This is a genomic window from Kitasatospora sp. NPDC089913, from assembly GCF_044748625.1.
Lineage (GTDB): Bacteria > Actinomycetota > Actinomycetes > Streptomycetales > Streptomycetaceae > Kitasatospora.
The window spans coordinates 57,152-113,171 of sequence record NZ_JBIVGI010000021.1 but is presented as its reverse complement, the minus strand read 5'-3'; the positions used below and the strand labels follow the sequence as shown (position 1 = coordinate 113,171).

51 protein-coding genes and 1 pseudogene (2 of these 52 cut by a window edge) are annotated in these 56,020 nt (G+C 72.9%); 37 read left to right on the top strand and 15 right to left on the bottom strand.

The window, feature by feature from the left end; genetic code table 11:
• Positions 1-246 carry the 3' portion of a hypothetical protein gene (locus ACIPYS_RS27830; protein ID WP_400750950.1) on the top strand. The gene continues 231 nt to the left of window position 1, outside the view, so only the last 246 of its 477 coding nucleotides appear in the window; its start codon lies beyond the left edge, outside the window; its stop codon occupies positions 244-246.
• Positions 247-379: 133 nt separating this feature from the next.
• On the opposite strand, the gene ACIPYS_RS27825 is transcribed toward ACIPYS_RS27830, so the two are convergent.
• Positions 380-1,120, bottom strand: a complete 741-nt coding sequence (locus ACIPYS_RS27825; protein ID WP_400750947.1) for an SDR family oxidoreductase — start codon at positions 1,118-1,120, stop codon at positions 380-382.
• A 71-nt stretch (positions 1,121-1,191) separates the two neighbouring features.
• Between ACIPYS_RS27825 and ACIPYS_RS27820 the strand changes: the two genes are divergently transcribed.
• Together ACIPYS_RS27820 and ACIPYS_RS27815 are read left to right on the top strand one after the other, a co-directional pair.
• Positions 1,192-2,211: a LysR substrate-binding domain-containing protein gene (locus ACIPYS_RS27820; protein WP_400750944.1), complete on the top strand. Its 1,020-nt coding sequence runs from the start codon at positions 1,192-1,194 to the stop codon at positions 2,209-2,211.
• Positions 2,212-2,265: 54 nt separating this feature from the next.
• Positions 2,266-2,841: a TerD family protein gene (locus tag ACIPYS_RS27815; RefSeq protein WP_093859828.1), complete on the top strand. Its 576-nt coding sequence runs from the start codon at positions 2,266-2,268 to the stop codon at positions 2,839-2,841.
• Between the two features lie 205 nt (positions 2,842-3,046).
• On the opposite strand, the gene ACIPYS_RS27810 is transcribed toward ACIPYS_RS27815, so the two are convergent.
• Positions 3,047-4,312 carry an FAD-dependent monooxygenase gene (locus tag ACIPYS_RS27810; protein ID WP_400750940.1) on the bottom strand — a complete coding sequence of 422 codons (1,266 nt, stop codon included), beginning with the start codon at positions 4,310-4,312 and terminating at the stop codon, positions 3,047-3,049.
• A gap of 262 nt (positions 4,313-4,574) precedes the next feature.
• Between ACIPYS_RS27810 and ACIPYS_RS27805 the strand changes: the two genes are divergently transcribed.
• The 3 genes and pseudogenes from ACIPYS_RS27805 to ACIPYS_RS27795 all read left to right on the top strand — a co-directional run bounded on the left by ACIPYS_RS27805 (position 4,575) and on the right by ACIPYS_RS27795 (position 8,261).
• A complete protein-coding gene (locus ACIPYS_RS27805; protein ID WP_093859826.1) occupies positions 4,575-6,629 on the top strand; it encodes an NADPH-dependent 2,4-dienoyl-CoA reductase in 2,055 nt (684 codons plus the stop codon).
• A 136-nt stretch (positions 6,630-6,765) separates the two neighbouring features.
• Positions 6,766-7,314 (top strand): annotated as a pseudogene (locus ACIPYS_RS27800) (PadR family transcriptional regulator); the annotation flags it as partial.
• Between the two features lie 182 nt (positions 7,315-7,496).
• Positions 7,497-8,261 (top strand): hypothetical protein, encoded by a 765-nt coding sequence (locus ACIPYS_RS27795; protein ID WP_093859824.1) that lies wholly within the window; start codon positions 7,497-7,499, stop codon positions 8,259-8,261.
• Positions 8,262-8,333: 72 nt separating this feature from the next.
• On the opposite strand, the gene ACIPYS_RS27790 is transcribed toward ACIPYS_RS27795, so the two are convergent.
• The gene (locus ACIPYS_RS27790) at positions 8,334-8,855 is read right to left on the bottom strand and encodes an RICIN domain-containing protein (RefSeq protein WP_400750935.1); all 522 of its coding nucleotides are present in this window, start codon (positions 8,853-8,855) and stop codon (positions 8,334-8,336) included.
• Between the two features lie 295 nt (positions 8,856-9,150).
• Here ACIPYS_RS27790 and ACIPYS_RS27785 point away from each other — a divergent pair, with 295 nt between their 5' ends.
• Positions 9,151-10,179 (top strand): ArsR/SmtB family transcription factor, encoded by a 1,029-nt coding sequence (locus tag ACIPYS_RS27785; RefSeq protein WP_400750932.1) that lies wholly within the window; start codon positions 9,151-9,153, stop codon positions 10,177-10,179.
• A gap of 220 nt (positions 10,180-10,399) precedes the next feature.
• Positions 10,400-10,855 carry a hypothetical protein gene (locus ACIPYS_RS27780; protein ID WP_400750929.1) on the top strand — a complete coding sequence of 152 codons (456 nt, stop codon included), beginning with the start codon at positions 10,400-10,402 and terminating at the stop codon, positions 10,853-10,855.
• Between the two features lie 95 nt (positions 10,856-10,950).
• Here ACIPYS_RS27780 and ACIPYS_RS27775 read toward each other — a convergent pair whose 3' ends face one another.
• On the bottom strand, positions 10,951-11,739 hold the full coding sequence (locus ACIPYS_RS27775) for an NAD(P)H-dependent oxidoreductase (protein WP_093859820.1): 789 nt from the start codon (positions 11,737-11,739) through the stop codon (positions 10,951-10,953).
• A gap of 97 nt (positions 11,740-11,836) precedes the next feature.
• Here ACIPYS_RS27775 and ACIPYS_RS27770 point away from each other — a divergent pair, with 97 nt between their 5' ends.
• Both ACIPYS_RS27770 and ACIPYS_RS27765 read left to right on the top strand, forming a co-directional pair.
• Entirely contained in the window at positions 11,837-12,703 is an 867-nt protein-coding gene (locus ACIPYS_RS27770) for a helix-turn-helix transcriptional regulator (RefSeq protein WP_093859819.1), read from the top strand.
• A 931-nt stretch (positions 12,704-13,634) separates the two neighbouring features.
• On the top strand, positions 13,635-14,324 hold the full coding sequence (locus ACIPYS_RS27765) for a hypothetical protein (RefSeq protein WP_400750925.1): 690 nt from the start codon (positions 13,635-13,637) through the stop codon (positions 14,322-14,324).
• On the opposite strand, the gene ACIPYS_RS27760 is transcribed toward ACIPYS_RS27765, so the two are convergent.
• Entirely contained in the window at positions 14,269-15,300 is a 1,032-nt protein-coding gene (locus ACIPYS_RS27760) for a helix-turn-helix domain-containing protein (protein WP_400750922.1), read from the bottom strand. The genes ACIPYS_RS27765 and ACIPYS_RS27760 overlap by 56 nt on opposite strands.
• Before the next feature lie 431 nt (positions 15,301-15,731).
• Between ACIPYS_RS27760 and ACIPYS_RS27755 the strand changes: the two genes are divergently transcribed.
• The 8 genes from ACIPYS_RS27755 (at position 15,732) to ACIPYS_RS27720 (ending at position 25,906) form a co-directional block, all read left to right on the top strand.
• A complete protein-coding gene (locus ACIPYS_RS27755) occupies positions 15,732-16,511 on the top strand; it encodes an alpha/beta fold hydrolase (RefSeq protein WP_159424848.1) in 780 nt (259 codons plus the stop codon).
• 119 nt (positions 16,512-16,630) lie between these two features.
• Entirely contained in the window at positions 16,631-17,323 is a 693-nt protein-coding gene (locus ACIPYS_RS27750) for a type 1 glutamine amidotransferase domain-containing protein (RefSeq protein ID WP_093859815.1), read from the top strand.
• Between the two features lie 222 nt (positions 17,324-17,545).
• Positions 17,546-18,247: a phosphoribosylanthranilate isomerase gene (locus tag ACIPYS_RS27745; protein WP_093859814.1), complete on the top strand. Its 702-nt coding sequence runs from the start codon at positions 17,546-17,548 to the stop codon at positions 18,245-18,247.
• A complete protein-coding gene (gene upp, locus ACIPYS_RS27740) occupies positions 18,247-18,927 on the top strand; it encodes a uracil phosphoribosyltransferase (RefSeq protein WP_400750917.1) in 681 nt (226 codons plus the stop codon). The genes ACIPYS_RS27745 and upp overlap by 1 nt, the downstream gene beginning before the upstream one ends.
• 165 nt (positions 18,928-19,092) lie before the next feature.
• Entirely contained in the window at positions 19,093-19,773 is a 681-nt protein-coding gene (locus tag ACIPYS_RS27735) for an NAD(P)H-dependent oxidoreductase (RefSeq protein ID WP_093859812.1), read from the top strand.
• 105 nt (positions 19,774-19,878) lie between these two features.
• Positions 19,879-24,096 (top strand): amino acid adenylation domain-containing protein, encoded by a 4,218-nt coding sequence (locus ACIPYS_RS27730; RefSeq protein WP_400750912.1) that lies wholly within the window; start codon positions 19,879-19,881, stop codon positions 24,094-24,096.
• A gap of 86 nt (positions 24,097-24,182) precedes the next feature.
• Positions 24,183-25,133, top strand: a complete 951-nt coding sequence (locus ACIPYS_RS27725) for a pseudouridine-5'-phosphate glycosidase (RefSeq protein WP_400750910.1) — start codon at positions 24,183-24,185, stop codon at positions 25,131-25,133.
• 56 nt (positions 25,134-25,189) lie between these two features.
• On the top strand, positions 25,190-25,906 hold the full coding sequence (locus tag ACIPYS_RS27720; protein WP_093859809.1) for a methyltransferase: 717 nt from the start codon (positions 25,190-25,192) through the stop codon (positions 25,904-25,906).
• Between the two features lie 129 nt (positions 25,907-26,035).
• On the opposite strand, the gene ACIPYS_RS27715 is transcribed toward ACIPYS_RS27720, so the two are convergent.
• Positions 26,036-26,911 carry a LysR family transcriptional regulator gene (locus ACIPYS_RS27715; protein WP_093859807.1) on the bottom strand — a complete coding sequence of 292 codons (876 nt, stop codon included), beginning with the start codon at positions 26,909-26,911 and terminating at the stop codon, positions 26,036-26,038.
• Between the two features lie 274 nt (positions 26,912-27,185).
• Between ACIPYS_RS27715 and ACIPYS_RS27710 the strand changes: the two genes are divergently transcribed.
• The 5 genes from ACIPYS_RS27710 to ACIPYS_RS27690 all read left to right on the top strand — a co-directional run bounded on the left by ACIPYS_RS27710 (position 27,186) and on the right by ACIPYS_RS27690 (position 31,538).
• Complete coding sequence (locus tag ACIPYS_RS27710) at positions 27,186-27,827, top strand: disulfide bond formation protein DsbA (RefSeq protein WP_093859806.1); 642 nt, start codon at positions 27,186-27,188, stop codon at positions 27,825-27,827.
• A 54-nt stretch (positions 27,828-27,881) separates the two neighbouring features.
• Positions 27,882-28,823, top strand: coding sequence for an EamA family transporter (locus ACIPYS_RS27705; RefSeq protein WP_093859805.1), 942 nt, complete (start codon positions 27,882-27,884; stop codon positions 28,821-28,823).
• A 91-nt stretch (positions 28,824-28,914) separates the two neighbouring features.
• A complete protein-coding gene (locus ACIPYS_RS27700) occupies positions 28,915-30,132 on the top strand; it encodes an MFS transporter (RefSeq protein WP_093859804.1) in 1,218 nt (405 codons plus the stop codon).
• Positions 30,133-30,531: 399 nt separating this feature from the next.
• Positions 30,532-30,987: a RidA family protein gene (locus ACIPYS_RS27695; RefSeq protein ID WP_400750904.1), complete on the top strand. Its 456-nt coding sequence runs from the start codon at positions 30,532-30,534 to the stop codon at positions 30,985-30,987.
• A gap of 50 nt (positions 30,988-31,037) precedes the next feature.
• Entirely contained in the window at positions 31,038-31,538 is a 501-nt protein-coding gene (locus tag ACIPYS_RS27690) for a hypothetical protein (RefSeq protein WP_400750901.1), read from the top strand.
• 7 nt (positions 31,539-31,545) lie between these two features.
• Here ACIPYS_RS27690 and ACIPYS_RS27685 read toward each other — a convergent pair whose 3' ends face one another.
• A complete protein-coding gene (locus ACIPYS_RS27685) occupies positions 31,546-32,196 on the bottom strand; it encodes a hypothetical protein (RefSeq protein WP_400750898.1) in 651 nt (216 codons plus the stop codon).
• Between the two features lie 113 nt (positions 32,197-32,309).
• Positions 32,310-33,059: a GNAT family N-acetyltransferase gene (locus ACIPYS_RS27680; RefSeq protein WP_400750895.1), complete on the bottom strand. Its 750-nt coding sequence runs from the start codon at positions 33,057-33,059 to the stop codon at positions 32,310-32,312.
• Between the two features lie 112 nt (positions 33,060-33,171).
• Between ACIPYS_RS27680 and ACIPYS_RS27675 the strand changes: the two genes are divergently transcribed.
• Positions 33,172-34,080: a LysR family transcriptional regulator gene (locus ACIPYS_RS27675; RefSeq protein ID WP_400750892.1), complete on the top strand. Its 909-nt coding sequence runs from the start codon at positions 33,172-33,174 to the stop codon at positions 34,078-34,080.
• 79 nt (positions 34,081-34,159) lie between these two features.
• Here the strand turns inward: ACIPYS_RS27675 and ACIPYS_RS27670 are convergent, their stop codons facing one another.
• Together ACIPYS_RS27670 and ACIPYS_RS27665 are read right to left on the bottom strand one after the other, a co-directional pair.
• Entirely contained in the window at positions 34,160-34,570 is a 411-nt protein-coding gene (locus tag ACIPYS_RS27670) for a hypothetical protein (RefSeq protein ID WP_400750889.1), read from the bottom strand.
• Positions 34,567-41,079: a putative adhesin gene (locus ACIPYS_RS27665; protein WP_400750886.1), complete on the bottom strand. Its 6,513-nt coding sequence runs from the start codon at positions 41,077-41,079 to the stop codon at positions 34,567-34,569. The genes ACIPYS_RS27670 and ACIPYS_RS27665 overlap by 4 nt, the downstream gene beginning before the upstream one ends.
• Positions 41,080-41,615: 536 nt before the next feature.
• Here ACIPYS_RS27665 and ACIPYS_RS27660 point away from each other — a divergent pair.
• Together ACIPYS_RS27660 and ACIPYS_RS27655 are read left to right on the top strand one after the other, a co-directional pair.
• Positions 41,616-45,704 (top strand): RICIN domain-containing protein, encoded by a 4,089-nt coding sequence (locus ACIPYS_RS27660; RefSeq protein WP_400750883.1) that lies wholly within the window; start codon positions 41,616-41,618, stop codon positions 45,702-45,704.
• 215 nt (positions 45,705-45,919) lie between these two features.
• The gene (locus ACIPYS_RS27655) at positions 45,920-46,780 is read left to right on the top strand and encodes a S1 family peptidase (RefSeq protein ID WP_400750880.1); all 861 of its coding nucleotides are present in this window, start codon (positions 45,920-45,922) and stop codon (positions 46,778-46,780) included.
• 77 nt (positions 46,781-46,857) lie between these two features.
• On the opposite strand, the gene ACIPYS_RS27650 is transcribed toward ACIPYS_RS27655, so the two are convergent.
• Complete coding sequence (locus tag ACIPYS_RS27650) at positions 46,858-47,772, bottom strand: LysR family transcriptional regulator (protein ID WP_400750877.1); 915 nt, start codon at positions 47,770-47,772, stop codon at positions 46,858-46,860.
• A 72-nt stretch (positions 47,773-47,844) separates the two neighbouring features.
• On the opposite strand from ACIPYS_RS27650, the gene ACIPYS_RS27645 reads away from it, so the two are divergent.
• Both ACIPYS_RS27645 and ACIPYS_RS27640 read left to right on the top strand, forming a co-directional pair.
• Complete coding sequence (locus tag ACIPYS_RS27645) at positions 47,845-48,243, top strand: RidA family protein (RefSeq protein WP_400750874.1); 399 nt, start codon at positions 47,845-47,847, stop codon at positions 48,241-48,243.
• 98 nt (positions 48,244-48,341) lie between these two features.
• Positions 48,342-48,740 (top strand): hypothetical protein, encoded by a 399-nt coding sequence (locus ACIPYS_RS27640; RefSeq protein WP_159424845.1) that lies wholly within the window; start codon positions 48,342-48,344, stop codon positions 48,738-48,740.
• A gap of 87 nt (positions 48,741-48,827) precedes the next feature.
• Here the strand turns inward: ACIPYS_RS27640 and ACIPYS_RS27635 are convergent, their stop codons facing one another.
• Positions 48,828-49,631: a class I SAM-dependent methyltransferase gene (locus ACIPYS_RS27635; protein WP_400750870.1), complete on the bottom strand. Its 804-nt coding sequence runs from the start codon at positions 49,629-49,631 to the stop codon at positions 48,828-48,830.
• A 776-nt stretch (positions 49,632-50,407) separates the two neighbouring features.
• On the opposite strand from ACIPYS_RS27635, the gene ACIPYS_RS27630 reads away from it, so the two are divergent.
• On the top strand, positions 50,408-50,830 hold the full coding sequence (locus tag ACIPYS_RS27630) for a hypothetical protein (RefSeq protein WP_400750867.1): 423 nt from the start codon (positions 50,408-50,410) through the stop codon (positions 50,828-50,830).
• 70 nt (positions 50,831-50,900) lie between these two features.
• On the opposite strand, the gene ACIPYS_RS27625 is transcribed toward ACIPYS_RS27630, so the two are convergent.
• Together ACIPYS_RS27625 and ACIPYS_RS27620 are read right to left on the bottom strand one after the other, a co-directional pair.
• Positions 50,901-51,077, bottom strand: a complete 177-nt coding sequence (locus ACIPYS_RS27625) for a hypothetical protein (protein ID WP_400750864.1) — start codon at positions 51,075-51,077, stop codon at positions 50,901-50,903.
• On the bottom strand, positions 51,064-51,540 hold the full coding sequence (locus ACIPYS_RS27620; RefSeq protein ID WP_400751056.1) for an ATP-binding protein: 477 nt from the start codon (positions 51,538-51,540) through the stop codon (positions 51,064-51,066). The genes ACIPYS_RS27625 and ACIPYS_RS27620 overlap by 14 nt, the downstream gene beginning before the upstream one ends.
• 131 nt (positions 51,541-51,671) lie before the next feature.
• Between ACIPYS_RS27620 and ACIPYS_RS27615 the strand changes: the two genes are divergently transcribed.
• From ACIPYS_RS27615 to ACIPYS_RS27605, 3 genes are all read left to right on the top strand, one after another.
• Positions 51,672-52,553, top strand: a complete 882-nt coding sequence (locus ACIPYS_RS27615) for a Scr1 family TA system antitoxin-like transcriptional regulator (protein ID WP_400750861.1) — start codon at positions 51,672-51,674, stop codon at positions 52,551-52,553.
• Positions 52,550-52,732: a DUF397 domain-containing protein gene (locus ACIPYS_RS27610; RefSeq protein ID WP_400750858.1), complete on the top strand. Its 183-nt coding sequence runs from the start codon at positions 52,550-52,552 to the stop codon at positions 52,730-52,732. The genes ACIPYS_RS27615 and ACIPYS_RS27610 overlap by 4 nt, the downstream gene beginning before the upstream one ends.
• Before the next feature lie 168 nt (positions 52,733-52,900).
• On the top strand, positions 52,901-53,137 hold the full coding sequence (locus ACIPYS_RS27605) for a DUF397 domain-containing protein (RefSeq protein WP_400750856.1): 237 nt from the start codon (positions 52,901-52,903) through the stop codon (positions 53,135-53,137).
• On the opposite strand, the gene ACIPYS_RS27600 is transcribed toward ACIPYS_RS27605, so the two are convergent.
• Positions 53,121-53,516, bottom strand: coding sequence for a hypothetical protein (locus ACIPYS_RS27600; protein ID WP_400750853.1), 396 nt, complete (start codon positions 53,514-53,516; stop codon positions 53,121-53,123). The two genes, ACIPYS_RS27605 and ACIPYS_RS27600, sit on opposite strands and share 17 nt — an antisense overlap.
• A gap of 60 nt (positions 53,517-53,576) precedes the next feature.
• On the opposite strand from ACIPYS_RS27600, the gene ACIPYS_RS27595 reads away from it, so the two are divergent.
• From ACIPYS_RS27595 to ACIPYS_RS27575, 5 genes are all read left to right on the top strand, one after another.
• Positions 53,577-53,948: a hypothetical protein gene (locus ACIPYS_RS27595; protein ID WP_093859786.1), complete on the top strand. Its 372-nt coding sequence runs from the start codon at positions 53,577-53,579 to the stop codon at positions 53,946-53,948.
• Positions 53,949-54,214: 266 nt separating this feature from the next.
• Positions 54,215-54,649 carry an NUDIX domain-containing protein gene (locus tag ACIPYS_RS27590; protein ID WP_400750850.1) on the top strand — a complete coding sequence of 145 codons (435 nt, stop codon included), beginning with the start codon at positions 54,215-54,217 and terminating at the stop codon, positions 54,647-54,649.
• A 187-nt stretch (positions 54,650-54,836) separates the two neighbouring features.
• Positions 54,837-55,226 (top strand): hypothetical protein, encoded by a 390-nt coding sequence (locus ACIPYS_RS27585; protein WP_400750847.1) that lies wholly within the window; start codon positions 54,837-54,839, stop codon positions 55,224-55,226.
• 206 nt (positions 55,227-55,432) lie between these two features.
• Entirely contained in the window at positions 55,433-55,756 is a 324-nt protein-coding gene (locus ACIPYS_RS27580; protein ID WP_093859784.1) for a putative quinol monooxygenase, read from the top strand.
• A 194-nt stretch (positions 55,757-55,950) separates the two neighbouring features.
• Positions 55,951-56,020, top strand: partial view of a hypothetical protein gene (locus ACIPYS_RS27575; RefSeq protein WP_093859783.1) — the 5' portion only. 626 nt of this gene lie beyond the right edge of the window; the window shows 70 of its 696 coding nt (coding positions 1-70); it begins with the start codon at positions 55,951-55,953; its stop codon lies off the right edge, out of view.

Genomic DNA, 56,020 nt, shown 5'->3' with positions numbered 1-56,020 from the left:
TGGCAGCGCGTCGCCGAGGGCGACCGCCTGCCGCTGGACGAGGCGCTCGAACTGGTGCGGTCCGTCCTCCGGGAGGACTTCGTGTGGTGCCGTTTCTCCGGCGACGAGGGCTTCTTCGTGCACCTCGGTTACGACTACTACCTGTACATCGGTCTCACCCGCGCGCCGGAGCCGGCCGTGGCGGAGACCCGGCGGTCCGGCCTGCACGTCGACCTGTTCGAGTCGCCGTACCTGGACCTGGACTGAGTCGCCGTACCTCGGCCTCGACCTGTGCCGAGTCGCCGTACCTCGGCCTCGACCTGTGCCGAGCCGCCGTACCTCGGCCTCGACCTGTGCCGAGCCGCCGGATCCTCGGCCCCGGCGGCTCGGCGGCCGGGACTCAGGCCAGCCGGCCGCCGCCGTCCACGTGCAGGACGGTGCCGGTGACGAAGGGGCTGGTCATGGCGAACCGGACGGCGCGGACGAGGTCCTCGACGGTGCCGGTGCGGCGGGCCGGGTTGCGCTCGGCGACGGAGCGCAGGAAGGCGGCCTTGTCGGGCCCCAGGCCGTCCCAGGCGCCGGTGTCGACGATGCCGGGGGAGACGGCGTTGACCCGGACCGGGGCGATCTCGACCGCGAGGGCCTGGACGAGGAAGGCGAGCGCGCCGTTGGTGGTCGCCATCACGGTGCGGGCGGGGGCCGGGCGCCAGGCGGCGACCCCGGAGAAGAAGGTGAAGGAGGCGCCGTCGGGGGTGTCCGTGGCGGCCTGCGGCGCGAGGTGCTTGGCGAGCAGCAGCGGTCCGTAGACCTTGGCGGCGAAAGCCCGGTGGATGTCGGTGAGTTCGAGTTCGGCGAGCGGGCCGTTGGCGGGCATGGCGGCGGTGGAGACCAGGTGGTCGAAGCGGCCGGTGGCGGCCGCGAGGGCGGCGACGGACGCCTCGTCGGCGAGGTCGACGTGCACGGTCCGTGCGGGGCCGGGCAGTTCGCCGGCCGTCCACTCCAGCTTGCGCGGGTCGGGGCCGGCGAGGACGAGTTCGGCGCCGGCGGCGGAGGCGGCATGGGCGAGGGCGCGGCCGGTGCGGGAGCCCGCGCCGATCACGACGACGCGGCGGGAAGCGAGCGGAAGAGTGCTGTCGGTCATGGGGCAAGCCTGTTCCGAGCAGGGGTGATGTGTCCAAGGCTTGTTTTCGAAGAAATCCATAAACTGGCTGCATGACCACGCTCCGACAGTTCGAGTACCTGGTGACCGTCGTCGACACCGGCTCCTTCACCCGTGCCGCCGAGCTGCTGCACGTCACCCAGCCGGCGCTCTCGCACCAGGTGCGGGCACTGGAGAAGGCCGTCGGCGGTCCGCTGCTGGAGCGGCTGCCGCGGGCGGTGCGGCCCACACCGATGGGGCGCGCGGTGCTGCCGCACGCGCGGGCGGCGCTGGCCGACGCCGAGCGGTTGCGGGCAGCCGCCCTGAGCGCGGCCGGACTGGCGGGCGGGGAGCTGGAGTTGGCGACGGTGTACTCGGTGAGCCTGGGCCTGCTGCCGCCGGTGCTGCGGGCCTGGCGGGCGGCGCACCCGGAGGTGCGGATCCGGCTGCGGGAGTTCGCGCACACCGAGGACCTCCGGGCGGCGATGGCGGCGGGGCAGGCGGACGTGGCGGTGGGGCCGTTGCCGACGGGCTGGGAGGGGCCGATCCGGGAGCTGGGGACGGAGGAGTTCGTCCTGGTGCTCCCGGCCGACGGGCCGACCGGGCCGGAGGAGCCGGGCGGGGCAGCCGGTCCGGCCGGGACGACGGGGCCGGACGGCGCCCCGGTGCCGCTGGCGGCCCTGGCCGGGCGCGACTGGGTGCACTACGCGCCCGGCAACGGCCTGGCGGACGTGGTGGACGCGGCCTGCGCCGAGGCCGGGTTCCGCCCGGGGGTGGCGGTGCGCACCGAGCAGACGGCGGCGGCGCCGCTGCTCGCGGCGGCCGGGCTGGGCCCGGCGCTGGTGCCCGCGAACATCGTGCCGCCCGGTTTCGACGGGCTGGTGCGCCGGCCCGAACCGCCGGTGCGGCGGCCGCTGGTGGCCTACACCAGGACCAGGCCGGACGCGCTGACGACGGCGTTCGTCGAACTGCTGGCCCGGCGGGTCCGGCTGCTGCCCGACGGGGCGAGCGGTGGGGCCGGCGGCGGGGCGGTCGGTGGGGCTGGCGGCGGGGTGGTCGGATCGGCGGATGTCTCGGCCGACGGATTCTCGTGATCTCTACAGTGCTGTAGATTCGTTTGGCAGGGAGAGCAACCGAGGAGGGCAATCGTGGGAGTTTCGCTGGCCAAGGGCGGCAACGTCTCGCTGACCAAGGAGGCGCCGGGCCTGACGGCCGTCATCGTCGGACTCGGCTGGGACGTCCGTACCACCACCGGCGCCGACTACGACCTGGACGCGAGCGCGCTGCTCTGCAACGCGCACGGCAAGGTGGTCTCGGACCAGCACTTCGTCTTCTTCAACAACCTGCGCAGCCCGGACGGTTCGGTCGAGCACAGCGGCGACAACCTGACCGGTGGCGGCGACGGCGACGACGAGCAGATCAAGGTCGACCTGGCCGGCGTCCCGGCCGACGTGGCCAAGGTGGTCTTCCCGGTGTCGATCTACGACGCCGACGCCCGGTTCCAGAGCTTCGGCCAGGTGCGCAACGCCTTCATCCGGATCGTCAACCAGGCCAACGGCCAGGAGCTGGCCCGGTACGACCTCACCGAGGACGCCTCCACCGAGACGGCGATGGTCTTCGGCGAGCTGTACCGCAACGGTGCCGAGTGGAAGTTCCGCGCGATCGGCCAGGGCTACGCCTCCGGCCTGCGCGGCATCGCGACGGACTACGGCGTCAACGTCTGACGGCGTGCGCCCGGGATGCCGCCGCGCACCCGAACGGGCCACGTGACCAGGCTTTCTCAACGGGCCACGTGAACGGGCCACGTGAACGGGCTCTCTCAACGGGCCATTTGAACGGGCCGTTTGAACGGACCGTTTGAACGGGCCACTCGAACGGGCCACCGGGCGGTCGACTGAGCGGGTCGCCGCCCGGTGGCCGACTGCCCGGTCAGCGCCCCTCCGCCCCCGGCGGATTCGGCTTCCGCTCCAGCGCCAGCCCGCCGAAGCCGCCCGAGGCGCCCAGCTGGTCGCGCCACCACGCGGCCATCGCCGGCCCGTCCACGGCCGACCAGTCCGGCGCCCCGGTGACCTGCGCCCGCCCGAGTCGGCGGCTGAGCTCCACCAGCGCCCGCCCCGCCGCGCCGCGCTCGCGGTCGTAGCCGGGCAGCAGGTCGGCCCAGTCCTCCGCCGCCCGCCAGGCGTCCTCGAAGGCACAGGCGTCCTGCAGCGCCTTCGCCGCACCGCTGGTCGTGTGCGGGCGGACGAGGGTCGCGGCGTCCCCGGCGAGCAGCAGGCGGCCGGCGGTGCGGCGCGGGGTCTCCAGGTCGTGGATCGGCTGGAGCAGGATCCGCTCGACGGGCGTCAGGTCGACCACCCCGGCCCAGTACGGCGGCAGGACGCGCTCCGCGAGCGCGGACAGTTCGCCGCGGCGGGCGGCGTCCAGCGAGCCGACCGCGAAGCCGAGCGGGTCGGTGCCGCCGGCGGTCCGCAGCCAGTCGGGTGCGGGGGCGTAGAAGACCCAGTTCACCAGGGTGGTGCCGGGGGTCAGGCCCGGGATCCGGTAGAGCACGACCTGTCCGCCGGGGTAGCAGGCGGTGATCACCTCCGCCTCGGGCCAGTGGGCCGCGCCGCCCGGGAGCCGGTCGAGCAACCGGGCGTCGAAGCTGCCGCGCCAGGCGACGTACCCGGCGTACTCGGCCCGGGCCTCCGGGCAGACGGCGGCGCGCACCACCGACCGGTGGCCGTCGGCGCCCACCACCAGGTCGAAGGGCTCGCGCCCGCCAGCCGCCGTCTCCACCCAGGCCGGCCCGGCGAGGTCGGTGCCGCCGACCGCCGTGACGGCCGTCCCGGGGCGGAACTCCACCCGGTCGGGGGTGCGTTCGCGCAGCCCCTGCCACAGCACGCCCCAGTGGAACGAGTGCATGGCCATCGGCTGCACCCACAGCACCCGCCCGCGCGGAGGGCCCGCCGGGTCCTTGGCCACCCAGTGCCGGGTGGTGAGCGGATGGTGGCGGATGCCGTCGTCCAGGTGGCCGGCCAGGACCAGTTCGTCGTAGCGGTCCAGCAGGACGCACAGGCCCACCCCGCGGTCCTCCAGATGTCCCGGGCTGCGCTCCAGCACGGTGACCCGCTCGGCCCCGCCCCGGGCCGCCGCCCGTGCGAACGCACTGCCCGCGATGCTGCCGCCGACCACGGCGACCGATCCACCCCGCACGACCCCTCCCCCTCCTCGCCGGGGCGCCCGCCGCCCCGTCCGTCGTCCCGTCGACCATACGCCGTGGACTGACGGTCCGTCAGCGGAGTGTCCGAGGTGTTCCCTGGATCACCTATGCAACTGGTTGCATAGCCGGCTCGGGCTCGCCTACCGTGTGGTGGCCGACCACGCCCGCAGCCCCGGACCTCCGCGCTCGGACCTCCGCCCCCGGACGGCCGTCCCCGGACCACCGCCCCGCCCGCCCCCGCCAGGAGAAGCCGCGATGACGACGACCGCCAGCACCCCGCCGCCGCCCTACCCGCACCTGCTGCGCCCGCTCGACCTCGGTTTCACCACCCTCCCCAACCGCGTGATCATGGGCTCCATGCACGTCGGCCTGGAGGAGGCCGAGAACGGCTTCGAGCGGATGGCCGCCTTCTACGCCGAACGCGCCCGCGGCGGTGTCGGCCTCATCGTCACCGGCGGCATCGCCCCCAACGAGGCCGGGCGCCCCTGGGACGGCGGCGCCAAGCTCACCACCGAGGAGGAGGCGGACCGGCACCGCGTCGTCACCGACGCCGTGCACGCCGCCGGCGGCCGGATCGCCCTCCAGATCCTGCACTTCGGCCGCTACGCCTACCACCCCGCCCTGGTCGCCCCCAGTGCCGTGCAGGCCCCGATCAGCCCGTTCCCGCCCCGCGCCCTCACCGCCGACGAGGTCGAGGCCACCGTCGACGACTTCGCCCGCTGCGCCGAACTCGCCCGCCGGGCGGGCTACGACGGCGTCGAGATCATGGGTTCCGAGGGCTACCTGATCAACGAGTTCGTCGCCGCCGCCACCAACCACCGCGAGGACGAGTGGGGCGGCACCTACGAGAACCGGATGCGCTTCCCGGTCGAGATCGTCCGCCGGGTCCGGGAACGGGTCGGACCGGACTTCATCCTGATCTACCGGCTCTCCATGCTCGACCTCGTCCCCGGCGGCTCCACCCTGGACGAGGTGGTCACGCTCGCCAAGGCGGTCGAGGCGGCCGGCGCCACCATCATCAACACCGGCATCGGCTGGCACGAGGCGCGCATCCCCACCATCGCCACCTCGGTGCCGCGCGGCGCCTGGGCCTGGGTGACCGAGCGGGTCATGGGCTCGGTGTCCGTGCCGCTGGTCGCCACCAACCGGATCAACACCCCCGAGCTGGCCGAGCGGCTGCTCGCCGAGGGCTGCGCCGACCTGGTCTCGCTCGCCCGCCCGCTGCTCGCCGACCCGGACTTCGTCGCCAAGGCCGCGGCGGGCCGCCCCGAGGCCGTCAACACCTGCATCGGGTGCAACCAGGCCTGCCTCGACCACACCTTCAGCGGGAGGATCACCTCCTGCCTGGTCAACCCGCGGGCCTGCCACGAGACCGAGCTGGTGCTCGCCCCGACCCGGCGGGCCAAGCGGATCGGCGTCGTCGGGGCCGGACCGGCCGGTCTCGCCTGCGCCGTCACCGCCGCCGAGCGCGGCCACCGGGTCACCCTGTTCGACGCCGCCGCCGTCATCGGCGGGCAGCTCGACATCGCCCGCCGGATCCCCGGCAAGGAGGAGTTCGCGGAGACCCTGCGCTACTACCGCCACCGGCTGGAGGACCTCGGCGTGGAGCAGCGGCTCGGCCGCGCGGTCGACGCGGCCGAACTCGCCGCCGAGGGCTTCGACGAGGTCGTGCTCGCCACCGGGGTCAGCCCGCGCGTCCCCGGCCCCGCCGACCTGCCGGGCGTCGACCACCCCAGCGTGCTCGGCTACCTCGACGTGCTGCGCGACGGCGCCGCCGTCGGCGAGCGGGTCGCCGTCCTCGGCGCGGGCGGCATCGGCTTCGACGTCGCGGAGTTCCTCACCGACGCGGGCGACGCGCCGAGCCTCGACCCGGCCGTGCACCGCCGGCACTGGGGCATCGACGGGGACTACCGCGAGCGCGGCGGCCTCGCCCGTCCCGAGCGGCCCGAGCCGCCGCGCCGGGTCCACCTGTTCCAGCGCCGCACCAGCAAGGTCGGCGCCGGGCTGGGGAAGACCACCGGCTGGATCCACCGCACCGAGCTCAAGCACCGCGGCGTCGTCATGGTCGCCGGCGCGGGCTACGACCGGATCGACGACGCGGGCCTGCACTTCACCGTCGACGGCGAGCCGCAGCTGCTGCCGGTCGACACCGTGGTGCTGTGCACCGGCCAGGAACCGCGCCGCGACCTCGACGCCGCCCTGCGCGCCCTGGGTGTCGCCCCGCACCTGATCGGCGGCGCCGACGAGGCGGCCGAACTCGACGCCAAGCGCGCGGTCAAGCAGGGCACCGAGCTCGCCGCCGCGCTCTGACGCGGGGGCGGCCGCCCTCCGACGCCGGGGCGCCGCCGCCGCGGCCACTGCCCTCGGGCCGACGCGCACGACCTGCCGCCGCCCGCCCCGCACGAGCCCGTACCGGCCGTGCGGGGCGCGGCCTAGGATCGGTGCCATGTCGCTGCCGCACGCCATCCTCACCGCCCTGCTGGAGCGGCCCTCCTCGGGGCTGGAGCTGACCCGGCGGTTCGACAGGTCGATCGGCTTCTTCTGGTCCGCGACCCACCAGCAGATCTACCGCGAGCTGGGCCGGCTGGAGACCACCGGGCTGATCCGGGCGCTCCCGCAGGCCGGTCCGGTGCGCGGGCAGAAGAAGGAGTACGAGGTGCTGCCCGCCGGCCGCGCCGAACTGGCGCGGTGGACGGCCGCCGCCGAGGACCCCCGGCCGATCCGCGACCCGCTGCTGCTGCGGCTGCGCGCCGCCGCCGTGGTCGGCACGGCCGGGCTCGACGCCGAGCTGCGCCGCCATCTCGACCTGCACCGGGCGCAGTTGGCCCACTACGAGGCGATCGGGCGGCGCGACTTCCCGGCGGGGGAGGAGGGCGGGGGCGAGCCGCTCCAGCACGCGGTCCTGCGGGCCGGGGTCGGGCTGGAGTCCTTCTGGGTGCGGTGGCTCGCGGAGACCGTCGAGAGCCTGCCGCCGGCACCGGCACCGGCACCGGCACCGACCCCGGCACCGGCACCGACCCCGGCACCGGGCCCGCAGCCTGCCCCGGGCCCGCAGCCGGCCGAGTGGTCGGAAAACCCCTCCTGACCTGTGCCTTCGTGCTCCGGGCGGGCGCTCCCCGGGGGCCGGTGGGACACTGGACGCCTGTCCCTGCCCGACCTCATCGATCGGGGGCCCGTATGTCCCTCCCGAGGCATTTCCGCGCGTTCACCGCGGCGGCCGTCGCCACCGTGCTCACCCTCGGCACCGCCCAGCTCGCGGCGGGAGCGCCGACCGCCCCCGCATCCGCACCCGCCCTCGCCCCCGCATCGGCCGTCACGGCGTCGGCACCTCTGCTGCCGACCGACGGGCAGCTCCGGGCAGCCCTGCTGAGCGCCGCCGAACTCGGCCCCGACTTCACCGAGGTCCCGGTGGACCCGAACCCCTCGGCGGGCACCGACGCCTCCCCGGTGGCCGGCTGTGACGCCCTGCGCGCGCTGCTGAACCGGAACCCCTCCGGCGGCTCCGCCCAGGGGCCGCACCAGGAGGTGCAGTTCGACGGTCCGGACGGCAACCCGATGATCACCGAGTCCCTCAGCGCCGAGGAGGCGGCCCGGCTGGACGCCGACTTCGCCACCGTCGGCTCCGCGTTCGCCGACTGCCACAGCATCACCTTCACCGACAACACCGGTGCGGCCGTGACCTTCTCGGTCACCCCGATCGCCCTCGGCGACCGCGCCGGGGCCCCGGCCGTCCGCCTCGACGGCGACCTGGCCGGTGTCCGGCTCAACGGCTACCTCGGCATCGAGCGCCTGGGCGAGGTCGCCCTCGCCTACGGGTACTTCCAGCGGGAGTCCGACGACTCCCGGCTCGCCTCGCTCTACTACCGCGCGGCCGTCGCCAAGGCCGAACGCACCCTGGGCGTCCAGGCGGGCGCCACCGCCGCCCCGGGCGCAGCGGTCTGACCTCCGGCGCGGGCCCCGGCGCACCCCGCCGGGGCCCGCGCCGGGGTCGCGCCGGAGGCCGTGCCGCCGGGGTCAGCGCACCGCCCAGGTCTGCCAGGCGTTGTCGAGGCAGGTCCACATGTTGGCGGTGCGCTCGCTGCCGACGCCGGAGGCGTAGTCGTTCAGGCACTGGCCGGTCGCCGGGTGCCGGAGCACGACCGCGCCGGGGCCCTTCGGGACGATCTCCCAGCGCTGGCCGGCCGCACCGGTGCACGCCCGCTGGAGGACGATGCTGCCGGGGTGCGCGCCGGTCGGCTCGAGACAGAGTCCGGACCGCTGCACCCGGATCTCGGTGTACCCGTCGGCGGAGTCGGTGTCGGTCCAGAACCGCTGGTTGGAGGCGTTCTTGCAGTCGAACTCCTGGAGCAGCGCGCCGTCCGCGGTGGAGTTGCCCCGGATGTCGAGGCACTTGCCCGCCGCGACATTGGCGTAGCCGTGCAGGACCGGCGCCGCCTGCGCGGGCGCGGCCAGCACGGTGGCGGCGGCGAGCACCGACCCGGCGACGACGACGGAGCGGGCGGTGGAGCGGGCGGTGGACTGGCGGCTGGATCGCATGATCGGTGCACTCCCGGTCTGGTGGTCCGGACGTCCCGGCCGGGACGCCCCGGCCGCCAGTGTCGGCGTCCGGAAGCGTCCGGCCCAAGACCCTTCGGGTGCCATCGAATTCGGGCGTCGCAATGTCCGTGGTGTGCCACGAACCGGTCAGAGCCGGGCAACGTGCCCGTCCGGCCGGGCGGGGGCACATACGGTGTAAGTACGGGCGCGGCGGGGCCGGTCACCCGATCGGGGGACGGGGACCGGACCACCACCACCGCTGCGCCTCGCCGGGGAAGCCGACGGAAGGACCGGATTGCTGCGTATCCGCTTCACCCACGACGACCTGACCAGGGTACGGATCGCGCGGGCACCCGACCCGCTCACGGAGACCGTACTGAGCCTGTCGCTGGTGCAGGCCCGCGACGTGGGCGGCGTGGCCCTGGAGGGGTGGCGCAGCATGACCCGCAAACGCCTGCGCCCCGAACTGCGGGTGCTGTTCGAACTGGCCACGGCGGCGGGCGTGACGGAGGCGCCGGAGGCGTTCCTGCACGCCGGAACCGGCAGCCTGACGGACAGCCTGGAGCAGACCTGGTCACTGCCACGGCAGTTGTGGGCGGCGGACCTGGCCGCCCTGGAGTACCTGCGTCCGACGGTGCCCCGCTGGGTCCGCGAGCTGCACCGGGGCGACCGGGAGTGGCGCGGCCTGGTCCGGCGCAGGCTCCGCGAGTACCACGCCTTCGCGGTGGCGCCCTACTGGTCGCAGCTGCTGGCCGCCAACCACACCGAGCGCGCCGCGCGGGCGATGGCCGCCGTCGACACCGGCCTGGACGGCCTGCTCGGCACCCTGCACCCGGACGTCCGCTGGGAGTCACCGGTGCTGTCGGTGCCCTGTCCGGTCGACGCCGACCTGAACCTGCGGGGCGCCGGGATCCTCCTGGTGCCCACCTTCTTCTGGCCGGAGCCGCTCGTCCTGACGGACAACCGGGGCCCCGACCACCCGGTGGTGCTGCACTACCCGCTGGCCCGCGACCTGGCCACCTACCGGACGGTCTGGGCGGCCGCCGCCTCGGCGGAGCCCGAGGGGGCGCTCGTCGCGCTGCTCGGCGCCACCCGCGCCCGCACCCTCCGGGCGGTCGCCGACCCGGCGGGCACGGCCGAGCTCGCGCGCCGCACCGGCACCTCGCCCGCCACGGCGAGCCACCACGCCTCAGTGCTGCGTTCCGCCGGTCTGCTGACCACCGAACGCTCCGGTCCGGGGGTGCGCCATGTGCTGACCCCGCTGGGTCAGGCGCTGCTGGAGGACCGCCCGGTCCCGCCCGCCCCGGGGCCCAGGGCGCTCTGACCGCGTCCGGCCCGCGGGTCTGCCGGTCACCGAACGCTCCGGCCCGGGGGCGTGCAGCGTGCCGGCCCGCCGGGCCGGGCCCCCACCGACGACCGCCCGCCCCGGGGCTCGGCCACCTCGCCCCCTCCCGGGGCGCCCCTCGGCGGGACGGCCGCCCTCGGTAGTCCGACGGTTCGCATCGACAGCGGGGGAGAAGGCGGCGGGAGGGGGGGAGAAAGCGGTGGGGAGCACGGCCGACGGGGGCCCCGGGGCCCCGGCCCTGGGCGGGCCCGGGTCCGCCCGGGCGGTCCACCTGCCGGGGGACCCGACCCCGGTGGCCGACCCCGTGCGCGGCCCGGTGCGCGGCTGTACGGCGGCGATCGGCGGGTTCCTCGGCGAACTGCTCGGGGAGCTGGTGCTCGGCACGCTGTTCGCGCTGCTGACCACGGCCTCCCTCGCCGGTGTCTTCGTATTGGCCGAACTCGTCCACCGCCGGGACCCGTTGCTCGCCCGCGCGATGGGCGCGGCCGCCGTCCTGCTGCTGTTCCTCGGCGTGCGCCAGCTGCGCCGCCCGAGGGAACGGCGGGGTCGCGTCGGCCGGATCCTGGCCGCGGGGACGGCCGGTCTCGGGGTCTGGCTGCTGGCTTGCGTCGGCTACGCCTCGCTGCGCGAGGCCCTGGATCTCGCGACCTTCTGACGCGGCCGACCTCCGGCGCGTGCGGTCTGCCGTCGTGGCCGGTCCCCCGGGGCGCCGGCCGACCCCTGTGCGGCCGGCGCCCCGGGGGACCGGAGTCAGCGCCGGTGGAGCGCGAGGCCGGTGGCGCCGGGGCGCTCCAGGCCCTCGTGGAGGCGCATGTCGCGTGCGTAGTCGCCACCGTCGAGGCGGCGGAACGGGACCGGTTCCTCGGTGAACAGGGCGTCCAGGCGCTGTCCGTAGGCCTCCGCGGCGGCCTCGAACTCCTCGGCCGACAGGCCTTCCGACCGGTAGACGGCGAACGGTTCGAGGGCCGCGATGCCGCTGAACCAGAACACCCCGTGCTGCAGCGGGAACAGCAGGTCCGTGAGCGGCCCGTGCGCGCCCCGGTCGGTGAACGCCGACTCGCGGCCCCCGACGCTCACCGCGAGCAGGCCGCGCTTGCCGCCCAACGCGCCCTCGCTGTACGGCGGGGGGACGTCCGGGCCGTGCGCGAAGCCGAAGGTGAGCACCCGGTCGATCCAGCCCTTGAGGATCGCGGGCGCCGAGAACCACCACAGCGGGAACTGGAACACCACCGCGTCCGCCCGGCGCAGCTTCTCCTGCTCGGCGGCGATGTCGGCCGAGAGCCGCCCGGTGCGGGTGGCCCCGTCCTGGGCGGCGAGCACCCCGAGGCGGGCGTCCGCCGGGTGGTCGGGGAAGTCGTCGGCGTCGAGGGCGGCGTGCCACTTCATCGCGTACAGGTCGGAGACCTCCACCTCGTGCCCGGCGGCGCGCAGCCGGGCGACCGCGAAGTCGCCCAGCGCGGCGGTGAGCGAGCGGGGTTCGGGGTGGGCGGTGACGACCAGGACGCGCCGGGGCCGCTGCTGCGGGGTGTGGTTGCTCATGGCTCCACCCTCGCCGGGGCCGAGAGCCGCAGCCAGTTCCCTGCCGGTCCGGCGGACTCCGGATCCTGGTAATACGAGGGCCACCATACTGGAGCGTATGGAGACCACCGCCGCCGCTCGTTCCGCCGTTCCCCGCCCCGCGCTGGGGGAGTTCCTGCGGGCCCGCCGGGCCCGGGTCGCGCCCGAGCTGGTCGGGCTGACGGCCGGCGGACGGCGGCGGGTGCGCGGGCTGCGCCGGGAGGAGCTGGCGCAGTTGGCCGGGATCAGTGTCGACTACTACGTCCGGCTGGAACAGGGGCGGTCCACCCAGCCGTCCTTCGAGGTGCTGGAGGCACTGGCCCGGATCCTGGGTCTGTCGGCGGCCGAGCGCCGCCATCTGGACACCCTGGCCGGCTCCCGTCGGCTGCCGCCGCCGGCGCCCCGGGTGAGTCCGCTGCTGCGCGGCATGCTGGACGCGCTGGGCGCGGGGATGCCGGCCTTCGTGACCGACCACCGTCTGGACGTGGTGGCCTGGAACCCGCTGGGTGCCGAACTCATGGGCGGCCTGCGGGAGTCGGGGGGACGGCGGGACCGCAACCAGGCCCGGTTCCTGTTCCTGGACCCGGCCGCGCGCACCGTCCACCCGGAGTGGTCGGACCGCGCCACCGAGGCGGTCGGCCAGCTGCGGGCCTCGGCGGGCACCTGGCCGGACGACGCGGAGCTGACCGGTCTGATCGCCGAACTGTCGGCGGCGAGCCCGGAGTTCCGCCGGATCTGGGACTCAGGTGAGGTGATGAACTGCACCTCGGGCCACAAGCGGCTGCACCACCCGGTCACCGGGACTCTCGAGCTGGACTTCGAGGCCCTGCACGTGCCGGCCGGGCCGGGCGAGACCGGTCTCGTGGTGCACGTCTTCTCGGCGGGGCCGGACGCGGCCGCCGCGGCGGCCCTGGCCCGGCTCGGCGGCGCGGTGGACGAGGCGTGAGCAGGATCCGCGGTCCACGGTGAACGCGACGGCGGCCACGGTGGCACCGGCAGTGGCAGTGGCAGTGGCAACGGTGATCGGTGACCGGCCACGGTGATCCACCGCCCGCCCGCGCCGGCGCTACGGTGAATCCGGCAGATCGATCACGACTTGATCCGGGCCCTCTCCCCGGCCGCGCCGACCGCGCCGGTCGGGCCCCGCGGCCGGTCGGCCGGGTGGCGCGGCCGGGCCCGGTGGTGCGGAGGGTGCCGCCCGGTACCGCGCGACATCGCATGACGTCGGACGATGCGGGAGGGACCGGACGCCCCCCGTGGCGCGCCCGGAACGGCCGGCGCCGGGGCCGGTCTCGGGCCGTCGGGCCGGGTCCGGATTCCGCCGCCCGGTGGCTGGTGAGTTTCGGCCAGATGTCGTAAACCATGCACCATGGTGGTTGTCCGAGATTTATCGTAGCCTCGGCACGCTCGCACCTCGGTAACGCCGGGCTGTGGTCGGCCGGCGCCCCTCGGGAGGGAGCACTATCAGACAGGCATGAACGGGGGGCATCGGAATCGTGCCTTGCGCGCCGGGTCGCTGTGAACATCGTGGACCCGGGCGTCGCAGGAAGCGGGGGATTCCGGGCCGACAACCTGCCCGTGAGGGCGGACCACCGGGCCCGAGGACTCGACGGCGAACTGCTGCGACCGACGGACAAACAGCGTCGGGCCGCGCCGGTCGCACATCCACGAGCGAATTCATGAGCGATTCCGAACGTTTCCGTGTGCCTTTGCGACGACTTTATGAGCCGTGCACAGAAGGGGGAATGTAGAATGCGCAGAGTAGGCTACTTACACACCCGGTGCCAAGTTCTGGAAAGAGGGATCGGCGGTACGGGATCCCCGAAATGAGCGGGGCTCCTCGCCGTGGTCACGACGCACCCGGAATTCTCGCGGGGATGTACCGGCACCGAGGCGCGGGCCTGCTGCACCTCCAGGCCGAGCAGGACGGCGAGCGCCTCGTCGCCTCCATGCCCCTCCCGGACCCCTTCGACCTCGACCGCCTGGTCGGGAACCTCGCGGAGGCCAGCGGCCGGCACATCGTGCTGCGCCCGATCCCGGCGTCCCAGCTGACCGGGCTCGACGGCACCTGCGGACTGCTGGTGAAGCACGACACCCGCCCGGTCGACCTGATCCTCCACCGCGAGGGCCGGTCGCTCTCCCACGAGGTGGAGCTGAAGGTCCATCAGCTGGTGCACCTGTGGGCCGGCGACGGCGCCGGGCTGGTCGGCCCGCCCGACGTCCTGCGGGCGCGCGGGATGGCGCCGGTCGGAGGGATCCCGGCGACGGCCAGGTCCCTGAAGCGGGACGCCTTCATCGAGCTGCGCGCCGACCATGCCGCCCGGTTGATCAGCCGGCGGCGCGAGCGCGGAGCGGCATCGGGAGCCGAGCACCGCGCGCCCCCGGGGGCGGACCGCCGCCCCGCCGCCGGGACGGACCGCCTCGCGTCCTCCGGGGCCGACCGCCGCACCGCGTCCGGCGCCGGGGCGGAGCCCCTCGGCCGGGAGGCCCGGCAGCCGGCGGCCGAGCGCCTCACTCCGGGTGTCCGTTCCCGTCCTGTGCCAAGATCTCCGCCATCGTCCCGCTGATGAAGTCCCGGAGCTGGTCCCAGGATTCCTTCGGCAGGTCCTGGCCCGCGCCGCGCGCGGCCATCACGGTGAACCTGTCGCGCACGGCCCGGGTGGACAGGATCAGCGCGTCCACCTCCGGATCGTCCTGGCGGAAGTAGACCGGCGGCACGTCGAGGGCGAGCGCCAGGGCGTCGAGCGCCGCGTCCGGCGGCTCGGCGACCCCGCCGGCCCGCAGCGAGCGGACCAGCTCCTCGGTGAGCGCCCCGGAGCCGCTCCGGCGGTTCCCCTCGGCCGCGAGGTGCGCGTCCGAGGGCGCGACCCCGCCGTACACCTCGGTGCGCAGCGACTCCAGCTTCCGCGCCACCCGGGCGCCCTCGGCCGAGGCTTCCGGTGCGGGTTCCTCGGCCTGGCCGAAGGAGCGCCGCTGCGCCGCGAGCAGCTCGGCCCGGGTCACCCCGTACGCGGCGGCCAGTGCCGTCACCGCCTGCTCGGAGAGCGGTCGCCTGCCCTGTTCGGCGGCCCGCACCGGCATGGGGGAGGCGGTGTTGGTGTGGCGCGCGGTGTCCGCCTGGGTCATCCCGGCATCGCACCTCAGGTCGGCGAGATTCGGTGCTCCGCCGCGTGGAAAGAGCTCGTCCAGGTCGGTGTCCAGGAATGCGGCAATCGTCGGCAATCGCTCCGGCGGGGGAGCTGCCAGGCCGTTCTCCCAGCGATAGACGGCGTTCACTTTCACATGAAGCCCGGCCGCCAGTGTGGCCTGCGACATTCCTTTGACGACGCGGAGGTTGCGCAGCTTATTGCCGTCGAACAAGCGGTCGGGCACGGGCATACTCCACTGGATGGGGTCTGAAAGAATGATAGTGCCCAGGCAGCGGAAGATCCCGACATCCGGGGCATCGGCATGAGCTCGTGACCGCGGCCGGAGTTCTGTGCGGCCGGCGGAGGCTTCGACCGGCCAATGCCAGGTGTCCGTTTTATTGGCTTTCAATGCCATTTATGCGTGTTTGATGCACACCTTTGCGTGCTGCGAGTCGGGCGTCCGATCACTCGAAGGTGATCCCCAAGCTTGACCGGATCGCTGGAAGTAGATAAATTCTACTTCGAGTGATCGAGGGGGCGGGGCTCGACGGCGTCCCTTTCCCGTGCTCCGGCATGTCGTGTCCGCGTCGTAATGGCCTCCGCGCTTCGTCGTGCGGACCCGCACCATCCGTCCGGCCGCCCTCGGGGGCGAAGCCGGCCGGCGTTGTCGAAATCCTGCGCAGCTGCTTCCCGCGGAACCCGGCGGCCCGCACCCACATGAATCCGGTGGGGCCGGCGGAATTCTCCGTGCGCATTTCCGTACGCATGCCCGCACCATATTTTCGGTTCCCCGGTCAGCGTCTGTCGGGGTATTCCTTTCCACATCGTCACAGGAGGCGATCCGCCATGCCCACGATCTCCGTCGGAAACTCGCGCGTCCACTACACCGTGACCGGCGAGGGGCCGGCCCTGGTCCTGGTGCACGGCGTGGGCAAGGGGGGCCAGGTCACCTTCGGGCACCTCGTCGAGGACTTCGCCCGTCGCAACACCGTCATCCTGCCGGAGCTGTCCGGCAGCGAGACCGCCGAGGACGACGGCACGCCGCTGACCGTCGAGCAGCTCGCCGACGAGGTCGCCGCTGTGATCGAGCACGCCGGCCTCGGCCCGGTGGACCTGGTGGGCTTCTCGCTCGGCGGGGCCGTCGTCGCCGCCACCGCCGCGCTGCACCCCGGCCTGGTGCGCCGGCTGGTGCCGATCGGCGGTCTGGTGAAGTCGGACCTCTACATCGAGAACCTGATCGGCCTGACGCTCAGCCAGAAGCACGACGCCAAGGCCTTCGGCCGCGTCCTGAGCACCACCGCCTTCAGCCCGCGCTACATCCGCACCCGGCCGAGCCTGAGCGACGTCGAGAACCTCGGCTCCGAGCTGAGCCCCTCCAGCGGCCGCATCCGTCAGCTGGAGCTGCTGGTCCAGGTCGACATCCGCGACATCGTCGGCAAGGTCGAGGCCGAGACCCTCGTGCTGGCCCCGTACCCGGACGCCGCCGTGCCCGCCGAGCACTCCCGCGAGCTGGCCGCCGCGATCCCGAACTCCAGCTACACCGAGATCGACAGCGGCCACATGGTGATCTTCGAGCGTCCGGACGAACTCGTCCAGCTGATCCAGGACTTCATCCACCGGGCCTGATCCTCCACCGGGCACCACCCGCGCCACCCCGCACCACCCGGCCCCGGGGCGGCCGGCCCGGACCGCGGCCGGCCGCCCGACCACCCGCGGAGCACTCCGCAGCGACTCCAGGAGGAACCATGGCCAAGATCCTGCTCGCCGTCAGCAGTCACGACACCCTGGGCGACACCGGCAACCGGACGGGCTACAGCGTCTCGGAGGCGGCCCACCCCTACAACGTCTTCGTCGGCGCCGGCCACGAGGTCGACTTCGTCTCCGTGCGCGGCGGCGAGCCGCCGGCCGTGGTCTTCCCGGGCGAGGAGGACGACCCCGAGATCGTCGGCTTCCTGGCCGACGAGACCGTCAAGGCCAAGCTCGTGGCGACCCGCCGGGCGGCCGACGTCGACCCCGCCGAGTACGCGGCGATCTTCTACGTCGGCGGCCACGGCGCCATGTGGGACTTCCCGGACTCCCCGGACCTGGCCCGGATCGCCATGGACATCCACGGCCGGGGCGGCGTCGTCTCCGCGGTCTGCCACGGCCCGGCCGCGCTGGTCAACCTGCGGCTGCCGGACGGCACCCTCCTGGTGAGCGGCAAGCGGGTCGCCTCCTTCAGCAACGAGGAGGAGGACTCGCTGGGCCTGGTCGAGGTCATGCCGTTCCTGCTGGAGGACCGGCTGAAGGAGTCGGGCGCGCTGCACACCAAGGCGGGCGTCTACCAGGCCCACACCCAGAGCGACGGCCGGGTCGTCACGGGGCAGAACCCCGCCTCCGCCGCCCCCGTGGCGCGCCTCGTCGTCGCCGAACTCGCCAAGGCCGCCGAAGCCCGCTGACCCGGGCGCGCTGATCCCGGCGCGCCGACCCGGGCCGTTGACCCCGGCCCGCCACGCACCCGGCCCGCCGCGCACCCGCCGCGCCGCGCGGCACCCCGGCCGCCCCGCAAGGCACCCGCCGGGCCCGCCCGCGCCGCCGCCCCGCCGTCCCCGGACGGCCCCCCGAAACCGTCGTAGACCGGCCCCGGCCAGCACCGCCGGGGCCAGAGGAGGCAGACAGCCATGTACGGACTGATCCAGGTCGCGGGCATCATCGACCAGGCCGAGGCCGATCTGATCATCGAGGAGGGCGCGGACTGGCTCGGCTTCGCCCTGCGCCTGCCGGCCAAGAACGAGGACCTCTCGGAGGCCGACGCCGCTGCCATCGTCAAGGCGATCCAGCCCGGCAACAAGGGCGTCATCATCACCTACCTGACCGAGGCCGACGAGATCGCCGCGTTCTGCGCCGAGATCGGCGTGAGCGCGATCCAGCTGCACGGCGACGTGACCCCGGCCGAGCTGAGCAGGCTGCGCACCCTCGCCCCGGACCTCTACGTGCTCAAGAGCCTCGTGGTGAAGTCGGACAACATCGAGGAACTGCGCACCATCGTCGAGACCTCCGCCGAGTGGGTCGACATGTTCATCACCGACAGCTTCAACCCCGCCACCGGCGCCAAGGGCGCGACCGGCCTGACCCACGACTGGTCGGTCAGCGCCGAGCTGGTCCGGATCTCCCCGAAGCCGCTGATGATGGCGGGCGGGCTCACCCCGGAGAACGTCGCGGCCGCCATCGAGGCCGTCCGCCCCGCCGCCGTGGACGCCCACACCGGCCTGGAGGACAAGGCCACCCGCCGCAAGGACCGGCAGAAGGTGCGCACCTTCGTCCAGGAGGCCCGCGCGGCCTTCGCCCGGGTCGCCGCGGAGGACGGCCGGAGCGCCTCCTGATGGCCACCGGGACCGAGCCGCTGCGGGGCGTGACCCGGGTGACCCACCTGGTGCCCCAGACCAATCGCCTGCGGGCCCTGCACGCCGTCGTCCGGGACCGCGACGCCCGCCGGGAGGACTTCGTCCTCTCCGCCAACCGGATCATCCGCGGCCTCCTGGACGCCGCGCTGGACCTGCTGCCGTACGAGCCGCGCGACGTCCGCACCCCGGTGGGGCAGGTCTACCACGGCCTGTCGCCGGCCGCCCCGGTCTACGGCGTCTCCGTCGCCCGGGCCGGGGACAGCATGGAGTCCGAGCTGCGGGTGATGGCGCCGGAGACCAGGTTGGGCAAGATCCTGATCCAGCGGGACAAGGTCACCAAGCTCCCGCGGCTGTACTACGCGGCGCTGCCTGCCGGGATCGGCCGGGGCCATGTGCTGCTCCTCGATCCGATGCTCGCCACCGGCGGCACCGCGCTGGCCGCGATCGGGGTGCTGCTCGACCACGGCGTGCCGGAGGAGCACATCCTCTTCGTGAACCTGCTCTCCGCCCCGGAGGGGATCCGGGCCGTGCACGACCGCCACCCCGGCGTGCGGATCGTGACCTCCTCGATCGAGGAGCGGCTCAACGAGAACGCGTTCATGGTGCCCGGCATCGGCGACTTCGGCGACCGCTACTTCGGGACCGACGTCCCCGCCTGAGGCCCTCCCCACCCGCCGGGGCGGGCGGGGTCCGGGATCCGTAACCCCGCGACCCCACCGCTCCGGCCCCCGCCGCCTGTTGCCGCTCACCGCTGCTCACCGCTGCTCACCGCTGCTCACCGCCACCGACCGCACCGACCGTCACCGACCCTGAGGAGCACCACCGTGTCCACCGCCGACACCTCCGCGCCGACGACGAGGATCTCGATCGTCTACTACTCGGGCACCGGCAACGTCCACAAGCTCGCCCTGGCCGCCGAGGAGGCCGCCGTGAAGGCCGGCGCCACGGTCCGGCTGCGCCGGGTCCCCGAGTACGTCCAGGGCTCCCTGGCACCGGAGTTCACCGAGTGGACCGAGGCCTGGCAGGAGAACGCCGCCGCGATCGCGGCCGTCCCCACCGCCTCCGTCGACGACCTCGGCTGGGCCGATGTGATCCTGCTCGGCGGCCCCGGCCGGTTCGGGATGATCGCCGCCCCGCTCAAGCACTTCATCGAGCTCGCCTGGCCGCTCAACGCCCGCGGCGGCCTCCAGGGCAAGGTGATGGCCTCGTTCACCTCCACCGGCGCCCCGCACGGCGGGCAGGAGGCGACGATCCTCTCGCTCAACGCCGTCTTCTACCACTGGGGCGGGATCATCGTGCCGCCCGGCGTCACCGACGAGATCATGACGGCCCCCAGCAACGGCAACCCCTACGGCGTCAGTTCGGTCTCCGGCCGGCAGGCGGTCCCGGGCCGGCTGGCGGAGCACGTCACCGAGGACAACCTCGCCGCCGTCGCGTACCAGACCCGCCGGATGCTCGACGTCGCCGACGCGCTGCGCAGGGGACGGGCCGCCGCCGACCGCTGATCCGCCCGCCCCGCCCGCCGGGACGCCGGGACGCCGGAGCGCCGGGACATCACAGGACACCAGGAAAGCCGGACACCAGGACACCCGTACACCCAGGGGGACCAGATGACTGCCCAAGCGTCGGGCCGAGGCCCGGCCGACCACCCGTTACTGCCCGAACTGCTCCTGCGCACCGCCGCCGAGCGCCCCGACGACCCGGCGGTGATCGGCGGCGGCGAGCGGCTGACCTTCGCCGAACTGGTCCGCCGGAGCCGAGGACTGGCCGGGCACCTGCGGGGTCTCGGAGTGACCGCGGACCAGTGCGTGGGGCTGTTCGTCGAGCCCTCCACCGAGGTGCTGACCGGGGCCTGGGCGATCCTCCTCGCGGGCGGCGCCTATCTGCCGCTGGCCCCGGAGTACCCCGAGGAGCGCCTGCGCTTCATGATCGAGCACTCCGGCGTGAAGGTGATCGTCGCCCAGGACCGGCTGGTCGAGCGGCTGACCGCGCTGGCGCCGGCCGGCACCGTGGTGGTCCGCGCCGAGGACGAGCACCCGCCGGCGCCGGCCGTCCTGCCCGACCCCGCGCCCGACGCGCTGGCCTACGTCATCTACACCTCGGGCAGCACCGGCCGCCCCAAGGGCGTGATGATCGAGCACCGCAGCATCGCCCACCAGATGGCCTGGCTGCGCGCGGCCCACGGCCTCGACCGCACCCGGATCGTGCTGCAGAAGACGCCGATCAGCTTCGACGCCGCCCAGTGGGAGATCCTCGCCCCGGCGGTCGGCGCCACCGCGGTGGTGGGCGGGGCCGGCATCCACCGGGACCCCGAGCGGCTGCTCGCTGCGGTCAGGGCGAACGGCGTCACCACCGTGCAGTGCGTCCCGACGCTGCTCCAGGCCCTGCTGGAGACCGAGGAACTGGACTCCTGCCACACGCTGGAGCAGGTCTTCACCGGTGGCGAGGCGCTCTCCAGATCCCTCGCCGGGACCTTCCTGGAGGCCCTGCCGGGCTGCGAGCTGGTCAACCTCTACGGGCCGACCGAGTGCACCATCAACTCCTCCTCCTTCGTGGTGACCAAGTCCTCCGTCGGCGACGGCCCCAACTCGGTCTCCATCGGTGCCCCGGTCGACGGCACCGAGTACCGGATCCTCGGCCGCGACGGCGCCGAGCTGGGCGTGGGCGAGATCGGCGAACTCTCCGTCGGCGGCGTCCAGGTGGCGCGCGGCTACCTGCACCGGCCGGACCTGACCGAGCAGCGCTTCACCGAGGACCCCGACGGCCGTGGGCGGTTCTTCCGCACCGGCGACCTCGCCTACTGGAACGCCGACGGCACCGTCCAGTTCACCGGCCGCGCCGACAACCAGGTGAAGCTGCGCGGCTTCCGGGTGGAGCTGGACGAGATCCGGCTCGCCATCGAGACCCACGACTGGGTCCGGCACGCGGCGGTGCTGGTCAAGGACGACCCGAGGACGGGCTTCCAGAACCTGATCGCCTGCGTCGAACTCGACCCGAGGGAGGCCGCCCTGATGGACCAGGGCAGCCACGGCGCGCACCACCAGTCCAAGGAGAGCAAGCTCCAGGTCAAGGCCCAGCTGTCCAACCCGGGTGTGCGGACCGCGGCCGACCTGGCCGGCCTGCCCTCCGTGGACCTGCCCGGCCGGACGGCCACCGAGGCCCAGCGCGCCCTCGCCTTCGCCCGCAAGACCTACCGCTTCTACGAGGGCGAGGCGCCGGTCTCCGAGCGCGACCTGCTGGCGCTGCTGGCCCGCCGCCCCGCCGCCGCCGGCCGTTCCCGGCCGCTCGCGGAGCTGGACAGCGGGGAGCTCGGCGCGATCCTGCGTCACCTCGGACAGCACCTGAGCCCGGAGCGGCTGCTGCCCAAGTACGCCTACGCCTCGCCCGGTTCGCTCTACGCGACCCAGGTGTACCTGGAGATCACCGGCTTCCCCGGCATCCGGCCGGGCATCCACTACCACCACCCGATCGACCACCGCCTCGTCCTGGTCTCCGCGGCACCGACGGCGTCCGCGGCACCGACGGGCCCCGCGGCGCCCGCGCCGCGGCTGATCCCCGGACCGCGCAGGGCCCCCGACGACACCGCCGCCACCGCGGCCCCCCGGATCCGGATGCACTTCCTCGGCCGCCGCGGCGCCATCGAACCGGTCTACCGGACCAACATCACCGAGGTCCTGGAGATCGAGACCGGCCACATCGTCGGCCTCCTGGAGGAGGTCCTCCCGGCCCACGGCCTCGACATCGCGCCCGCCCCCTTCACCCCGGAGGTCAAGGCCCGGCTGGGTGTCGCCGACCAGGACCACTACCTCGGCAGCTTCGACTGGACACCGTGGCGCGGACCGCGCGAGGACCGGGACATCGACCTGTTCGTCCAGGTCCACCCCGGCAAGGGCGTGGACCTCCCGTCCGGGCAGTACCTGCACGAGGACGGCCGGCTGCGCCTGGTCTCGCCCGACCTCGTCCTGCGCAAGCAGGTCATCGCGATCAACCAGGCCGTCTACGGCCGGGCCTCGTTCGGGGTCACCGTGATCAGCCGCGGACCGCAGCGGTGGCGGCGCTACATCGACCTCGGCCGGGTGGCGCAGCGGCTGTCGCTGAACGACCTCGACCTCGGTTTCATGTCCTCCGGCTACAGCTCCCGCGGCGGCGACGACCTGCCCTCGGCGCGGCGGTTCGACGGCATCCTGCGCGAGCTGGGCCGGCCGGGCGGCGCCTCGTACTTCTTCCTCGGCGGCCGGGTCAGCCGCGAGCAGCGGCGGCACGAGGGCATGCGGGAGGACTCGGTCCACATGCGCGGTCCGGCCGAGCTGATCCGCGACGACCTGGTCGACTACCTGCCGGACTACATGATCCCGAACAAGGTCGTGGTGCTCGACGCGCTGCCGACCACCGCCAACGGCAAGATCGACCTCAAGGCGCTGGCCGTCTCGGACCGGGTGGTCGCGGGGGCCGCCGACCGGCCCTTCGTGGCTCCCCGGGACGAGACCGAGCGCCGGGTGGCCGTGCTGTGGCAGGAGGTGATGAAGCAGGAGAGCGTCTCCGCGCAGGACGACTTCTTCGCCTGCGGCGGCAACTCGCTGCTGGCCGTCACCCTGGTCAACCGGATCAACCGGGCCTTCGGGGCGGCGCTGCCGCTGGAGGTCGTCTTCACCTCGCCGACGGTGGAGGGCCTGGCCCGGCGGCTCTCCGGCGGCCCGGCGGAGCGCACCTCGCGCCTGGTGCCGCTGACCGGCTCCGGCGCACCCGCGCCGAGCTCACCGGCGCCGAGCTCGTCGGCGCTGGGCTCACCCGCGCCGAGCGCACCCGCACGCCCGGTCTTCTGCTGGCCCGGACTGGGCGGCTACCCGATGAACCTGCGGCTGCTGGCCGAACGCCTCGGCACCGGGCGGCCGTTCCTCGGGGTGCAGGCCCACGGCGTCAACCCGGGGGAGGTCCCCTACCCGACGATCAGGGAGATGGCGGCCGCGGACGTCCGGGCGGTGCTGGAGGTCCAGCCCGAGGGCCCGTACACCCTGTGGGGCTACTCCTTCGGGGCCCGGGTCGCCTTCGAGACGGCGTACCAGCTGGAGCAGGCCGGCCGCACGGTCGACCACGTCTTCCTGATCGCCCCCGGCTCGCCCGAGGTCCGCACCACCGGGACCCGCCCCGAGGAGCGGACCGCCAGCTACACCAGCCGGGCCTTCGTGGCGATCCTGCTCTCGGTGTTCACCGGCACGATCGACGGCCCGCTGCTGGAGCGGTGCCTCGAGGTGGCCCGGGACGACGAGAGCTTCGCCCGGTTCGTCGGCGAGGGCATCCCCGGCCTGGACCCGGACCTGGTGCGGCGGATCGTCCGGATCGTGGGGACGACCTTCGAGTTCAACTACACCTTCCGCGAACTGCGGGAGCGCCGGGTCTCCGCACCCATCACCGTCTTCAAGGCACGGGGGGACGAGTACTCGTTCCTCGACGGCAGCAGCGGCTACTCGGCCGACCCGCCGACCGTCGTCGAGCTGACGGCCGACCACTACTCCCTGCTCCGGGCGCCGGACATCGACGAGCTGGTGACGGCCGTCCACCGCCGCCTGCACCTGCGGAAGGACACCGTGATGCCCCACGTGAACATCAAGCACTTCCCGATGGAACTCAGCGACACCCAGCAGGCCGAGCTGTTGGCGGCGGTGACCAAGGCGGTCACCGACGCCTTCGGCTGCGACGAGGGCGTGGTGTCGATCGCGGTCGAGTCGATCGCCGAGGAGAACTGGACCGAGCAGGTCTACATCCCGGAGATCGTCAACCGCCGGGACATCCTCGGCAAGGTGCCCGACTACCGCCCCGACGCACTCTGATGGGGACGACCGTGACGCCCGGGTCCGTGACGCCCGGGTCCGTGACGCCCGGGTCCGCGTCTCCCGGGTCCGTGACGCCCGCGACCGTGACGCCGACCACCGCCCTCCCGCACCGGGCCGTGCCGCTCACCGTGAGCGAGGAGGTGGCCGAGGCGCTGCACGAGGGCCGCCCGGTGGTGGCGCTGGAGTCCAACGTCATCACCCACGGACTGCCCTACCCGGACAACGCCGCGACCGCCCGCAAGGTGGAGCAGGCCGTCCGGGCGGGCGGCTCCGTCCCCGCCACGATCGCGGTCGAGGGCGGCCGGATCGTGGTCGGCATGACGGACGCCGACATCGAGCGGTTCGCCTCCACCCCGGGCATCCCCAAGGTCAGCAGCCGGGACCTGCCGGTCGTGCTGGCCCAGGGCCGGATGGGCGCGCTGACGGTCGCCTCCTGCCTGGTGGCGGCGGAGCTGGCGGGCATCCCGTTCTTCTCCTCCGCCGGCATCGGCGGGGTTCACCGGGGCGCGGCCACCTCCATGGACGTGTCCTCGGACCTGATCCAGTTCACCCGGTCCAAGGTCGCGGTGGTGTGCGCCGGGGCGAAGAAGATCCTGGACCTCGGTCTGACCCTGGAGTACCTGGAGACCCAGTGCGTCCCGGTGGTCTCCTACCGCTCGGACGACTTCCCGGCCTTCTACTGCGAGTCCAGCGGCTTCCGTAGCCCGCTGCGGCTGGACGACGACGAGCTGGTGGCCCGGTCGATCGAGAACCACTGGGCCCTGGGCAACCGGGGCGGCTTCCTGGTCACCACGCCGGTCCGGCCGGAGGAGGCGATCGACAGCGAGGAGGTGGACGCCGCCATCGTCGAGGCGACGGCCGCCGCCGACCGGGACGGCATCCGGGGCCAGGCGATCACCAAGTACCTGATGCGGGCGGTGGATGCCGCCACCGAGGGCCGTTCCTCCCGGGCCAACATGGCGGTGCTGGTCAGCACCGCCGAGGTCGGCGGCCGGCTGGCCGCCGCGTACGCCCGGCTCCGGGCCGACCTCTGAGTCCGCGTCACCCGACCATCACCGAACCCACCCCACACATGGACGGATACCACGACATGACGCTTCAGCAGCAGTCCACCTCCGAGGCCGAGTCCTACCGCCCGCTGGTCCCCGAGGCCCAGGTGAAGGAGATCACCGAACTCCGCCGCGCCCTGGGCGAGCTGGGCGGCGAGGAGGGCGAGCAGACCGTCCCGTTCCTCGGCCTGACCCTGCGGGTGCCCGCCTCCGTGATGACCCCCTGCCCGGTCTCCCCGATGCTGGGCGGCGCGGTGTTCGCCGAGGTCAAGCCCGGCGACCGGGTCCTCGACATGGGCACCGGCAGCGGTTCGCTGGCCCTGATCGCCGCGAAGAAGGGCGCCGACGTCCTGGCGGTCGACCTCAACCCGGACGCCGTGGCCGCCGTGCGGGCCAACGCGGAGCTGAACCAGGTCGCCGACCGGGTGGAGGCGCGCGAGAGCGACGTCTTCGCCGCGGTCGAGGGCCGGTTCGACCTGATCGTCTTCAACCCGCCGTTCCAGTGGTTCGCCGCCGCCGACTACGCGGACGTCGCGGGTACCGACGCCGGCTACCGGGCGCTGACCCGCTTCTTCCAGGAGGCCCGCGAGCACCTGACGGAGGACGGCCGCATGGTCATGTTCTTCAGCACCATGGGTGACGTCGCGTACTTCGAGAAGCTGGTGGCCGACGGCGGCTTCACCCACAAGAAGGTGTTCACCACCACCCAGCCCGTCCTGGACGTGGCGGTCGACTTCACCGTGCACCGCCTCTCCTGACCCCCACCCACCGGGGCCTCCCTCCCCTCGGGGAGGCCCCGGCTCCACGTCCCCGCCGATCCGCCGTCCGGTTCCACCGGCCCGGCGCCGGTCCTCGCCGACCCGCCGTCGGGCCCCACCGGCCCGGCGTCAGTCCTCGCCGATCCCCAGCAGCTCCAGGAAGGCCGCCGCCGCCGGGTGCGGGCTCTCCCGGCCCCAGATCACGTACTCGGCCCGGGACGGCGCGTCCGTCACCTCGATCGTGACCATGCCGCTGAGGCCCGCCACGTACCGGGGCGGCAGCAGCGCCACCCCCAGGCCCGCGGCGACCAGCCGGGCCAGGTAGTCCGCGTTGGTCACCTCGAAGGCGACCTCGCGGGTGAGGCCGGCCGCGGCGAACGCCAGATCGGACTGGGCCCGCCCGGCGGTCTTCGCCGGGAGGTCGACGAACACCTCCGAGGCCAGCCGCCGCAGGTCCACCGAGTCCTCGCCGGCCAGCGGGTGGTCCGGGGAGACCACGGCGACCAGCCGCTCGCGGGCCAGCTCCCTGGCCATCACCCCCCGGGGGTGCGCGGTGACCGGGATGCCGAGGAACGCCACCTCGATCTCGCCCTGCCGGACCTGCTCGACCAGTTCGTCGCTGGCCCCGACGCTCAGGCTGATCCGGGCCTTCGGGTGCCGCTGGTGGAACTCGCCGAGCACGGCCGGGATGTCCACCGCCGCGACGGTGGGGATCAGTCCCACCTTGAGGAGTCCGCGCACCTCCCCGACGGCGGCCGCGACCTCGGTGGCGGCCCGTTCCGCGGCGTCCAGGCACTGCCGGGCGGCGGGCAGGAAGGCCGCCCCGGCCGGGGTCAGCCGCACCCGGCGGCTGGTGCGTTCGAAGAGCCGCGCGCCGAGTTCCTTCTCCAGCCGCCCGATCTGGTGGCTGAGCGCGGACTGCACCACCAGACAGCGCTGGGCGGCGCGGGTGAAGCTGTTCGTCTCGGCGACCGCGATCACGTAGCGCATCTGCTGGAGCTCCATCCGTCCATCGTGATCCGCGATGCAACGGGTGACAAGCATGTGTTGGACTCATCGATGCGCGCGGCCCGACACTGAAGGCGACCGCACACGGTCGGAGCCGCCCCGGAGCGGCTCCGCCGGGCGGGCCCCGACCGGGTCCGTCCGTCCTGCCCGGACGCCGTGCCGCCGTCGACCTCTCCCCGTTCACCCGCACCTGGGCGCACCCCGCCGAGGCGTGCCCGCGCGCGCCTGTGCCGCCCGTGCCGCCCGTCAGACGAAAGGACGAGCGACCGCCATGAGCGCCGCACCGGCCAGTCCCGAGACGATCACCGCCGACATCTGGGTCGACCCCCGCTGCCCCTGGGCCTGGATCACCTCCCGCTGGATGCTGGAGGTGGAGCAGGTCAGGCCGGTGGAGACCCGGTTCCACATCATGAGCCTGTCCGTGCTCAACGAGGGCCGCGAGGTCCCGGAGAAGTACCGCCAGGGCATGATCGACGGCTGGGCCTGCGTGCGGGTCTGCATCGCGGCCCAGGAGCAGCACGGCGCCGAGGTGCTGCGCCCGCTCTACAACGCCATGGGCCGGCTGATCCACCACGAGAAGGCCGGGCTCGGCCACGACATGATCACCGCCGCCCTCAAGGAGGCCGGCCTGCCGCTCGAGCTGGTCTCGGCCGCGGACGACGACTCGTGGGACGAGAAGCTGCGGATCCAGCACCACGAGGGCATGGACCCGGTCGGCTCCGAGGTCGGCACCCCCGTGATCCACGTGCCCGGCCCGGACGGCGAGCCGCTGGCCTTCTTCGGTCCGGTGCTCACCCCCGCCCCGCGTGGCGAGGCGGCCGGGAAGCTCTGGGACGGCGTACTGGCGGTGACGAGCACCGACGGCTTCTTCGAGCTGAAGCGCGGCCGCGACCGCGACCCGATCTTCGACTGAGCCGGCCGGACCCGAACCCGCGGTGCTTCCCACCGGATGTGAGGCGAGATCGACATGACGAGCAGACGGAATCTGTCCACGGTGGCCCTGACCGGCCTGGCACCGACGGTGTGGGGCAGCACCTATCTGATCACCACCGAACTGCTGCCCCCGGACCGGCCGCTGCTGGCGACGACCATGCGGGCCCTGCCGGGCGGGCTGTTCCTGCTGGCCCTGGGCCGGAAGCTGCCGGTCGGCGTCTGGTGGCTGCGCGCGCTGGTGCTGGGGGTGCTGAACATCGGCGCCTTCAACTTCCTGCTCTTCGTCGCGGCCTACCGGCTGCCGGGCGGTATCGCCGCGGTGATCATGTCGGCCCAGCCGATGTTCGTGGTGCTGCTGGCGGCGGTGTTCCTCGGTGAACGGGTCAGAGGCGTGCACGCGCTGGCCTGCGCCCTGGGCGCCGGGGGTGTGGCCCTGCTCGTCTTCAAGGGCAAGGTGTCGCTGGACGCCGTCGGCGTGCTGGCCGCGGTCGGCGGCGCCCTGTGCATGGCCTCGGGCATCACGCTCACCAAGCGCTGGGGCCGCCCGGACGGCGTCAGCCTGCTGACCTTCACCGGGTGGCAGCTGACCGCGGGCGGTCTGGTGCTGCTGCCGTTCTGGCTGTCGCTGGAGGACATGCCGGACGGCCTGACCGGTGACAACGTGCTCGGCTTCGCCTACCTCATCTCCCTGGGCGCGGTGCTCAGTTACATCGTCTGGTTCCGGGGGATCGGGCTGCTGCCGGCCACGGCGGTGTCCTTCCTGGCACTGGGCAGTCCGGTCGTGGCGACGCTGCTGGGCTTCCTCTTCAAGGACCAGACGCTGTCGCTGCTCCAGCTCCTCGGCATCGCCGTGATCTTCCTGGCGGTCGTGCTCGGCCAGTCCCGTCCGCCCCGGAAGGAGCCCGCGGCGGCGCCTCCCGAACCCCTCACGTCCGGTACCGGCGCGCGCGCCCTCGAAGAGGAACGCAGCGGGTAGCGGCGGGCGCACCTCACCACGCTCACCACCTTGTCGGACCCGGCGCCGCCCGGCGCCGGGTACCGCGCCCGACCACTTCCGGAGATATGACATGACCACGCAAGAAGAAGAACTCCCCACCGCGGCGACACCGCGGAAGAGCGGCCCGGCGGCCGACGGATGGCTCGGCGTCGCCGCCATCACCGCGAGCCTCTTCGTCTTCCTCACCACCGAACTGATGCCGATCGGCCTGCTCACCCCGCTCAGCGAGAGCCTGGACGTCTCGGTCGGCACCGCCGGCCTGATGGTCACCGCCCAGGGCGTCGCGGCCGGCCTCGGCGTGCCGTTCATCGTGGCCTGGACCCGCCGGGTCAACCGGCGCAAGCTGCTCACCACCCTGCTCGGCGTACTGGCCGTGGGCAACCTGATCACCTCGATCGCCCCCAACTACCCGCTGATCCTGGTCACCCGCATGTTCATGGGCTTCGCCAGCGGCGTCTTCTGGGCCATCGGCGTCAGCATGGCGATGCGCATCGTCCCCGAGAAGCAGGCCAACCGGGCCGCCGCCGTCGTGATGTCCGGCATCTCGATCGCCACCGTCGTCGGCATCCCGCTCGGCACCCTGCTGGAGAGCGCCAGCTCCTGGCGCACCACCTTCCTGATCTGGGCCGGCCTCAGCGCGCTGGTGCTGCTCGCCGTCGCCGCCACCATCCCCTCGCTGCCGTCGGCGAACGCGGTCTCCGTCCGCGAGGTCTTCGGCCTGCCGGTCAAGAACGTGCCGCTGCGCGTGGTCCTGGTCATGGTGGTGTTCTTCGTCCTCGGCCACTTCGGGGCGTACACCTTCGTCCGCCCGTACCTCGAGAAGAGCGCGGAGGCGAGCGTCGGCTTCATCACCGTCGTCCTGATCGTCTTCGGCATCGGCGGCGCGATCGGCAACTTCATCGGCGGCCAGAGCGTCAACAAGAGCCTGCGCGGCAGCTTCGTGGTCGGCGGTCTGCTGCTGATCGGCGCCCTGGTGATGCTGCTGACCATCGGCACCAACGACTTCGGCGTGATCGTCGCCATGGTGCTGTGGGGCGTCGCCTTCGGTGTCGTCCAGCTCAGCCAGATCAACATGACGCTCGCGGCCGCGCCGGAGACCTTCGAGGCCGCGATGTCGCTCAACACCATGGCCTACAACACCTGCATCGCCCTGGGCGCCCTGATCGGCGGCCTGTTCGCCGACCACACGGGCGTCAAGAGCGTGGTCTGGTTCGGCATCGTCCTGGTCGGCCTCGCCGTGGCCCTGCGCGCCGCCACCGGCCGCCGCGCCGTCCCGGCGGCGAGCTGACCCCTCGAACCACCGGAGCCCGGTACGGACGCCGCGCCACCCCCGTCGCGGCGTCCGTACCGCCCCCTCCGGTGAGGTGGGCGCGTGTCCCCCGGCGACGGCCGGCCGGCACGCGCCCACACCTCTTTTCCGGGCGGAGCGCGGCCTTTGGGCGGCGCCCCACCCGGCTGTCGGGGCGTGGCGAGCAGCTTGCGTTGTCGGCTGCGCCCCTCGTGGGCCTGTTCCTGCGGCGGCGTGCCCCCGGCCGGAAGCCCGGGCCTTTCGGCTGGGCGCTGCCGGCTCCACCGCCACCCCTCGCGGCGCGCGCCCACCCCCTTCACTCCCCTTCACTCCCACCCGCCCTGACTTCCCGCCAGCCCCCCCGCGGGAGTGGTGCGCGCATCCTGGGATGATGGCCCGATGGACTACGCCACGCGACAGAACGTCGGTTCGGGCTCGCCGCTGGAGCCGGAGATCGGCTTCTCACGGGCGGTGCGGAAGGGCGCGTACGTCGCCGTCGCCGGGACGGCACCGATCGGGGACGACGGCGCGACGGTCGGCCCGGGCGACGTCCACGCGCAGACGGTGCGCTGCCTGGACATCGCCGAGACGGCCCTGCGGGCGGCTGGCGCCGGGCTCACGGACGTCGTCCGGACCAGGATCATGCTCACCGACGTCACCCGGTGGCGCGAGGCGGCCCGCGCGCACGGCGAACGGTTCGCCGAGGTCCGCCCCGCCTGCACCTTCGTCGAGGTGTCGCGCTTCATCGACCCCGCGTGGCTGGTCGAGGTGGAGGTCGACGCGATTCTCGACGTGGATCTCGACGCGGATCTCGACGTGGTTCTCGACCACGGGCCGGCCGCGGCGGCGGAGTAGGAAGTCGACACGGCCGACTTCCTGTGCGGCCGTAGGGAGAGCGGGGGCTCATGGAACAGTGGCGGCGCAGGGCGGCGGTGACGGCCGCGGCCGTGGCGGTGGTCGCCGGCACGGTCGCCGGGTGCGGCGATCCGGAACCGCCGGCGGACCGGCTGATCGGCGTGCGTCTGGACGCCGGGCGGCTGGTCGTGCGGACCGGGATGTGCCACGACGAGCGGCTGCACGCGGTGCGGGTGAAGGTCTTCCCGGGGTCGGAGAAGCTGGAGGTCCGCCCGCGCGAGGGCCGTTCGGCCGTGGAGACCGTCGACCTGGGCGATCTGCCGCCGGGTTGGACGAGCACCGGCAGCAGGCCCGGGCAGGTGGTCGCGGACCGCCGCTACACCGTGGAGGTCGTCCGCGACCGCGCCCTCACCGTGACCGTGCCCGGTGAGGTGCTGCTGGGCCTGCCCGTCGGCAAGTGGGCGGCGGGCGGCTGGGACTGGGACTACAAGCTGCTGAGCGCCAAGGACTTCGAGAGGCGCCGCAAGTCCTCCTGCGGGGACGGCTCCTGATCCGCCCTCACGGAACCTTCGTCGTCGGTGGCACCAGCGGCGGCACCCGCAGTGCGTCCGGCGGGGTCAGACAGGCGGTGCTGACGATGAGCATGATGCCCTTGTCGGAGCGCTCCTCCACGGCGACGAGGTAGTGGTCGCCCGGCGGGCCGCCCGTGGACGCGGCCCGGAACGAGGCGCCGGGGGCGGTCCCCGCCGCCGGCCCGTTCGCGCCCAGTGAGGGCGTGGCCGTGGTCGCGGACTCCTTGTAGCCGCTGATCGACAGACCCTCGCTCCTCAGGGCGTCCCGCAGCCGGCGCACGATCGCGACACGCCCGTCGGCCGGGACATCGAGGCTGGTGGCGGAACTCAGCACGTACGGCTCCGTCGGCCCCGCGATGTCGGGGCCCTCGCACCGGTAGTAGCCGAGGTTCTGGCTCACCGGTCCGCCCTGGCCGACGGCCGCCTCCCGCAGATGCTCGAGCACCTGGGTGACCCGGCCCATCGCCTCGTCCCGGGACTTGACCGGCTGGGCCGCGCGCGTCGCCCCGTCCGTTCCCGGGACGTCGCTCCGCGCGGCCGTGCAACCGGAGAGGGCCAGGCAGCCCAGGGCGACGGCCCCTGCGGCGAGTTTGACGGCAGCCGTTCGTGCCGGTGTGCCGATCGATCGTGCGGCCACTGTGGTCGCCCCCCGGTGAACGGTTGCAGATGCGGGAGGGATGCTACGGCAAGATGCGGAACTCTCGACTCCCTTTGTTGGTGGCCCGGCGACCGGTGATGGCCCGTTGGACCTCAGGGCTTCAGCCGGTAGTGGTAGCTGTGCGACACCTCGAAGCCGACCCGCTCGTACAGCCGCCGCGCCGTCGTGTTCTCGGCCGTCACCTGGAGGTACAGGATCTCCGCACCCCGGGCCGCCGCCCAGCGTGCGCCGACGTGCAGGACCGCCCCGGCCACGCCCTGCCGCCGGTGCGCGGGGGCGGTGGCCATGCAGAACACCCCGGCGCAGCCGGGCGCCGCCACCACCAGCCCGATGCCGACGAGCCGGCCGTCGCGCTCGACGCCCAGGTGGGCCGCCGGCCCGCCGATCCGCCGGAACAGCTCCTCGGCGGCCTCCGGTTCGGTCCCGCCGGGCTCCAGCTCCGCGTACGCGTCCAGCCAGGCCCGGGTGGGGTGTTCGGCGAGGGTGACGTCCAGCGGCGCGGCGGGCCGGGCGGCGGCGGCCACCGCGGCGGCCGGTGCCGTGCAGACCAGCACCGCCGAGTCCCGTCGGTAGCCGCGCGCGTCGAGCGCCGCGTCCAGCGCGGTGTGCTCCTCGGCGGGCGCGACCTGGACGGTCACCGGCAGCCCGTGCCCGGCGTAGTACCGCTCCACCCGCTCCAGACCCTCCAGCAGGCCGTCGCCCGCCCCCACCGGCAGCGCCGAGTTCGACCGCCGGCGCGGCACCCCGGGGGTGTGCCGCAACAGCCAGCCGCCCTCCTCCCGCACCTCCTCGGCGGGCCAGGCCCGGGCCGCGTGGCGTTCGATCAGCCGCGTGTCGATCAAGGTGCTCTCCTGTCCCCGTCCGGGCGGGCCGCCCGGTGCTTGCGGCAGGATGCCCCGGAAGGATCTTTGAGGTCCACCACGTAATGCTTCACAGACCGGTAAGGACAGCTTGATGTTGGATCCGGGGCGGCTCCTCCTGCTGCGCGAACTCGCCGACCGGGGGACGATGACGGCGGCCGCCGCCGCCCTCGGCCGCACCTCCTCGGCGGTCTCCCAGCAGCTCGCCGTGCTGGAGCGCGAGGCCGGTGTGCCGCTGCTGGAACGGGACGGCCGCCGGGTCCGGCTGACATCCGAGGGCGTGCGGCTGGTCGCGCACGCCCGCATCGTGCTGGGCGCGCTGGAGACCGCCGAACGCGACCTGCGGGCCGCCGCCGACACCCCGCGCGGCCCGGTCGCCCTGGCCTGCTTCTCGACCTTCGCCGCCGTGCACGTGCTGCCCGCCCTGGTGGCCGCCCGCGAGCGCTACCCCGAGCTGAGGGTGTCGCTGCTGGAGCTGGAACCGCCCGAGGCCCTCGCCGCACTCCGGGCCCGCCGCTGCGACCTCGCCGTCCGCTACAGCTACGACCTGGTCCCCGAACCGGCCTTCCCGGCCGCCGAGTTCACCGTCCACCCGCTCGCCGCCGACCCGGTCCTGCTGGCCCTGCCCGCCGGCCACAGTGCCGACGGGGCCGCCGTCGACCTGCGCGACCTCGCCGACACCCCCTGGATCGTCGGCTCCCGCGAGGACGGCAGCGCCGCCCTGGTCCGCGCCGCCTGCGCCCTGGCCGGCTTCGCGCCCCGGATCGCGCATGCGGTGGACGACTACCACCTTGCCCTGCGGATGGTGGCCAACGGCCTCGGGGCGGCCCTGGTGCCGCAGCTCGCCGCCGACGCCCACACCCCGGCCACCGCCGACATCGCCCTGCACCCGGTCCTCGGCCCGGAACTCACCCGCCGCATCCACGCCCTGACCCTCCCCGCGCCAACAGCCCGCCCGGCGATGGACGCCGTCCTGGCGCTCCTGCGCCCGCCTGTGTCGTAGCACGGCAAGGGCCCCGCCGGAATCCGGCGGGGCCCTTGCCGTCGACGCGGCCACCTCGGCTGTCAGAACGAGCGGTCCGTCAGACCTGCTCGCCGGACCTCCTTCGTACCTCGACTTCAACGGCGTCCAGGAACTCGTCCGGCGGCTGGTACTGGTGCTCGACGATGTAGTGGATCACCAGGGTCGGCGCCACGAAGACGGTGCCGCCCGAGGAACCTCGGACATGGATCTCCGCGCTCCCCAGCAAGCTGGTGCCGTTCTTGGCGTGCGGGTTGTCCACCGTCAGGAAGATCACACCGCAGAAGTGGCACTCGTGCAGGCCCCGCGTTTGGTTGTCAGGCCTGGTGACCAGTCTCAGCAGGCCGTCCACGACCTCGTCGGCCACCTCGCCCTGCTGGTACGCATGAGACCTGTCCAGCCAGCCGATGTTCACCATTCCCTCGGCGGGCTGGTGGTAGGTGTAGGGCGATCCGTCCGGGTAGTAGGTCACGAGTCCGCCCAACTTCTGCAGATGGCAACGTGCACGACGCCCATGTTCTCCTTCAGGATTTCGCTGAGCCGCATCGCGTCGCTCACCGTGATCGATTTGACGGACATCTCCATGTCGGGGCCCGGGAACACAGTGTAGTCCTGCACCTTGGCCCCGTTCCCTCCCTTGATGGTCTCCTGGACCTTCGGCTGCGGGAACCCTCCCAGCTCCACGTTCAGCCCGTCGATCTGATCGAGCTTCTCGCCGTCCTTGACGTAGAACTTCAGCGTGGTGCCCTTGGGCACATCGACTTCACCCGATCCCTTGATGTAGGCGCCGTGTCCGGCGATGACCTTCTGCTTGTCGGGACGTCCCCGCTGGTTCCATACCGCCGCATTTCCCTTGCCGGGCCCTGCCTTGGCGCGGGCGCCGCTGTTCGACACCCCGTTGTTCCGGGGGGGCGTCTTTCCGCCACTCGCCTTCGAGGCTCCGGGAGACGGCCCGGACTTCTTGGCAGCTCGCGACACGGACGCCGCATTCGACGAGGCATTGGCGGCACCGCGGACGCTCTTCGCCGCCTCGCTGCCGCGTTCGACGGCCTTGGCCACACCGCTGACGGTGTCGAGGGCCTTGGAGGCCTTGGAGGCGATGCGGGCCGCAGTGGCGGCGCTGCCGATCACCGGGACGACGGCGACCAGGGACATGGCCGCGTTCTTCCAGTCGCCCTCGGCCGCGTACCAGACGCCGTTGACGATGTCGCAGGCGTCACCGATCACCGGGATCATGCCGGCCACGTCCAGGACGGTGTGGCCGATGTTGGAGATGGTGCTGTAGTTCTCCTTGACCACGTCGACGGCCTTGCTGACCGCCTGTGTCGCCTTCTTGACGATGCTGGAGCCCCACCACAGACCGCTCGGGTCCGAGAACGTCAGCGGGCTGTTGTTGGCGTACAGGTAGCCCTGCAGCTGCTGCGGGTCGCTGGTGTCGATGACCGGGTCGACCGACAGGAAGCGGCCGAGCTTGGGGTCGTACTCGCGGGCGCCCAGGTGGGTCAGGCCGGTGGCCTTGTCCTGGGTGCCGCCGACGAAGCCCTTCTCGCCGAGCCACTCGCCGGGGGACGGCTGGGCGCCGCGCTCCTCGCCGAAGGGCTTGAACGCGCGCCGGGTGACTCCGAGCGAGGTGGTGTCGATCGCCGTCGTGCCCGTGCCGTTGAGGTCGGAGGCGATGTAGCTGAGCCGTCCGTCCGAGGTGCGGGCGATGGTCGGGCCGCCGGCGGTCGGGTAGTACCGGGTGCCGCTGACCTGGCCGGTGGCGGTGTTGAGGGTCAGCTCGGTGCTGCCGAGGTAGAGCGTGGTGCTGCCCGGGTCGCGGCGCAGCAGGCGGTTGCCGTCGGCGTCGTAGACATAGGTGGAGGTGCCGCCGCTGGTGGCGGCGGTGGCCAGGTGGCCGTCCGGGTCCCAGGTCATGGTCTGGGTGTTGCCGCCCTGGTCGGGGCGGGTGAGGGTGTTGCCGGTCTGGTCGTAGGTGTAACCGGTGGTGACGGTCGGGCCGTTGCCGGTGGTGGTCCGGGTGCTGGTCGGGGCGTGCGGCCGGGGCTGGCCGGGGGCCGGGTAGGTGTGGGTGGCGGTGACGTCCTTGGCGGTGTTGCCGGTGGGGTCGTGGTCGACCGTGCCGGTGCGGTTGCCGGTGGCGTCGTAGCCGAAGGACTGCCAGTAGGGCGCCGGGCCGCCGAGGGCGGCGGGGCCGGGAGTGGTGTTGGTGCAGCCGCCGACGCCGGGCACGGACGGGTCGGGCCGGGTGGTGGTGCCACCGGTGTCCGTCCAGGCCTGGGTGAGGCGCTTCAGGTGGTCGTAGGTGAAGCACTGGGTGTCGGTGGCGCCGTCGTTGCGCCAGGTGGAGACGGAGGTGACGTCACCGGCCGGGCTGTAGGTGTAGTCGGTGACGTCGACCGACGTCCGGCCGTCCTCCTTGTCCAGCAGGGAGCGCAGCAGGCGGCCCGTGCCGGGCTGGTAGGTGTGGGTGAGCGCGACCTGCTTGGGGACGTCGCCGTAGGTGATCCGCTGGAGCTGGCCGAGGTCGTCGTAGACGGTGAAGTTGACGAAGTCGTCGCCGAGCGAGGAACCCATCGACCTCAGCAGGCCGTTGGGGTTGCGGCCGAGGTACACCGTCTCGGCCGGCAGCGGGCCCGCCGCGCCCATGTCGGTCAGGACGGCCAGGCCGGAGATCGGGTCGTAGCTGGTCTCGTTGGCGTAGCTGCCGGAGAGGGCGCCCTCGCCGTCCGGGACGGTGAGCCGGGTGCCGGTCGCCTGGTAGGCGGTGTTGTAGCCGGTGACCTCCTGGCGGTAGCCCTTGCCGTCGGACCAGCTGGTCGCGGCCGTGGGCAGGCCGGGCAGCAGGGTGTCGTACTCGTAGGTGGCCAGCGGGGTGCCGGTGGTGCTGCCGAGGTTGCGCGACAGCGGCCGGCCGAGGATGTCGTAGCTGACGGCGACGGTGGTGCCGCGGGCGTCGGTCGTGGAGACCGGGCGGTCGGCGGCGTCGTAGACCGTGGTGATGGTGCCCTTGTCCGGGTCCTCCGACCGGGTCTGGCGGCCGTGGACGTCGTAGCCGTACTTCCAGGCGTTGCCGACCGTGTCGGTGACCTGGCTCAGCTTGCCCTCGACGTCGTACGTGTAGCGCGTGGCGTCGTAGGCGCCCTGCGTCGTGCCGTTCTTGTACTGCCGCAGTTCGGTGGTGCGCCCGCGGGAGTCGACGAGGGTGCTGGTCGGGATGTCGCCCTGGGGCGGGGTGGCGTCGGTGCGGTCCACACCCGGGTAGGAGACGGTCGAGCGCCACTGCTCGATCGCCTTGGACGAGAAGGTCTGGACGACCGGGCGGCCGAGGCCGTCGTAGAACGAGGCGCTCTGGCCGGGGACTTCGTTGTCGTTGGCGACGAAGCGGGTGGTGCCGGGATCGCCGGTGCGGCTGATGTACGGCTGGTTGGTCTTCACCACCTGGCCGTGGCTGTTGTAGAAGGTGTCGCTGACGATCCGGGTGCCGGCGGCGTCGTTGGCCGGGGAGCTCTGGCTCTGGACCGGCTCGCCGAAGGCGTTCAGGATGGTGACGCCGACGGTGTAGCTCTGGCCGCTCTCGCGCAGCTTCCTGGTGGTGACCGAGCTGGTGCCGGTGTTGGACAGCTGGTACTCGGTCAGGCTGTCGGCGAGGTCGGTGCCGGGGGTGCGACCGGGCTGCCAGGCGGCCGTGGTGCGGCCGAGGGCGTCGACGGTCTGCTGCGAGGTCCGGCCGTTGTGGTCGACCGACTTGACCGGGACCTCACGGGTCGGGTGGAAGGTGGTGGTGCTGCTCCAGCCCTTGGGGTTGGTCACCTTGACGCTGGTCGGCAGCGCGTTGGCGGCCGGCTGGTACTCGGTGGTGGTGGTCGCGCCGGCGGCGTCGGTGCTGGTGGTGACCCGGCCGTAGGCGTCGTAGCCGACGGTGGAGACCAGGGAGAACACCGGCTGTCCGCCGGAGAAACCGTCCAGCTCCTCGGTCCGGGTCACCTGACCGGGGCCGTTGAGCACCCCGGAGGCCTGGCCGTCGTAGAAGGCGCGGTTGCGCCCGAGGGTGTCGGCCTCGGTCGGGTCGGTGGCGCAGTCGCCCCGGCCCTGGATCGTCTCGGCGACCCGGTCGAGCGTCCAGGTCGCGGTGTTGCGGGCGTACTTCGTGGCCACACACAGGTCGGGCAGGCCGTCCGCGCGGTCCACGACCCGCTTGGGCATGCCGTACTCGTCGAAGACCGCGGTCTTCGAGGTCGACTGCCACGATCCGTCGGAGCGCAGCGCGCTGTCCTTGCCCGTGCCGTTGCGCATCATCTGCGCGGTCAGCGGGGGCAGTCCGGTGCCGCGGTTGTGGGTGGCGGTGGGAGCCGACAGCCACATGTCGGACTTGGTGATCGCCACGACCGTGCCGTTGTCGGCGGTGTAGGTGTGGCGTTCGCGCAGTGAGCCGGCCAGCGGGTTGGCGTCCTTTACGGTGGCGCCGTTGATGTCGGTGTAGGTGGCGGTGCGCCTGCTGCCGTCGGCCTTGTAGTCGCCGTCCATGCCGCGCAGGTAGAACGCGGCGGCCTTGCCGATCGGGTCGGGGGCCGCGCCGCTGCGGGTGACGACCTGCTCGTAGCCCCGGAACTGGTTCCAGGTCCGGCGCTTGGGGTCGGTGTACTCGTCGTCGTCGCGGTGCCAGGCCGCGTCACCCACGTACTGGTACGTGGTGGTGCGGGCGGGCGAGCCGCCGAACGGGTCGCGCTCGTTGACCTGGGCGACGACGTACTTGTGGAACCAGTCGAGGCTGGGGTCGAGCGGGCTCTTCTCGTCGGCGTTCCAGTAGACCGGGTAGCAGCGCTTGCCGTTGCCGTCCTGGCTGCCCGGGAGCGCGCCGGGAGCGCAGTCGGTCCCGGCGTAGACGGCCTCGGTCACCATGCCGGTCTCGGCGGTCACGCCGATGATGCGGCGCCGGTTGAGCGCGGGGCGGCCGTCGGTGCTGGAGTCGACGCGGTTGTTGTAGAACTGCCCGGTGAAGGTGATGGCGGGCTGCACGATCTTGTCGGCGCCGTCGTACCCGGTGTGGGTGAACGACTTCAGCCACAGCGCCGGGGCGGTGCGGTCGCCCGGGTCCGGGTACTCCTGGTCGAGCGCGTAGGAGTCGACGTCGGCGTAGCCGCCGCCGTTGAGGACCTGGGTGGTGATCTTCGTCAGGCGCTTGGTGGACCAGAAGGTGGCGGAGTAGTTGGTGCAGGTGCCGGTGGCGCCGCAGTTCTGGTCGAACGGCACGTCCGGCCACTTGCCCGAGTTGGCACTGTTCAGCTTGCCGGGCGCGCAGTCGAAGCCGGCGTCGGGCAGGCAGCGCTCGGCGGTGTCGAACAGCACCTGGCCGGTCGGCTTGACGCTGTCCGCGTCGGTGAGCCGGGAGCCGTAGGCGATCCGGGCCAGGTAGCCGCCGCGCACGTACGGGGTGCGGGTGCCGGACGGGTTCTGGGCGGAGACGCCCCGCATGTACTGGTTGGTCTCCTTCTCGTACCAGTGCGAGATCACTCCGCCCCGCGGGTCCACGACGAAGTCGAGGTTCCAGCGCCAGGCCTGGTCGCACCAGGAGGCGTCGAAGGTCGACTTGTTGCACTCCTCGCCGGCGTTGTTGCCGTACACCGGGGTGGTCCAGGCCGAGTTGGTGGCCGGTGAGCCCGCTCCCGCGCCGGGCTTGCGGCCGACACCGAACCAGTACTGGGTGCCGTCGGTCGTGGTGACCCGCCAGTGCTCGCCGTTGTTGTCGCCGTTGGTGGCGCCGGTCAGCAGCTCGACGCGCGAGGCGTCGTCGCCCTCCAGCCGCCAGGTGCCGGTGCCGTCGTCGCGGACCAGCGTCGAGGAGCGGCCGTTCAGCGAGATCGTCGCGTTCCAGCCGGACAGGCACTGCTCACCGGAGCCGGCCTGGCCGTCCTTGGCGCACGGCTTGAAGCGCCGCTCGACGAAGCCGGGGGTGTAGTCCCAGCCCTCACCGATCCACGAGGACTGGTTGTTGGTCGCGGCCGTCCGGCCGTCCACCGCCTGCGAGCTGTACGACAGGCTGACGTTCGGCTTGGAGCCGCCCAGGCCGTCCGGGACGGCGATCGGGTACGACCAGTTGAAGCCGCCGGTGTTGCCGCCGACGCTCCAGGTGCCCGAGGGGGCGAGGCCGGTCGCGCCGAAGGTGCCCGCGGGGCCGCCGGGGGCGGCCGACGCGGCCAGCACCGTCCCGCCCGAGGCGCCGGAGGCCGCCGAGCGGGCCGCGGAGAGCTCGCCGACGGCGGGCGCGGCCTGCGCCGACGCCGCCCCGAGCTCGATGTCGGTGCTCAGCAGGCCGGGCCGGGCCTGGGTGCGGCGCGTCTCGACCGGTGTCTGGGTGCGGCACTCGGGCTGTTCGGGGGTGGTCAGCACGCACTCGGGCAGCGCCACCAGACGGGCCCGGGAGAGCCAGTCACCGCCGAACGCGCCCTCGACCGAGGACACGTCCACGTCGACCTTGACCGGAGCACCGGCACCGGCACCGCCACCGGAGGCGGACGGACGGACCGACAGCAGCAGGCCGTTGACGCCCGCCTTCTCGGCGGCCGACCGGTCCGCGACGGTGACCCGGACCTTCTGCGCGGCGGGAGCCGTCCGGGCGCCCAGCAGCCCGGGCGCCTCGGCGACGGCCGCCACGGCCGGCGAGCTCACCCAGACCGGTGCCTCGCCCGCACGGCCACCGGCCGGCACGGCCGCCGGGGCGGCGGCGAAGGCCGATTCCCGGACACTGTTCGGCGTCGCGCTCTTCGGCGCGAGGTCGACCTCGGTGTCCACCGCGGCCGGCCAGCTGACGGGCTTGGCCCGCCAGGCGGGGGCGCCGTCGCCCTTGGGCGGCGTGGGCTTGACGGGGGCGGCGTTCCTGCCGCCGACCGTCGGGACCGGATCGAGGTCGCGCGGCGACCAGACCTTGGGATTGCGCGGCTTCCACTCCGCCGCGTTGGCGGGTCCGACGCCGGCGAGCATCGACAGTACGAGGACGGCGACGGTGCTGAGCCGTCGTCTTCCCCGTGACCGCCCGCCGGCGCGGAATCCCCCTGATGATGACGACACGACTTGCCCCCTGGCACGCCGAAGCAGACCTTCCGGCCGGAAGGTCCGCTGAACAGAGATAATTGCGCGCGGAGCCTAACCCTCGTCAGATAGGTTGATCCATCGGTTACCTGGCCTATACCGACCGATGGCGAACCTAGGTGAAGTCGGCCGCCGTCCAGGAAACTGCGGAGCGTCAATGGATGGTGGGCGTTTTGCCTCCATTGCTGTCCTGGATTCCTGAAGATCCACTACCGAGCGCAGGCGCACGATCCGCCGGGGGCAACGGAGCAGTCACAGAGAGCTGTTGTCCGTGAGCCGCGTCACACCGGTGTAGATCCCCCGTCAGATCGAATGTTGCCGACGGGTGTTAAGTTCCCGTTCGCCGATATCCGCACGGCGCTCATCACTTGACGAGGGGTTTACCAATGGGGTCGATATCCCCCCACTACGGTCGTCGACGCAGATCGGTGCTCGCCGCATCGATCGGCCTCGTACTGACCGTCGGCGCGCTCGGTTCCACCGCACCCGCACTGGCCGCGACCGGAGCGACCGCGCCCACGCCCGGCGCGACGGCTCCCGGCGCGACCGCTTCCGGCTCGCCCGCGCCCGGAACGGTCGCCCCGGGCGCGGACCGCACCGCCGCCGCCCAGGCCGCCGACGCAGAGCACCGCTTCGCCGAGAGCGCGGCCCTGGCCGAGGCGAAGCGCACCGGCAAACCGGTCGGGATCCCGGCCCTGACCACCGAGACCGACACCGTGGTCGCCAACCCGAACGGCACGCTCGGCCTGCGGCGCACCGTCGCCCCCGCGCGCGCCAAGCAGCAGGACGGGGCCTGGAAGGACCTGGACGCGACCCTCGCCCGGGGCGCCGACGGCACCGTCGTCCCCAAGGTGACCAGCAACCGCCTCACCCTCTCCGGCGGTGGATCCGGGCCGCTCGCCACACTCGACCAGGACGGCAAGAAGCTCGCCCTGAGCTGGCCCGGCACCCTTCCGGCGCCCGCGCTGGACGGCGAGACCGCCACCTATCCCGAGGTCGCTCCCGGCGTCGACCTGAAGGTCACCGCGAACCAGGCGGGCGGCTTCACCCAGGTCCTGGTGGTCAAGACCCCGGAGGCCGCGAAGAACCCCAGGATCAAGGACCTCACCCTCGGCATGAAGGCCGACGGCGTCTCGGTCGCCGCCGACGCCGGGGGCAACCTCAACGCCACCGACGCCGGAGGCCGGGTGGTCTTCCGCGCGCCGGCGCCCACCATGTGGGACTCCAGCACCGCCGCGCCGGCCGTGCCTGCCGCGCCGGCCGTGCCCGCCGCGCCGGCCGCGCCCGCAGCGGCGAAGGCCGGCCTCCGCGCGGCCGCCGCACCGGCAGCGGCACCGGCAGCGGCACCGGCCGGGGACGCCGCCCCCGAGCCCGCCGCCTCCGCCCCCGAGGCCCCCGCCCCCGCCCCCGCCGACTCCGACGGCCTGAAGACCCACTCGGACGCGGCCGGCCCCGGCGCCGCCGCCAAGGTCTCCCAGCTGGCGGCCACCCCGGCCGCCACCTCGCTGACCATCACCCCGGACACCGCGTTCCTCGACGCGCCGACGACCACCTACCCGGTCTACATCGACCCGACCTGGACCCCCACCAGCCGCGGCACCCAGCACTGGACCTGGGTCCAGGAGGCGTACCCGGACAAGACCCACTACGACGACTACGGCGACCAGTACGACCCCGGCGTCGGTTACCAGCAGTGGCAGGTCAAGAAGGGCCTGGAGCGCTACTACTTCCAGATCGACAGCAGCGACCTGGGTGACAAGGCCATCCGCAAGGCCAACGTGGTGGCCACCCAGTCCTACGGCGCGGCCAACAACTGCGCCTCCGAGTTCGGTGTCGTGCTGCATCCCACGCACCCCATCGACAACACCACCTCGTGGGGCAAGCAGCCCTGGGACTGGGGTGCGCTCGGCACGTTCAACCTCAACAGCGCCGGCGGCGACGGCTGCCGCGGCGCCACCACCACCGGTGAGTGGGACATCCGCCAGCACCTGACCGACAACAACTGGCGCGGCTCCCTCACCTTCGCGCTGTTCTCGGCCAACGAGTCCAAGCAGGCCGGCAACATCGCCTTCAAGCGGTTCACCCGCACCCCGAGCAAGCTGCCGTACATCTACGTCGAGTACAACCGCGCCCCGCACAAGCCGTGGAGCCTGGGCATGAGCCCGACCCCGGTGAACGCCAACGGCAACGGCTGCGGCTGGATCGGCGCCACCAACGCCGCCACCGGCATCCGGCTGTCGGCCTGGGTCGGCGACCCGGACGGCAACCAGACCGACGCCCAGTTCGAGGTCCGCGACGCCGGTGTGGCCGGCGAGCCGGTCGCCTGGGGCAGCGGCTGGGGCAATCTCGGCAACAGCAATCACGAGGCCGCCGTCGTGCCCGGCAACCTCTCGGACGGCCACACCTACTACTGGCGGGTGCAGGCCGGCGACGGCGAGCTCCCCTCGGACTGGGCCTTCGGCTGCATGTTCAGCCTGGACCTCACCCCGCCGTCGGTGCCGACCGTCACCTCCACCGACTACCCGAAGTCCGGCACCCTGCCCGGCTCCTCGAAGGTGATCGGCCAAGCCGGGGCCTTCACCGTCCAGGCGACGGACAACGCCAGCGGCATCCTCTACTACGAGTACGCCTTCAACTCGGCCATCCCGGTCGGCGGCGCGGCCACGGTCAACGCCGGCGGCGACGGCTCGGCCGTCCTCAACCTGACGCCCACCATGTGGGGCACCAACATCCTCCGGGTCCAGGCGGTCGACCGGGCCGGCAACCGCTCGCAGGAGAACACCTACACCTTCTACGCGCCGAGCGACCCGAACGACAGGACGGTCCTCGGCGACATCACCGGTGACGACCGGGTCGACCTGCTGCTGCCCGACGCCGACGACAACCTGCGCGTCTACCCGGCCGCCACCGACCCGGGGGCCACCGGCATCATCGCCTCCGACAAGGCCAACAGCCCGCGCAAGAAGGGCTGGAAGGACACCCTCGTCACCCACCGCGGCGGCAACGGCATCCACGTGGACGACCTGTACGCCTACCGCGACGGCGAACTGACCCTCTACCGCAACACCCTGACCACCGGCACCTTCACCACCACCTCGAAGTACTTCACCTCGGACGCCACGGTCGCGGTCAGGAGGCCCGTGGCCCAGCGCTGCAAGCTCCTCGACGGCCAGCCGTGCGGCTCCGCCTACACCGGCGACTGGAGCAGGGTGAAGCAGATCCTCGCGCTCGGCTCCGCCGAGGGCGGCACCCCGGACAAGACCCGCACGGACCTGCTCACCGTCGAGGACAACGGCCAGGGCGGCACCCAGCTCTGGCTGTTCCACGGCACCGCCGCCACCGGCGTCCTGGACTACCCGGTCCTGCTGTCCACCGGTGACTGGCGCGACCTCGAACTGATCGCGCCCGGCGACACCACCGGGGACGGCCTGGCCGACCTCTGGGCCCGCGACCGCCAGTCCGGCAAGCTCTTCCAGTACCCGAGCCGCAAGAACGCCGCGGGCAAGGGCGACCTCGCCGCCTTCGGCAACCCGGTGACCGACAACGCCATCGGCGTCGGCCTGACCCCGGCGGTCTACCCGGCCGTCGGATCCTCCGGCGACCTCGCCGCCGACGGCATCGCCGACCTGTGGGGCCTCAACTCCAGCGGCGGACTCGACAACTGGCGCGGAACGACCGCCGACGGCACCACCGCCACCGCGGTCACCGGATTCGCCGGACAGCCCGTCCTCGGCTTCCCGGGCGGGACCGTCAGCATCCACACGGCGCTCACCGGCCGCTGCCTCGACGCCCGCGGCGCCAACGACGGCGACAGCCTGACCCTGTGGGACTGCTGGAACGGCGACCGGCAGCACTTCACCTTCCACAGCGACAAGACCCTGCGGGTCGCGGGCAAGTGCGTCACCGTCGCGGCGGACAACCGGACCACCGTCCAGCCCTGCCCGTCCGGCCCGACCGCCCCGGTGAGCGACGGCCAGAAGTGGGAGCTGCGCGGTGACGGTTCCATCCAGAACCCGCCGTCGGGCAACTGCCTGGACCTCCCGCAGTGGAACGGCGAGAACGGGACGGACCCGGTGCTCTGGGGCTGCAACGGCGGCGCCAACCAGCGGTGGACCACCACGGCCAACGGGCCGAGCCCGCTCCACAGCACGGTCGACCGCCGCAAGTGCATCGACGCCGCCGGCGCCTACGACGGAGCGCCGATCACCGTGTACGACTGCTGGAACGGTGCCAACCAGTACCTGACCTTCTACACCGACGGCACCCTGCGGGTGTTCGGGAAGTGCGTCGCGGGCGCCGAGAACAGCGGCGAGAACCACACCCGCATGCTCCTCTGGAGCTGCCTCCCCGGCACCGATGGGAACAGCCAGCAGTGGCAGCTGACCGCTGACGGCTCCATCCGCAACGGGCCGAACGGCCGGTGCCTGGACATTCCGGGCGGCCGGGCCGAGAACGGCACCGGGCTCGTGATCTGGGACTGCAACGGCGGTCCGAACCAGAAGTGGACCACCACCTGACGGGTGGTCCGCCTCGTCCCGGCCCGGGTCTCCGCGTTCCTCGCGGAGGCCCGGGCCGGGGTCTTTCCCGGCACCGGCGGCCGGGGCGGGGGATACCCCCAGCGGGCGCGGTCCGGCCGGCCCGAGGGTCGGTCCACCGGCTGCCACCGTGGTCCGGTGGATCTTGGTCGAGCAGGCTTGAGCACATCGGCAATTCCGAGCAAAGGGAACCAATCGTGTTCAGCCGCACCGCCCGTACTGCCCGTACCGTGACCGCCGTCCGTACCGCCACCGTCGCCGCCCTGGCCGCCGCCGTCTGCGGCACCCTCATGGCCGGCAGCGCCGGAGCGATCGTCAACGGCGGCGACTCCAACGAGCGTTACCCGTTCATGGCGACCATCCCGGAGTCCGCCCCCGACTACGGCCTCTTCGACGGCAACTGCGGCGCCTCGCTGATCGACCCCCAGTGGGTGCTGACGGCCGCGCACTGCATCGCCGTCCCGGGCATCGAACTGGAGGGCATCGTCCGGGTGGGCAGCGAGCACCGGAAGACCGGCGGCACCGTCCGGAGGATCGACCGCACCTTCGTCCACCCCGGCTACGTCAACGGCGCCGGCACGGCCGCCAACAAGGACGACATCGCGCTCGTGCGCCTGGACCGCCCCGTCACCCAGCGGCCGATCAGGATCGCCGAGCCCGGACGCCCCGGCACCGCCACCCGGCTGCTCGGCTACGGCACCACCGTCGACGGCAGGTTCGCCTTCCCCGAGCGGCTCCAGGAGCTCAACACCCGGATCGGCGCCGAGTCCGACTGCGCCCCCGGCTTCGCCGACCCGACCCGGCTGTGCACGCTCACCACCAAGCCCAAGGCCATGGCCTGCCACGGCGACTCCGGCGGCCCGCAGATCCAGAAGGGCCGGGGCGGGCGCTGGGAACTGATCGGCGTCACCTCCGGCCCGGGCGCCCCCGGAGTGCCCTGCTCGGAAGGCCCCGGCCTCTACACCAACGCCTCCGCCTACCAGGGTTGGATCCGGCAGACCCTGAGGGACAACCGCACCCCGGCCCGCACCGCCGACGCCGCGCCGACCGCGGGCTGACCGCAGGCTGACCGGACCGCCACCCGACGGCCCCGCCCACGGGCCCCACCGCGCGAGCCGTCCGCCCCGGCCGCCGTTCACCCGCCGCCGACGACCTCCAGCAACCGCCCCACCAGCGGATTCGGATCGTCCCGGCGCCAGGCGACGGCCACCCGGGAGCGGGCGGTTCCCGGCCCGACCGCCCGGAACGCGACACCCCGCAGCCGGATCCGCCGGATGCCCGCCGGAGCCAGCGAGACCCCAAGCCCGGCCCCGACCAGCGCGCACACCGTCTGCCACTCCACCGCGTGCTGCACGACCCTCGGCGCGAACCCCACCGACCCGCACACCTCCGTGATCAGGTCGTACAGCCCGGGCCCTTCGGACCGGGGGAACAGCACGAACGGCTCCTCCGCCAACGCGCCCACCTCCACCGTCCGCCGCGCGGCCAGCCGATGGTCCGAGGGCAGCACGGCGACGAACGGCTCGGTGAACACGGTCCGGAAGCCCAGCGCCCCCTCCTCCCCGGCCGGCGGCGGCTCGCGCAGCAACCCGACGTCCACGGCATCCTCGTGCAGCGCGGCGAGCTCCAGGGCGGCCAGCTGCGGGGCGGTCGTCATCTCGCGGATGTCCAGCTCGACCGCCGGCAACCGCTCCCGGAACGTCCGCAGCAGCCCCGGCAGCACGGTCAGCGCCAGCGACGCGGAGAACCCGATCCGCAACCGCCCCGCCTGCCCGCTCCCCACCGCCCGCGCCGCGGCCAGCCCGTCCGCGAGGCCGGAGAGCGCCCGCTGCGCCGAGGGCAACAGCTCCCGCCCGGCCGCACTGAGCGAGACCCGCCCGGGCCCGCGGACGAAGAGGGGATGCCCGACCTTCGCCTCCAACCGGGCGATCTGCTGGCTCAGCGGCGGCTGGGCGATGCCGAGACGCGCGGCGGCCCGGCCGAAGTGGAGTTCCTCGGCGAGCACGGTGAACGCGTGCAACTGGGGGAGCGGGAGCTCGGGACGGTCCATATCCCCAGGGATACCAGACCATGGGTTCTGCGGTATTGGACGTATCACCGCAGGCCACCTAGCGTTCGCCGCATGACTGAGCGACGCACGATCCTGAGCGGATCGACCTTCGAGGAGCAGATCGGCTACGCCCGCGCGGTCGTCGTCGGCGACCACGTCCACGTGTCCGGCACCACCGGCTACGACTACCCGACGATGACGATCGCCGACGACGTGGTGGAGCAGGCCGAGCAGTGCCTGCGCAACATCGGCGCGGCCCTCGAGGAGGCGGGCTGCACCTTCGCGGACGTCGTCCGGGTGCGCTACCTGCTGCCCGTGCGCGAGGACTTCGAGCCCTGCTGGCCGGTGCTGCGCCGCTGCTTCGGGGACGTGCGTCCGGCGGCGACCATGCTGGTCACCGGTCTGGCGGACGAGCGGATGCGGATCGAGATCGAGGTCGACGCCTACCGGCCGCGTGCGGCAGGGCGGTAGCCGTTGCAGGGGAGCGGGAAGTCGGCCCGGCCGACTTCCTACTCCACCGGCTGATCTCGACCGCCGGCCGGTCGGAGCGGTTCTGACATCCTGTGGGCGTGTCGAAGAAGCAACAGCGTGCCGTGACCTTCGCCGCGACGCTGGCGGCCCTGCCGTCACCGGAGGCGGAGAGCATGGGCGGCTCGCCCGTCCTTCCGCCGGTGGCGGCCCGTGGCTTCACCGATGGCGACGGCTGCTACTGGCGGCTCACCCGCGGCCCGCTGGACTCTCGCCGGGCCGAACGGCTCGCCGTCGACGCCGACGTGATGTCGATGGGTGTCTACTACGAGGACCGGGTCGAGCGGTGGCTTCCCCGCTTCCTCCAGGCGGCCGAGCGACCGGCCGCCTGGGCGGAGGCGCGGGCCCGGTTCGGTGCCGAGGAACTGCCGATCCACGAGGCGTACGAGTTCACCGCGGAGGACGGACGGGTGCTGCTCTTCATCGAGACGTACTGCTGAGCCTGCGGCGCGCCTCGCTCCTGGCCGGTCCGCCTCCCCTCGGAGTGGGAAGTCGGTCACGCCGACTTCCCACGCGCGATCGTCTGGTCACGAGCGGGTGCGCACCCGCAGGACGCTGGTGAGCAGGGGGAGGGTGAACTCGCCCTCGGCGGTGGCGGGGTGACCCGCGAGGTGGGTCCGTGCGCGGGCCAGCAGCTCCGCCCGCTCCTGCTCCGGCATGACCAGCACGCCGGCCTTGGTGCCGAGCGTGGCGACCAGGGACTCGGCGGTCCGGCGGTGGCCGTGCGGGAACTCCGCCTGCTCGGGGGCGTGGAACGGGCTGTCCGCGCCGGTCCTGGGCAGGTGCAGCTGCGCCGTCTCGATGCGCCAGGCAGCGGGCACGTCGCGCGGGCCGATGGCGGCCGGGCCGGTGACCCGTGCGAGCCCGGCGACCCAGTCGGTCCCGTCGTCGAAGACGTTCCACAGCCCGGCGAGTACGCCGCCGGGTGCGAGCACGCGGGCGATCTCCGGTCCGGCCACGGCCATGTCGAACCAGTGCATCGCGTTGCCGGAGACGACGGCGTCCACCGACCCGTCCGGGAGCGGAATCGTTTCCGCGCTGCCCTGGAGCGCCCGCACCGAGGGCAGATCGCGCCGCAGTTCGGCCAGCATTGCCGCGTCGGGTTCGACCGCGACCACGTCGAGTCCACCCAGAGTGAGGAGGGTGCCGGTGAGCTTCCCGGTCCCCGCCCCGAGGTCCAGCACCCGCCGGCCGGGCGCCCCCGCGAGCGCCCACCGCACGGCCTCGGGCGCGTAGTCCGGCCGGTGCTCGGCGTAGGCGCCCGCTGCCGCGCCGAACGACGAGCTGTGGCGCTGTCGTTCACCGTCCGTCAGAGCGTGGGTGAATGTCATCGCGGCCCCCTGCGGTATGTGGTGATGTATCGGTCCGATGTATCGAGTCGATACATCGGACCCTAGGTGCGGCCGTTCGTCGGCGCAAGATCCGCTGGTGTCGGACGGGCAGCGGTGCAGGCCCCGAGGGGTGGGGTGCGCATGCCGGTCGGGCGGGGAGGCGGGCTGCGGAGAGTAGTGCGCGTTGCGCGGCGGGCTCCTCCGCACACTTTGCAAAGTGTGACTTTGCAAAGTGTGCGGAGGAGCGGAGGGAGGAGAGGGGGAGGGCAGAGCAGTGGAGGGGGTAGGGGCCAAGAGGCCAAGAGGCCAAGGGGTGGAAGGGGAGAAGGGGTGAAACGGTGGCGAGGCGGAGGGGTGGTGGACATGCTGGGGCCTTCCCTCCCGCACTTTGCAAAGTCATGCTTTGCAAAGTGCGGGAAGGCAAAGGCGGTGCAGGCGGCCCCTGCGGCGCAGGGGCCGCCTGCAGTGGCATGACCCCTGGCCCAAGGGCTTGGCCCTTGGGCCAGGGGCTGCCTGCGGTGATCGGTGGGAGCACGCGGGGCGGTGGCTGGGCTTCTCTCCGCACTTTGCAAAGTGTGACTTTGCAAAGTGCGGAGAGGATGGAGAGACGAGGCAAAGGTGGTGCAGGGCCCGCCTACGGTGATCGGGGGAGCGTGCGGGGCGTGCGTTCGGCGCAGCTTCGGGGCGGTGGGGGCGGATGGTGTTGCCCGGGGCGGGTGCGGCCCGGTAGACGGGAGGCTCCGAGTGCCGAACCCCACCGAAGCCCGGGAGTGTTGATGAAGATCATGCGACTGTTCGCCCTGCCCGCCGTCGCCCTCGCGCTGGCCCTGAGCGCCGCGCCCGCCGCCACGGCCGCGCCCGCTGCCGCCGCGACCACCACCACGTCCACCGTGCACATCGTCAACGCGGACGGCGGCACCACCGTGCACGCCGGTGTCGGCGACACCGTGCAGGTGGACCTGACTGCCCTGCGCGACTACACGGTGACCTGGTACTGGTACGCGCCCGCCGCCGCCACGGCCGCCGTGCTGAGCCAGACGGCGGGTACGGCCGACCCGAACGGCAACTCCCACGCCACCTTCACCGCTTCGGCCGCCGGCACCAGCGACATCAACGCCATCGGCCGCTGCGTGCCGGACCCGCGCACGGTCTGCCCGCCGTTCGTCGCCCGGTGGAAGGTCACCGTGGTCGTCTCCTGACCCCGCTCCCACGGCGGATGCCCTCGGTTCCTCCCGCAGGGGAGGGCCGAGGGCGCTTTTCGGTGTGCTGTCACCGAGGGGTGGGTGAGGTGGACGCGGCGGGGGCCGGGCGCGGGTGGTGCTGGTGGTTCAGGACCGGGTAGATCCACGCCACCAGGGCGAGCAGCAGCGTGATCGGCAGCACGGTGCAGGCGGCGACGGTCATGGTGGTCGCGGTGTCGGGGGAGTGGCGCTCAGGCGGCGGCATCGGCCTCGGACTTGCGTTCGGGGAGGTCGAGTTCGGCCCACACCGTCTTGGCGCCGGGCTCGCGGGCGAGGGTGCCCCAGCGGTCGGCGAGCGCGTCGACGAGGGTGAGGCCCCGCCCCGACTGCGCGTCGCCGGAACACGACCGCGGGTCCGGCAGGACGGGCTGCTTGTCGCCCCGGCAGTCGGACACCTCGATGCGGAGCACGGTGGTGCGCGACCGGCGCACGGAGGTGAGCGAGAGGCCCAGTTCGAACCCGCGCCCCGGTGTGCGCCCGTGGGTGGAGGCGTTGGCGGCCAGCTCCGCCACGATGATCAGTGCAGAGTGAAACGCTTCCGCGCAAAGGGAGTTGAGGCCCCAGGTGGTCAGCTGCTGTCTGGCGACCCGGCGGCCGGTCGCGGCTCCCTTGGGGGTGGAAGTGAGGAGCGCGGTGTGGGCGCGCGGCGCCGGTTCGTTGGGGGGGATTTCGGACTAAAAGCGTGCCCCCCTGGGCTTACGCTGACGATGCATCCGGTGAGCACGGTGAGTGCCTGTATGCATGCGGAAAGTGGTGTGTGACGGCTCGTCGGCCGTGACCGGGAAATGGGGAGGTCGTTATGGCGGAAGTTCAGGGTGGCGGCGACAGCGGCGATGTGCGACCGGAGTTGGAGGAGGACCTCTCCGAGGTGTCCGACTTCCTCAAGGCGATCGGCAAGCAGATCAAACTGCTGCGCGAGCGCGCAGGGTTGACGCAGAAGGAGTTCGCCAAGAAGGTCGGCTACACCGAGAGCCTGATCGGCGCGGTGGAGCAGGGGAAGCGGACGCCGCAGCGGGAGCTGCTGGAGGCGTCGGAGCGGATCCTCGACGCAGGCGGGCTGCTGATCGTCACGTCGGACGACATCGAGAGCGCCAAGGCGAAGGCGCGGGTGCGGCATCCGGAGTGGTTTCGGGGGTATGCGGGCTTGGAGGCGGTGTGCGAGGAGCTCAACGACTGGAGCATGTGGGACCTGTCGGGCCTTCTCCAGACCGAGGCTCACGCGCGTGCGGTATTTTCAATGCGCCAGCCGCTGCTGTCCGAGGATGTCATCGAGATGCGGGTGGCGGCACGAATGGCGAGGCAGGATGTCCTCACGAAGTGGCCTCGCGCCATGTTCAGCTGGGTGATCGACGAGAGCGTACTCCGTCGACCGCTGGGCGGCTGGGACGTGCACGCCGAACAGCTGCGGCGGTTGCTGGAGATCGGTAACACCCGAGGAATGGTTGTCCAGGTCCTGCCCCTGGATCGCACGGAGCATGCTGGTATGGGCGGACCGTTCGTCCTGATCACCCCAAAGGGGCGTTCGCAGATGGGCTACATCGAGATTCAGACCAGCAGTAGGCTGATCACGGGTCAGAGTGAGGTCCGGATCCTGAACGCGCGCTACGTCACGCTCAGGTCGCAGGCGCACACTCCGCCGGAGTCCCTGTCGTTGATCGAGAAGATTCTGGGAGAACGATGAGCAGCGAACTGGTGTGGTTCAAGAGCAGCTACAGCGGCGACGAGGGTGGTAATTGCGTCGAGGTTGCCGACGCGACAGCGACCGTTCTCGTCCGTGACTCCAAGGACAAGTCCGGTCCCCACCTCACCTTCTCGCCGGCCGCCTGGGAGGCGTTCGTCGAGTTCGCGCAGTCGGTCTGACGACCAGTCTCCCCCCTCAGGACCCAGCGACCGTCCACCGACCGGTGGACGGTCGCTCTTTGTGGGGGCGCTGTCGGCCCACTGTACGGGTTGTACGGGTGTCCCCCAAGGGAGTTGCTCCGTATCCTGGGCGCGCGCCACCGACACCCCTCACTTCAGGGAGAAGCGATGAGCAGCGAACTGGCCTGGTTCAAGAGCAGCCACAGCAGCAACGAAGGCGGTGAGTGCGTCGAGGTCGGCTGGCGCACGAGCGCCCACAGTGGGCCCGACGGCGGCGAGTGCGTAGAGGTCGCCGAAACGACCTCCGCCGTCCTCGTCCGCGACTCCAAGGACCAGTCCGGCCCCCACCTCACCTTCACCCCGGCAGCCTGGGAGGCGTTCGTCGCCTTTACTCGCTCCGCCTGAAGTCCAGCGCGCCGTGGAAGTCCCGGCCCTGCACGATCGAAACGGATCCGTGGAAGGTGCCGCCGCTGATCGTGTTGTGCACGGCGCCCTGCCCGGTGCGGACCGACCGCGCCTGCTCCTGCCAGCGCACCAGATCGGCACGGAACTCGGCGTCCAGCGCCGCCCGTACCGCCAGCGCCGTGCTCAGCTCGTGGGCGCGGGCCAGCTCGTTGGGCGCCCGCCCAAGAGCCACCCACTGTGCCTCGCCCGAGCTGACCGCGGGCGCGGCCTCGAAGGGCCGCCGCACCAGCACACCGAGCCCCGCCCACGCCTCCCGGCCGGCCTCCCCGCCGTCGCCACCGGCCAGTGCGGTCAGCAGTTCCACTGCCGTCGGATCCACTCGGCACCCCCTGTCACCACAGGCTGACGAAACGTCAATTCTGCTCTACGGTAAGTCCAAATGGGGGACAGGGGCGATCAGGATCCGAATATCTACAACCACATCTCGGGCGGGCACTTCCAGGGCCCGGTCTACCAGATCCGGGATGTCCACGGGAACATCACCTTCACCTGGGCTGCACCGCCGCAGAGCGCCGACGAGATCGCCTTCCGTCAGCAGTACATCGCGGAGACCCGCCGGCAGTGGGCCCGGCAGCGGGGTGAGCGGGTGGCCACCCGGACGCGACTGGGATGCGGTTGCCTCGGCCCCCCGGCCGTGGTCCTCGGGATCGTCGTCTTCTACAACATCTCGCACGACGTGATCAGCACCGTCTTCTTCTCCCTCTTCGCCGTTCCCGTCATCCTCGGCCTGCTCGTGGGCTCCAAGAGATAGCCTCGCCCCACCTGGGGAGCGGTCCGGCGTCCGGGGAAGCGCCGGAGCCGGAGGTGCGGGCTGCGGTCCATCGGCAGTAGTACCCGCACCTCTCGGTCGGTCGCCACGGCCGACGCCGCCACCGCCGGCCGGTTCGGCACGGGCGCGCCGGGACGTCGTAGGACTCGGTGCGGGTCACCTGGCCCGACGTTCTCCTGCCCCGCGTTGCCGAGGGCGATCCGAACCGCGGCCGCCCGGTCGTGCCGATCCGTACGGAGGCTGTCGTGATGCCGGAGAAGACGATGAGGGAGAAGGTGCTCGCCTACGTCGTGCGGGACGGGCGGCTGCTGGTGTTCCGGCACACCGACCACAGCTACGAGGAGGTCGGCCTCCAGGTCCCGGCCGGCAGCATCCGCCCGGGCGAGGATCCGGCCGCCGCGGCCCTGCGCGAGGCCCGCGAGGAGACCGGTCTCAGTGCCTTCGCCGTCGTGCGCAAGCCCGGCGAGACCACGTACGACCTCACCCCGTACCGGTACGAGATCCAGCACCGGCACGTCTTCCACCTGGCACTCGCCGAGCCGGCCCCCGAACGCTGGCTCAGTCAGGAGACCCACGACGGCAACGGGGCGCCCACCCCCTTCGAGTGCTTCTGGATCCCCCTGAAGACCGCCTACGTCCTCCAGTCCGGCCAAGGCGCCCTCCTCGGCCGCCTCTTCGACTGACCCGCGCCCCACCCGTCCGCAAGGGAAGTCGCTCCCTCCGACTTCCCGCGCGCCCGCTCGGGGTGCACCCGAGCGGCGGTGGCCGCCGGGCCCGCCTGAGAATGAGTGACCGCGGCGCCCGGCCGTCCGCCGGACGCCGGCGCCCGACAAGACTGTTGTGCAGATGACCAAGAGGAGCCCCCGGTCGATGTCCGAGTCCATGGCGAGGCCGAGCACACTCCTGGATCCGAGCGAGACGGCGCTGCTGGCGCGTTCGCTCGTCGAATGGATCGGCCCGGCCCGATGCAGCGACCAACTCGCCGTCGGCATGGGCTTCGCGGACTTCCGGGATCTGATCGACCGGACCCACGGGTTGGCGCGCGCCCTGCGGGACGATCTCCCCATCGCGCCCGTGGACCGGGCGCGCATCCTTCTCTCGGCGGAGATCGTCTTCGTCAGTGACCTCGCTGGTTCGGGCGTCGATTGGTCGACGACCACGGGGTTCCTCGACGGCGAGACGCTCACCACGCTGCGCTCCGTCCAGCGCGAGCTGGGCCGGACCGTCCGTTCCTACTACGGCAGGACCCCGAGCGCTTGACGGCCGCACCCGCACAGGAAGTCGGCCGCGCCGACTTCCTGTGCGGGTGCGGCAGAAACCCCACGCTCAAGAACGCCTGAATCCGATTCGCTGAAGGCTGCTCCGGGCTTTCCCGCGCTGGAAGGTCGATGCTCGATGCCCTCCGAGGAGGAACGCGCGGGAGGCGTTCGCGGAACTGCTTCTCCCGCCCTGCCTATAATGGGCAAATGATCTTCATTGTGGTGAAATTCACCGTCAAGTCCGAATACGTCGAGCAGTGGCCCGAGAAGGTCGCGGAATTCACCAGCGCCACCCGCGCCGAGCCGGGCAACCTCTGGTTCGAGTGGTCCCGCAGCCTGGAGGAGCCGGACACCTACGTCCTGGTGGAGGCGTTCCAGGACGACGCGGCCGAGGCGCACGTCACCTCCGCGCACTTCCGCGCCGCCCTGGAGACCATGCGCCCCCTGGTCACCCGCACTCCCGAGATCGTCAGCACCACGATCGAGGGCGCCACCGGCTGGAGCCGGATGGGCGAGCTCCAGGTCGACTGACTGACCGGGTGGGAGATCCTGCCGCCCGGGACCCCTCGCAGTCCGTTCGCGTGTGTCGTGTCCGAAGGAGGGTGTCCCGGTCGGGGGGCCGCCGATTCCGCCGGGACGGACTCCGGCCCGGCGCCGGAAGGCCGGCGCCGGCCCCGTTCCGGACGCGCGCGCGACCGGACGCCGGTCGGTGGGACGATCGGCACATGAGCTTCGCCACCTGTGCCAGGCATGTTCGTGATCAGGATCTTCCCTACGGACGGCGCTACAGCTCCC

What these genes read in the sequence shown, in the direction of transcription:
- ACIPYS_RS27825 (WP_400750947.1), bottom strand. Translation starts at nt 1,120, where the DNA reads ATGACCGACAGCACTCTTCCGCTCGCTTCCCGCCGCGTCGTCGTGATC.
- ACIPYS_RS27820 (WP_400750944.1), top strand. Translation starts at nt 1,192, where the DNA reads ATGACCACGCTCCGACAGTTCGAGTACCTGGTGACCGTCGTCGACACC.
- ACIPYS_RS27805 (WP_093859826.1), top strand. Translation starts at nt 4,575, where the DNA reads ATGACGACGACCGCCAGCACCCCGCCGCCGCCCTACCCGCACCTGCTG.
- ACIPYS_RS27795 (WP_093859824.1), top strand. Translation starts at nt 7,497, where the DNA reads ATGTCCCTCCCGAGGCATTTCCGCGCGTTCACCGCGGCGGCCGTCGCC.
- ACIPYS_RS27790 (WP_400750935.1), bottom strand. Translation starts at nt 8,855, where the DNA reads ATGCGATCCAGCCGCCAGTCCACCGCCCGCTCCACCGCCCGCTCCGTC.
- ACIPYS_RS27775 (WP_093859820.1), bottom strand. Translation starts at nt 11,739, where the DNA reads ATGAGCAACCACACCCCGCAGCAGCGGCCCCGGCGCGTCCTGGTCGTC.
- ACIPYS_RS27770 (WP_093859819.1), top strand. Translation starts at nt 11,837, where the DNA reads ATGGAGACCACCGCCGCCGCTCGTTCCGCCGTTCCCCGCCCCGCGCTG.
- ACIPYS_RS27765 (WP_400750925.1), top strand. Translation starts at nt 13,635, where the DNA reads ATGTACCGGCACCGAGGCGCGGGCCTGCTGCACCTCCAGGCCGAGCAG.
- ACIPYS_RS27760 (WP_400750922.1), bottom strand. Translation starts at nt 15,300, where the DNA reads ATGGCATTGAAAGCCAATAAAACGGACACCTGGCATTGGCCGGTCGAA.
- ACIPYS_RS27755 (WP_159424848.1), top strand. Translation starts at nt 15,732, where the DNA reads ATGCCCACGATCTCCGTCGGAAACTCGCGCGTCCACTACACCGTGACC.
- ACIPYS_RS27750 (WP_093859815.1), top strand. Translation starts at nt 16,631, where the DNA reads ATGGCCAAGATCCTGCTCGCCGTCAGCAGTCACGACACCCTGGGCGAC.
- ACIPYS_RS27745 (WP_093859814.1), top strand. Translation starts at nt 17,546, where the DNA reads ATGTACGGACTGATCCAGGTCGCGGGCATCATCGACCAGGCCGAGGCC.
- upp (WP_400750917.1), top strand. Translation starts at nt 18,247, where the DNA reads ATGGCCACCGGGACCGAGCCGCTGCGGGGCGTGACCCGGGTGACCCAC.
- ACIPYS_RS27730 (WP_400750912.1), top strand. Translation starts at nt 19,879, where the DNA reads ATGACTGCCCAAGCGTCGGGCCGAGGCCCGGCCGACCACCCGTTACTG.
- ACIPYS_RS27720 (WP_093859809.1), top strand. Translation starts at nt 25,190, where the DNA reads ATGACGCTTCAGCAGCAGTCCACCTCCGAGGCCGAGTCCTACCGCCCG.
- ACIPYS_RS27715 (WP_093859807.1), bottom strand. Translation starts at nt 26,911, where the DNA reads ATGGAGCTCCAGCAGATGCGCTACGTGATCGCGGTCGCCGAGACGAAC.
- ACIPYS_RS27710 (WP_093859806.1), top strand. Translation starts at nt 27,186, where the DNA reads ATGAGCGCCGCACCGGCCAGTCCCGAGACGATCACCGCCGACATCTGG.
- ACIPYS_RS27705 (WP_093859805.1), top strand. Translation starts at nt 27,882, where the DNA reads ATGACGAGCAGACGGAATCTGTCCACGGTGGCCCTGACCGGCCTGGCA.
- ACIPYS_RS27700 (WP_093859804.1), top strand. Translation starts at nt 28,915, where the DNA reads ATGACCACGCAAGAAGAAGAACTCCCCACCGCGGCGACACCGCGGAAG.
- ACIPYS_RS27695 (WP_400750904.1), top strand. Translation starts at nt 30,532, where the DNA reads ATGGACTACGCCACGCGACAGAACGTCGGTTCGGGCTCGCCGCTGGAG.
- ACIPYS_RS27690 (WP_400750901.1), top strand. Translation starts at nt 31,038, where the DNA reads ATGGAACAGTGGCGGCGCAGGGCGGCGGTGACGGCCGCGGCCGTGGCG.
- ACIPYS_RS27675 (WP_400750892.1), top strand. Translation starts at nt 33,172, where the DNA reads ATGTTGGATCCGGGGCGGCTCCTCCTGCTGCGCGAACTCGCCGACCGG.
- ACIPYS_RS27665 (WP_400750886.1), bottom strand. Translation starts at nt 41,079, where the DNA reads ATGCTCGCCGGCGTCGGACCCGCCAACGCGGCGGAGTGGAAGCCGCGC.
- ACIPYS_RS27650 (WP_400750877.1), bottom strand. Translation starts at nt 47,772, where the DNA reads ATGGACCGTCCCGAGCTCCCGCTCCCCCAGTTGCACGCGTTCACCGTG.
- ACIPYS_RS27645 (WP_400750874.1), top strand. Translation starts at nt 47,845, where the DNA reads ATGACTGAGCGACGCACGATCCTGAGCGGATCGACCTTCGAGGAGCAG.
- ACIPYS_RS27635 (WP_400750870.1), bottom strand. Translation starts at nt 49,631, where the DNA reads ATGACATTCACCCACGCTCTGACGGACGGTGAACGACAGCGCCACAGC.
- ACIPYS_RS27630 (WP_400750867.1), top strand. Translation starts at nt 50,408, where the DNA reads ATGAAGATCATGCGACTGTTCGCCCTGCCCGCCGTCGCCCTCGCGCTG.
- ACIPYS_RS27625 (WP_400750864.1), bottom strand. Translation starts at nt 51,077, where the DNA reads ATGCCGCCGCCTGAGCGCCACTCCCCCGACACCGCGACCACCATGACC.
- ACIPYS_RS27615 (WP_400750861.1), top strand. Translation starts at nt 51,672, where the DNA reads ATGGCGGAAGTTCAGGGTGGCGGCGACAGCGGCGATGTGCGACCGGAG.
- ACIPYS_RS27610 (WP_400750858.1), top strand. Translation starts at nt 52,550, where the DNA reads ATGAGCAGCGAACTGGTGTGGTTCAAGAGCAGCTACAGCGGCGACGAG.
- ACIPYS_RS27605 (WP_400750856.1), top strand. Translation starts at nt 52,901, where the DNA reads ATGAGCAGCGAACTGGCCTGGTTCAAGAGCAGCCACAGCAGCAACGAA.
- ACIPYS_RS27595 (WP_093859786.1), top strand. Translation starts at nt 53,577, where the DNA reads ATGGGGGACAGGGGCGATCAGGATCCGAATATCTACAACCACATCTCG.
- ACIPYS_RS27590 (WP_400750850.1), top strand. Translation starts at nt 54,215, where the DNA reads ATGCCGGAGAAGACGATGAGGGAGAAGGTGCTCGCCTACGTCGTGCGG.
- ACIPYS_RS27585 (WP_400750847.1), top strand. Translation starts at nt 54,837, where the DNA reads ATGTCCGAGTCCATGGCGAGGCCGAGCACACTCCTGGATCCGAGCGAG.
- ACIPYS_RS27580 (WP_093859784.1), top strand. Translation starts at nt 55,433, where the DNA reads ATGATCTTCATTGTGGTGAAATTCACCGTCAAGTCCGAATACGTCGAG.